Source organism: Thermocatellispora tengchongensis, assembly GCF_014202315.1.
GTDB lineage: Bacteria > Actinomycetota > Actinomycetes > Streptosporangiales > Streptosporangiaceae > Thermocatellispora > Thermocatellispora tengchongensis.
Map to the genome: position 1 here is coordinate 1 of NZ_JACHGN010000037.1, position 57,671 is coordinate 57,671.

General features: G+C 74.4%; 38 protein-coding genes and 1 pseudogene (1 of these 39 running past the window's edge). 27 read left to right on the plus strand and 12 right to left on the minus strand.

The window, feature by feature from the left end; translation table 11 throughout:
* Positions 1-1,022: pseudogene (locus HNP84_RS48605) on the minus strand (excinuclease ABC subunit UvrA); the annotation flags it as partial.
* Positions 1,023-1,167: 145 nt separating this feature from the next.
* Positions 1,168-1,578, minus strand: a complete 411-nt coding sequence (locus HNP84_RS48610; protein WP_185056951.1) for a VOC family protein — start codon at positions 1,576-1,578, stop codon at positions 1,168-1,170.
* A gap of 117 nt (positions 1,579-1,695) precedes the next feature.
* Between HNP84_RS48610 and HNP84_RS48615 the strand changes: the two genes are divergently transcribed.
* Positions 1,696-2,238 (plus strand): hypothetical protein, encoded by a 543-nt coding sequence (locus tag HNP84_RS48615; protein ID WP_185056952.1) that lies wholly within the window; start codon positions 1,696-1,698, stop codon positions 2,236-2,238.
* Positions 2,239-2,507: 269 nt separating this feature from the next.
* On the opposite strand, the gene HNP84_RS48620 is transcribed toward HNP84_RS48615, so the two are convergent.
* Positions 2,508-2,783 (minus strand): hypothetical protein, encoded by a 276-nt coding sequence (locus tag HNP84_RS48620; protein WP_185056953.1) that lies wholly within the window; start codon positions 2,781-2,783, stop codon positions 2,508-2,510.
* Positions 2,784-3,848 carry a helix-turn-helix transcriptional regulator gene (locus HNP84_RS48625; protein ID WP_185056954.1) on the minus strand — a complete coding sequence of 355 codons (1,065 nt, stop codon included), beginning with the start codon at positions 3,846-3,848 and terminating at the stop codon, positions 2,784-2,786.
* Positions 3,849-3,987: 139 nt separating this feature from the next.
* Between HNP84_RS48625 and HNP84_RS48630 the strand changes: the two genes are divergently transcribed.
* The 3 genes from HNP84_RS48630 (at position 3,988) to HNP84_RS48640 (ending at position 6,634) form a co-directional block, all read left to right on the plus strand.
* Positions 3,988-4,410, plus strand: a complete 423-nt coding sequence (locus tag HNP84_RS48630) for a VOC family protein (RefSeq protein WP_185056955.1) — start codon at positions 3,988-3,990, stop codon at positions 4,408-4,410.
* A 90-nt stretch (positions 4,411-4,500) separates the two neighbouring features.
* Positions 4,501-5,529, plus strand: a complete 1,029-nt coding sequence (locus HNP84_RS48635; RefSeq protein ID WP_185056956.1) for an aldo/keto reductase — start codon at positions 4,501-4,503, stop codon at positions 5,527-5,529.
* Positions 5,530-5,533: 4 nt separating this feature from the next.
* A complete protein-coding gene (locus HNP84_RS48640) occupies positions 5,534-6,634 on the plus strand; it encodes a winged helix DNA-binding domain-containing protein (protein ID WP_185056957.1) in 1,101 nt (366 codons plus the stop codon).
* Between the two features lie 4 nt (positions 6,635-6,638).
* Here HNP84_RS48640 and HNP84_RS48645 read toward each other — a convergent pair whose 3' ends face one another.
* Positions 6,639-7,817 carry a hypothetical protein gene (locus HNP84_RS48645; protein WP_185056958.1) on the minus strand — a complete coding sequence of 393 codons (1,179 nt, stop codon included), beginning with the start codon at positions 7,815-7,817 and terminating at the stop codon, positions 6,639-6,641.
* Positions 7,818-7,969: 152 nt separating this feature from the next.
* On the opposite strand from HNP84_RS48645, the gene HNP84_RS48650 reads away from it, so the two are divergent.
* The 7 genes from HNP84_RS48650 to HNP84_RS48680 all read left to right on the plus strand — a co-directional run bounded on the left by HNP84_RS48650 (position 7,970) and on the right by HNP84_RS48680 (position 15,525).
* Positions 7,970-8,497 (plus strand): PadR family transcriptional regulator, encoded by a 528-nt coding sequence (locus HNP84_RS48650; RefSeq protein WP_185056959.1) that lies wholly within the window; start codon positions 7,970-7,972, stop codon positions 8,495-8,497.
* The gene (locus tag HNP84_RS48655; RefSeq protein WP_185056960.1) at positions 8,494-9,192 is read left to right on the plus strand and encodes an ABC transporter ATP-binding protein; all 699 of its coding nucleotides are present in this window, start codon (positions 8,494-8,496) and stop codon (positions 9,190-9,192) included. The genes HNP84_RS48650 and HNP84_RS48655 overlap by 4 nt, the downstream gene beginning before the upstream one ends.
* Entirely contained in the window at positions 9,189-11,525 is a 2,337-nt protein-coding gene (locus HNP84_RS48660; RefSeq protein ID WP_221337698.1) for an ABC transporter permease, read from the plus strand. Before HNP84_RS48655 ends, HNP84_RS48660 begins: the two co-directional genes overlap by 4 nt.
* A gap of 73 nt (positions 11,526-11,598) precedes the next feature.
* A complete protein-coding gene (locus HNP84_RS48665) occupies positions 11,599-12,648 on the plus strand; it encodes a helix-turn-helix transcriptional regulator (protein ID WP_185056961.1) in 1,050 nt (349 codons plus the stop codon).
* 89 nt (positions 12,649-12,737) lie between these two features.
* A complete protein-coding gene (locus HNP84_RS48670; protein ID WP_185056962.1) occupies positions 12,738-13,469 on the plus strand; it encodes a beta/gamma crystallin family protein in 732 nt (243 codons plus the stop codon).
* Between the two features lie 227 nt (positions 13,470-13,696).
* On the plus strand, positions 13,697-15,082 hold the full coding sequence (locus HNP84_RS48675) for an FAD-dependent oxidoreductase (RefSeq protein ID WP_185056963.1): 1,386 nt from the start codon (positions 13,697-13,699) through the stop codon (positions 15,080-15,082).
* 101 nt (positions 15,083-15,183) lie between these two features.
* Complete coding sequence (locus tag HNP84_RS48680) at positions 15,184-15,525, plus strand: metalloregulator ArsR/SmtB family transcription factor (protein WP_312927357.1); 342 nt, start codon at positions 15,184-15,186, stop codon at positions 15,523-15,525.
* 40 nt (positions 15,526-15,565) lie between these two features.
* On the opposite strand, the gene HNP84_RS48685 is transcribed toward HNP84_RS48680, so the two are convergent.
* Complete coding sequence (locus HNP84_RS48685) at positions 15,566-17,674, minus strand: glycoside hydrolase family 6 protein (RefSeq protein ID WP_185056964.1); 2,109 nt, start codon at positions 17,672-17,674, stop codon at positions 15,566-15,568.
* A 208-nt stretch (positions 17,675-17,882) separates the two neighbouring features.
* Here HNP84_RS48685 and HNP84_RS57000 point away from each other — a divergent pair, with 208 nt between their 5' ends.
* Positions 17,883-18,236: an FAD-dependent monooxygenase gene (locus HNP84_RS57000; protein WP_376772044.1), complete on the plus strand. Its 354-nt coding sequence runs from the start codon at positions 17,883-17,885 to the stop codon at positions 18,234-18,236.
* Positions 18,237-18,383: 147 nt separating this feature from the next.
* On the opposite strand, the gene gdhA is transcribed toward HNP84_RS57000, so the two are convergent.
* Positions 18,384-19,727 (minus strand): NADP-specific glutamate dehydrogenase, encoded by a 1,344-nt coding sequence (gene gdhA, locus HNP84_RS48695; protein ID WP_185056965.1) that lies wholly within the window; start codon positions 19,725-19,727, stop codon positions 18,384-18,386.
* A 208-nt stretch (positions 19,728-19,935) separates the two neighbouring features.
* Between gdhA and HNP84_RS48700 the strand changes: the two genes are divergently transcribed.
* Positions 19,936-20,334: an ArsR/SmtB family transcription factor gene (locus HNP84_RS48700; RefSeq protein ID WP_185056966.1), complete on the plus strand. Its 399-nt coding sequence runs from the start codon at positions 19,936-19,938 to the stop codon at positions 20,332-20,334.
* Positions 20,334-21,044 carry a cation efflux transmembrane domain-containing protein gene (locus tag HNP84_RS48705; protein ID WP_185056967.1) on the plus strand — a complete coding sequence of 237 codons (711 nt, stop codon included), beginning with the start codon at positions 20,334-20,336 and terminating at the stop codon, positions 21,042-21,044. The genes HNP84_RS48700 and HNP84_RS48705 overlap by 1 nt, the downstream gene beginning before the upstream one ends.
* A gap of 41 nt (positions 21,045-21,085) precedes the next feature.
* Here HNP84_RS48705 and HNP84_RS48710 read toward each other — a convergent pair whose 3' ends face one another.
* Both HNP84_RS48710 and HNP84_RS48715 read right to left on the minus strand, forming a co-directional pair.
* Positions 21,086-21,490: a hypothetical protein gene (locus HNP84_RS48710; protein ID WP_185056968.1), complete on the minus strand. Its 405-nt coding sequence runs from the start codon at positions 21,488-21,490 to the stop codon at positions 21,086-21,088.
* Positions 21,487-21,669: a hypothetical protein gene (locus HNP84_RS48715; RefSeq protein ID WP_185056969.1), complete on the minus strand. Its 183-nt coding sequence runs from the start codon at positions 21,667-21,669 to the stop codon at positions 21,487-21,489. The genes HNP84_RS48710 and HNP84_RS48715 overlap by 4 nt, the downstream gene beginning before the upstream one ends.
* 235 nt (positions 21,670-21,904) lie before the next feature.
* On the opposite strand from HNP84_RS48715, the gene HNP84_RS48720 reads away from it, so the two are divergent.
* Positions 21,905-23,500, plus strand: a complete 1,596-nt coding sequence (locus tag HNP84_RS48720) for an MFS transporter (protein ID WP_185056970.1) — start codon at positions 21,905-21,907, stop codon at positions 23,498-23,500.
* Here HNP84_RS48720 and HNP84_RS55720 read toward each other — a convergent pair.
* Entirely contained in the window at positions 23,495-26,746 is a 3,252-nt protein-coding gene (locus HNP84_RS55720) for an AfsR/SARP family transcriptional regulator (RefSeq protein ID WP_185056971.1), read from the minus strand. The two genes, HNP84_RS48720 and HNP84_RS55720, sit on opposite strands and share 6 nt — an antisense overlap.
* Before the next feature lie 219 nt (positions 26,747-26,965).
* Between HNP84_RS55720 and HNP84_RS48730 the strand changes: the two genes are divergently transcribed.
* The 8 genes from HNP84_RS48730 to HNP84_RS48765 all read left to right on the plus strand — a co-directional run bounded on the left by HNP84_RS48730 (position 26,966) and on the right by HNP84_RS48765 (position 38,261).
* Positions 26,966-27,280 (plus strand): CU044_2847 family protein, encoded by a 315-nt coding sequence (locus HNP84_RS48730; RefSeq protein ID WP_221337699.1) that lies wholly within the window; start codon positions 26,966-26,968, stop codon positions 27,278-27,280.
* Positions 27,277-31,383, plus strand: a complete 4,107-nt coding sequence (locus HNP84_RS48735; protein ID WP_185056973.1) for an AAA family ATPase — start codon at positions 27,277-27,279, stop codon at positions 31,381-31,383. The genes HNP84_RS48730 and HNP84_RS48735 overlap by 4 nt, the downstream gene beginning before the upstream one ends.
* A 204-nt stretch (positions 31,384-31,587) precedes the next feature.
* Positions 31,588-32,340 carry a GntR family transcriptional regulator gene (locus HNP84_RS55725; RefSeq protein ID WP_185056974.1) on the plus strand — a complete coding sequence of 251 codons (753 nt, stop codon included), beginning with the start codon at positions 31,588-31,590 and terminating at the stop codon, positions 32,338-32,340.
* Positions 32,341-32,347: 7 nt separating this feature from the next.
* The gene (locus HNP84_RS48745; RefSeq protein WP_185056975.1) at positions 32,348-32,575 is read left to right on the plus strand and encodes a 4Fe-4S dicluster domain-containing protein; all 228 of its coding nucleotides are present in this window, start codon (positions 32,348-32,350) and stop codon (positions 32,573-32,575) included.
* A gap of 10 nt (positions 32,576-32,585) precedes the next feature.
* The gene (locus HNP84_RS48750) at positions 32,586-34,007 is read left to right on the plus strand and encodes an ABC transporter substrate-binding protein (RefSeq protein ID WP_185056976.1); all 1,422 of its coding nucleotides are present in this window, start codon (positions 32,586-32,588) and stop codon (positions 34,005-34,007) included.
* Positions 34,008-34,056: 49 nt separating this feature from the next.
* Complete coding sequence (locus HNP84_RS48755; RefSeq protein ID WP_185056977.1) at positions 34,057-34,914, plus strand: ABC transporter permease; 858 nt, start codon at positions 34,057-34,059, stop codon at positions 34,912-34,914.
* A complete protein-coding gene (locus tag HNP84_RS48760; RefSeq protein WP_185056978.1) occupies positions 34,911-35,597 on the plus strand; it encodes an ABC transporter ATP-binding protein in 687 nt (228 codons plus the stop codon). Before HNP84_RS48755 ends, HNP84_RS48760 begins: the two co-directional genes overlap by 4 nt.
* Complete coding sequence (locus tag HNP84_RS48765) at positions 35,598-38,261, plus strand: fumarate reductase/succinate dehydrogenase flavoprotein subunit (protein ID WP_185056979.1); 2,664 nt, start codon at positions 35,598-35,600, stop codon at positions 38,259-38,261.
* Positions 38,262-38,276: 15 nt separating this feature from the next.
* On the opposite strand, the gene HNP84_RS48770 is transcribed toward HNP84_RS48765, so the two are convergent.
* Positions 38,277-38,873 (minus strand): TetR/AcrR family transcriptional regulator, encoded by a 597-nt coding sequence (locus HNP84_RS48770; protein ID WP_185056980.1) that lies wholly within the window; start codon positions 38,871-38,873, stop codon positions 38,277-38,279.
* A gap of 81 nt (positions 38,874-38,954) precedes the next feature.
* On the opposite strand from HNP84_RS48770, the gene HNP84_RS48775 reads away from it, so the two are divergent.
* Together HNP84_RS48775 and HNP84_RS48780 are read left to right on the plus strand one after the other, a co-directional pair.
* The gene (locus tag HNP84_RS48775; protein ID WP_185056981.1) at positions 38,955-40,166 is read left to right on the plus strand and encodes a DUF418 domain-containing protein; all 1,212 of its coding nucleotides are present in this window, start codon (positions 38,955-38,957) and stop codon (positions 40,164-40,166) included.
* Between the two features lie 155 nt (positions 40,167-40,321).
* Positions 40,322-41,158: a universal stress protein gene (locus HNP84_RS48780; RefSeq protein ID WP_185056982.1), complete on the plus strand. Its 837-nt coding sequence runs from the start codon at positions 40,322-40,324 to the stop codon at positions 41,156-41,158.
* A gap of 33 nt (positions 41,159-41,191) precedes the next feature.
* Here HNP84_RS48780 and HNP84_RS48785 read toward each other — a convergent pair whose 3' ends face one another.
* Positions 41,192-41,404, minus strand: a complete 213-nt coding sequence (locus HNP84_RS48785; protein WP_185056983.1) for a hypothetical protein — start codon at positions 41,402-41,404, stop codon at positions 41,192-41,194.
* 1,492 nt (positions 41,405-42,896) lie between these two features.
* Between HNP84_RS48785 and HNP84_RS48790 the strand changes: the two genes are divergently transcribed.
* Complete coding sequence (locus HNP84_RS48790) at positions 42,897-52,004, plus strand: SDR family NAD(P)-dependent oxidoreductase (protein ID WP_312927365.1); 9,108 nt, start codon at positions 42,897-42,899, stop codon at positions 52,002-52,004.
* Positions 52,001-57,671: the start of a type I polyketide synthase gene (locus HNP84_RS54515; protein WP_185056984.1), read on the plus strand. The gene runs 8,426 nt beyond the window's last position; the window shows 5,671 of its 14,097 coding nt (coding positions 1-5,671); it begins with the start codon at positions 52,001-52,003; the stop codon falls past the right edge of the window. Before HNP84_RS48790 ends, HNP84_RS54515 begins: the two co-directional genes overlap by 4 nt.

The following is a 57,671-nucleotide window of genomic DNA, read 5'->3' on the forward strand; positions in this document are numbered from 1 at the left end:
TCGTCCAGGCCGCGGACCCATTCGGCCAGGTCGCTGATCTGCATGGCGCATGCCTCGGCGATGTTGAGGCCGTTGATGCGGGAGGAGCGGGCGGTCTCGCTGAGCCGGGTGCCGTCGCAGCCGGGGCAGGTGGTGAAGGTGACCGCGCGTTCCACGAACGCCCGGATGTGCGGTTGCATCGCCTCCTTGTCCTTGGACAGGAACGACTTCTGAACGCGCGGCACCAGCCCTTCGTAGGTGAAGTTGGTGCTCTCGATCTTCACCTTGGTCGGCTCACGGTAGAGGAAGTCGTGGCGCTCCTGCTCGGTGTAGTCGCGGATCGGCTTGTGCGGGTCCAGGAAGCCCGAAGCGGTGAACAGGCGCACCGACCAGCCGTCGGCGTTGTAGCCGGGGACGGTGATCGCGCCCTCGGCGAGCGACTTGGAGTCGTCGAAGAGCTGGGTGAGGTCGATGTCGGTGACCGTGCCCCGGCCCTCGCAGCGCGGGCACATGCCGCCGGTGACCGTGAAGGTCTTCGTCGTGGTCTTGGCGTCACCGCGCTCGACGGTGATCGCACCGCTGCCCCGGACGGAGGGGACGTTGAAGGAGAAGGCGTTGGGCGAGCCGATGTGCGGCTGCCCGAGCCGGCTGAACAGGATGCGCAGCATCGCGTTGGCGTCGGTGGCGGTGCCGACCGTGGAGCGGGGGTTCGCGCCCATCCGCTGCTGGTCCACGATGATCGCGGTCGTCAGCCCTTCGAGCACATCGACCTCGGGCCGCGCCAGCGTGGGCATGAAGCCCTGCACGAAGGCGCTGTAGGTCTCGTTGATCAGCCGCTGCGACTCCGCCGCGATCGTGTCGAACACCAGTGAGCTCTTGCCCGAGCCGGAGACGCCGGTGAACACCGTCAGCCTGCGCTTGGGGATCTCGACGCTGACGTCCTTGAGATTGTTCTCGCGCGCGCCGTGCACGCGGATCCGATCGTGGCTGTCGGCGGCGGGCAGCGCGGGCGACCGCGTGTCCGAACTCGTGGCCGTGCTCATCCTGTCTCCTTCTCCGTCGTACGCGGGCCGCCGCCCCGGTCTGGAATCGCCAGGCTTGATCTAACCAGCTTTCGAGGAGTACGTCTGGTTTCTGCTTCGCCGGTCCGGCCGCGGCGACGACCCCGCGCTGCCTGCTCCGCTCGGCTCAGGCAAGCTCCTGGATGCGGATCAGGTTGCCCGCGGGATCGCGGACGGCGCAGTCGCGAACGCCGTACGGCTGCTCGGTGGGCTCCTGGACGATCTCGGCGCCGCCGGCCCGCAGCCGGGCGAAGGTGCCGTCCAGGTCGGTGGTGGCCAGGACGATGCCGGCGTAGGTGCCCTTGGCCATCATCTCGACGATCGTGCGGCGCTCCTCGGCGGTGACGCCGGGGTCCGCGGCCGGCGGCTCCAGGACGATGGACGTGCTCGGCTGGCCGGCAGGGCCGACCGTGATCCAGCGTATCCCGTCGTATCCGACGTCGTCGCGGACCTCGAAGCCGAGGGTGTCGCGGTAGAAGGCCAGGGAGGCGTCCGGGTCGTCATGCGGGAGGAAGCTCGCGTGAATGCTGATGTCCATGGCGGTCACGCTAGGCGCGGCCGGAGGACGGCGCTTCTCCATTCCTGATCGATCCGGCCGCCTGTCCCGCAACCCGGGCCTCAGTGATCCACAAGAGGGGCGTCCTAGCTTGACGGCATGAGTGAACGATCTTCGGTCCTCGGGACCGGGCACAGGGGTGTCGCGCGGCTGGGCCGTTCCGCGCTGGTGGTGGTGCTGGCCGCGGGAGCGTTGTGGGGTGGCGGCCCGCCCGCCGCGGTGGCCGCTTCCGCGGCCGGCGCGTTCGGGCCGTACGGGTACGGCGGAGTGAAGCTCGGGATGAGCGCCAAGCAGGCCAGGGCGACGGGGAAGATCACGCCCAAGGAGGGGTGGGGTCCGTGCACGGGCTGGGATCTGAAGGCTCGGCCGAGCGGCCGTGACAAAGTGGGGCTGTACATCTCCAAGAAGCGCGGCGTGGCGGTGATCTTCGCGCCCAAGGGTGTCAAGACCCGGCAGGGGATCGGGATCGGCTCCACCGAAAAGCAGCTGAGAAAGGCATATCCGGGGCTGAAGCGGTCGGCGAGCGGGTATCCCGTGGCCTCCGTCCCCGGCAATCCGAAGGCCTCGTATCGGTTTCTTCTGTCACGCGGCCGGATTTACGAGATGGTTCTCGCGCTCAACGATCAGGACTGCGTCAACTGATCCGGCCGAGGGCGACCGGCTGTAGGACCTCTGCTTTCCGGAACCGGTTCCACACCTCGGCGATATCGGACGGCCATCGCATTCCAGATTCGGCTCGGTTCATATCGAGGATTTCGTCAAGGCCGAGACCGCGGCCCTCCGCCTGGTCGCCTTTCCGGGGAAAGGCCGGGATTCACCGGTGGGCCGCGGCCGGCGCGGAGAAGCGGGCACGCTCGGCGATCGCGTGCCGCGCGGGATCGGGCGGGCTCGGGCGCCAGGCCCTGCGGGCGTTATCGCTGCACGTAGAGGTCCCAGCGGTCGCCGCGGATGAAGTCGCACCGGTACAGATCCCACCAGCCGGCCGACTGTCCGTCACGCCCCACTTGGACGCAGTCGTTCCGGGTGTAGTAGGAGGAGTAGAATTCCCAGGCCGCCGCGCTTGTCGCAGCGGTTTCCCGGCCGGCAGTGGCGGTGGAGGCCGCGGCGGTGGAGGTCGGGCCGAGCACGGCCAGCGTGACCACCGCCCCTCCGGCCATTGCGGTGAGGATCTGCCGGGCTCTGCTCATCTAATCGCTCCCTAAAGGTTGAGAACGGGCGGTCGATGGGGGACCGGCGCCGTCCGGGCCCGCGGCGTCGGCGTAGCGGCGGGCCAGGTGGGCGAAGGCGGCCTTGAGTTCGGCCGGGCCGACGACCTCGATGTCGGCGTCGAATCTGCCGATGGCGGAGGCCAGGCCGAGCCAGGACCACGAGCCCAGGACGAGCCGGCAGCGGTCCGGGCCGAGTGCCTCGACGATGCCGTCGCGGGTGTAGCGGGACACGGCGGTGGCGGGCAGGCCGAGGATCACCTCGCCGCGGCAGGGCCAGTCGCCGGAGCCGCCGGAGCCGCCGGAGCCGCCGGAGCCGTCCGAGCCGCGGAACTTGGCGGCCACGAAGGCGGCCACCTCACCTCCGGGCAGCTCGCGCGGGGTGAAACGGGGCCCTGTGGGGGTGCGCGGGGTGATCCGATCGGCGCGGAAGATGCGCCAGTCCTCGCGGTCGAGGTCCCAGGCGACGAGATACCAGCGCCCGCCCCAGGTGACGAGGTGATGGGGCTGCACCCGGCGCGGCGGGGGCTGCGCGCCGTCGTCCGCCGATGGCGGGGACCCGGGGGTGTAGTCGAAGCGCAGCACCTCGCGGGCGTGGACGGCGGCGCTGAGCGCCATGAGCACGCCGCTGCCGACCTGTGGGGCCGGCCGGGCCGCGGGCCGTTCGACGGCGGTGACCCGGAGGGTGTCGATCCGGTGGCGCAGCCGTGCGGGCATGACCTGCCGGATGGTGGTCAGCGCCCGCGCCGCGGCCTCCTCGATGCCGGCGCCCGCGGTGGTGGCGATCTGGAGTGCGATGGCCACGGCGACCGCCTGCTCGTCGTCGAAGAGCAACGGGGGCAGCTCCGTGCCGGCCTCAAGCCGGTACCCGCCGTCGGGCCCCTTGAAGGCCACGATGGGGTAGCCGAGATCGCGCAGGCGATCCACGTCACGGCGTACGGTGCGCGGGCTGACGTCCAGCCGCTCGGCCAGCAGCGCCCCCGGCCAGTCGCGGCGCGCCTGGAGCAGCGAGAGCAGCGCCAGCAGTCGCGCTGAAGTCTTCGGCACGAAACCCATGGTGCCCGAAGAAGCGGCCACACCCTGACCGCTTCCCCTGCGACTGTTCTCTCGGTCGGACGACGAGGACGACCGAAGCCGGGCGCTTCACGGCGTCCGGAAGCGATGCACCGAAGGTTGGGAGCCGGCAATGTCCGTCAAGTCTGTTACTCATCTGAACTTCCGGGGCGACGCCCGCGCGGCGCTGGAGTTCTACCAGTCCGTGTTCGGCGGCGACCTCGCCGTCGTCACGTACAAGGACGCAGGGAACACGCAGGAGCCCGCCGAGGCGGACCAGGTGATGTGGGGCCAGGTGATCGCCGGCAACGGCTTCCACGTGATGGCCTACGACGTGCCCTCGCGGATGCCGTGGGACCGGGGTGAGAACTCCTTCTTCCTCTCCCTCCGCGGCGAGACCACCGAGGAGGTCACCGCGTACTGGGAGAAGCTCTCCGCCGGAGCGACCATCGTGCAGCCGCTGGCGCCGGCGCAGTGGGCTCCGCTCTACGGGATGCTCAAGGACCGCTTCGGCATCGTCTGGGTCGTGGACGTCGTGAGCGAGTACAGCGGGTGAGCGTCACGCGTGGTGAGGGAGGCGGCACCCGCCGTCCTCCCCGCCACGCTCCTGGCCGGGATCACCAGATAGCGAAAGGCGACAACCACCATGAGGATGCGGCCCCTGGGGCGGACCGGGATGCGGGTCAGCCCCTACTGCCTGGGCACCATGATGTTCGGCCGGGTGGGCAACCCCGACCACGACGACTGCGCCCGCATGATCCACCGAGCCCTGGACGCCGGGATCAACTTCATCGACACCGCCGACGTCTACTCCTACAGCGAGTCGGAGGAGATCGTCGGCAAGGCGCTGAAGGGCCGCCGCGACGACGTCATCCTCGCCACCAAGGTGAACGGCCCGATGGGCGAGGACCCCAACCGGGCCGGCAACTCCCGGCGCTGGATCGTCACCGAGGTCGAGCACTCGCTGCGCCGCCTCCAGACCGACCACATCGACCTCTACCAGATCCACCACCCCGACCCGGGCACCGACATCGAGGAGGCCCTCTCCGCGCTGACCGACCTGATGCGCAGCGGCAAGGTGCGCGCCATCGGCAGCTCCAACTTCCCGGCCTCGGACATCGTCGAGGCCCAGTGGGTGGCCGAGCGCCGCGGCCTGGCGCGCTTCCGCACCGAGCAGCCGCCGTACTCTCTCCTCAACCGCGGCGTCGAGCGCGAGGTGCTGCCCGTCTGCGAGCGCTACGGCATGGGCGCGCTCGTGTGGAGCCCGCTCGGGATGGGCCTGCTCACCGGCCGCTATCGTAAGGGCCGGATCGTCCCCGACCGCCGGATGGCCTGGGTGCCCAAGCACATGACCGACGAGCGCACGCTCGACACCGTCGAGCGGTTCGCCCTGCTGGCCGAGGAGGCCGGGATCCCCCTGACCCACATGGCGATGGCGTTCGCGGTCGCCCATCCGGGCGTCACCTCGGCGATCATCGGGCCGCGCACCATGGAACAGCTCGACGACCTGCTGGCCGGCGCCGGCACCGTCCTCGGCGACGACGTCCTCGACCGGATCGACGAGATCGTGCCTCCCGGGACCGACATCGGCCCGCTCGACGTCGCGTACGACCCGCCGGCCGTCACCCGGGCGGCGCTGCGCCGGCGATCGGCCGACGAGCGCGCCGCGGCGTGAGACGATGACCGTTCTCGGCACCCGGGCGCTGAACCGCGCGACGCTGGCCCGGCAGTTGCTGCTCGATCACGCCGACATGCCGGTGCTCGACGCCGTCGCGCACCTGTGCGGTCTGCAGGCGCAGGAACCGCAGGAGCCGTTCGTCGGGCTCTGGTCGCGGCTGCGCACGTTCGACCCGGCGGTGCTCTCGGACCTGCTGATCCGGCGCGGCGTGGTGCGGACCCACCTCATGCGCCGCACCGTCCACCTCCTCACCGCCGAGGACGCCCTGGCCTGGCGGGCCCGTCACGACGGCATGCTACGGCAGCGGGTGCTGGGGACCTACCGCCGAGAGCTCGACGGGGTGGACCTCGACGAGCTCGCCGCGGCGGGGCGGGCGGTGATGGCCGACGGTGAGCCCCGCTCGATGGCCGAGCTCGCGCGGGCGCTCGCCGACCGCTGGCCGGGGCCGGGGCCGCGGGCGCTGGGGGAGATGCTGGTCGCCGCCCTCGTCCCGATGGTGCAGCTTCCCCCGCGCGGGTTGTGGCGGGCGAGGGCGGGAGTGCGCAACGTCCCGCTCTCCTCCTGGCTGGGGCGCGAGATCGACCCGCTGCCCCCGGACGGCTCCGATCCCGTGGGCCAGGCGCTGGTACGCCGCTACCTGGCGGCGTTCGGCCCCGCCGCCACGGCCGACCTGCGCGCCTGGTGCGGGCTGGCCGGACTGCCGGCCGCGGTCGCCGCGATACGCGAGGAGCTGGTCGCCTTCCGCGACGAGCGAGGCAGGGAACTGCTGGACCTCCCCGGCGCGCCGCGCCCCGACCCCGACACGCCCGCGCCGGTGCGGTTCCTGCCGGCGTTCGACAACGCGATCCTCGGCTACCACGACCGCAGCCGGATCATCGACGACGCCCACCGCGGCCTGTCGGTCGCCGGCGCCCGCGTCGTCCTGCTCGACGGCCGGGTCGCCGCGACCTGGACCGTCCAGGCGGGCACCGTGATCGTCACCCCGCTCCGGCGCTTCTCCCGGGCCGAGCGCACCGCCGTGGCCGAGCAGGGGCAGGCGCTCGCGTCGTTCCTGTCCGACGACGAGAGCCGGCGCGTGCAGATCGCCGCGTCGCCGGGCTGACGGTTCAGCCGGTGCGGCGGAAGATGACGGCGCTCTGGGGAGGTCTCCAGTTGAACCCGGCGGCCAGGGCCGAGCCGGTTCCGGGGACGGCGACGAGGTCCGACCATTCGAATCCGGTCGCCGTCCCGGTCAGGCGGTCCCGGGTCAGCCGGCCGGCGGTGTACCGGAGCGAGTCGATGGACAACGTGGTGTAGGCGTAGGGGTCCTGACCGTCGGGGGTCGCGGTGATCGACTGGCGGCGGGTGGCCGCGTGGAAGCCGCCCCTGCCGTCATGGGACAGCGTCGTCACCACGTCCTCGGGCAGCCGGATCTGACGCCATCTTCCGCTCCGCCAGTGCAGCAGGACGGTTCCCGGCTGGGACCAGTCGCCCTGCTGGAATCCCACGGCGACCCATGCCTCGTTCTTCCCCGTGGCGAGGACCGTGTCGATCCGGGGCCGTACCGGCCCGTACGCCGGAGCGGGCGCGGCCGGCACGACGATCCGGGGCAGCCGCACCGTGCTCCAGGCCCGGCCGTTCCAGCGCATGAGCGTGGACCGTCCGACGCCCCATATCTCGCCGGGCGACCGTACGCTGATCTCCTTCAGGGAGTCCGGCGCCGGCAGGCTGGTCCAGCGGCCGTCATGGAGGTGTTTGAAGAACGTCCCTCCGGTGCGATCGTCGCGGCCGACGATCCAGGTGTGCGCGGCGCCGAGAACGTCCAGGTCGGTGACCGTGGTGCGGCCCGACCCCATCAGCCGCCAGCGCCTGCCGTCCCACCGGGACAGCACCGAGCGCGTGGCCGCCGCGGCGTCGCCCGTGCCCGGTGCCACGGCCGTGCCGGCGATCCACACGTTGCCCGGCGACGACGCCTCGATCAGATGGACTTCGCGAAGCGGACACCCCGGAGGGCCGGCCGGGCTCGCCGCGACCGTCCATTGGCGGCCGTTCCAGTGCCTGATCAGAGGGGCCGTGAAGCGCGAACCGGTCCGGCGGTCCAGTCGCGCGGTCCTGCGCGCGCCCGCGGCCCAGGCGTCGTGCGGCCCGGTGGCGGCGAGGTCGTTGACGGACTGTCCGGCTCCGCCTCGCAGGCTCAGCTCCCACGTCGCCCTGGAGGAGGCGGAGACGGCCTGGCCCGCGGGGATCGCGGTGAGACCGAGGCCCACCGCCGTCGCGATGACGACTGCGCTGCGATGAGTGCCCATACGTACAAGACGGCCCACGCCGGGCCTGGTTCACGGCGCGAAGATGAACATTCGGGGTTCCGTCCTCCCGGGGCGCTCGCCGTCGGCGGTGGCGCGAGGCCGGTTCGCGCGAGTACACACTGAGTGTATAGATGCCGTGTATAGTGGCGGGCATGTCAGTTGGCTTCGCTCTGCTGGGCCTGTTGGAATCCGGCCCCTGTCACGGATACGACCTGAAGCGCTCCTACGACGAACAGTTCGGCCACGGCCGGGCGCTTCACTACGGGCAGGTCTACGCGACCCTGGCCCGGCTGCTGAAGAACGGCTTGGTGGAGGTGGAATCCGAGCCGGGCGAGGGCCCGGACCGCAAGCGGTACGCGATCACCGAGGCCGGCGTCACCGACGTGGACCGGTGGCTGACCCGGCCGGAGAAGCCCGAGCCGTACCTGCAGAGCACCCTGTACACCAAGGTCGTCCTGGCCCTGCTCACCGGGCGCGACGCCGCCGACCTGCTGGACACCCAGCGCGGCGAGCACCTGCGGCTGATGCGCGAGCTGACCCAGCGCAAGAGCGAGGGAGACCTGGCCGACCAGCTCATCTGCGACCACGCGCTGTTCCACCTGGAGGCCGACCTGCGCTGGCTGGAGCTGACCGCGGCCCGGCTGGAGCAGCTCCGCGACCGCGTACGGAGGAACACGTGAGGCGCCACCCGAACCTCGGCCCGCCGCTGCTGGTCGCGGAGAACCTGGTCAAGAGCTTCGGCCCTACCCCCGCCCTGGACGGCGCCTCGCTGCAGGTGTACGCCGGCGAGGTGCTGGCGCTGATGGGGCCGTCCGGCTCCGGGAAGTCCACGCTGCTCCACTGCCTGGCCGGGATCGTCACCCCCGACTCCGGCACCGTGAGCTACGACGGCCGCGACATGGCGGCCATGTCCGACGCTCAGCGCAGCGCGCTGCGCCGCACGGAGTTCGGTTTCGTGTTCCAGTTCGGCCAGTTGGTGCCGGAGCTGACCTGCCTGGAGAACGTGGTGCTGCCGCTGCGGCTGGCCGGCGTGCGGCGGCGGGAGGCGGCCCGGCGGGCGGCCGGCCTGCTGGAGCGGCTGGAGGTCGCCGACGTGGCGGACAAGCGGCCCGGCCAGGCGTCCGGCGGGCAGGGCCAGCGGGTGGCGGTGGCCCGCGCGCTGGTCACCAGGCCGCGGGTGATCTTCGCCGACGAGCCGACAGGAGCGCTGGACTCGCTCAACGGGGAGCGGGTGATGCACCTGTTCATCGCGGCGGCCCGGGAGACCGGCGCGGCGGTGGTGCTGGTCACCCACGAGGCGCGGATCGCGGCGTACTCCGACCGTGAGGCCGTGATCCGCGACGGCCGCGTCCGCGAGCAGGAGTACGCCCGATGAGCGCGGACGGCGCACCGCGGCGCGGCGCCATCGCACGCTGGGCCGGCGAGCTGGCGCTGGGGATGCGGCTGAGCGTGACCGGCGGCCGCTCGGGCCTGGCCCGGCTCGTGATGATCGGGCTCGGGGTGGGGCTGGGGGCGGCGATGCTGCTCATCGCCGCGAGCGTCCCGACCATGGTCGCGGCCTACGACACGCGGGCGGCGGCGCGGGACGTGGACTGGGGGGAGACGGTGCCCAGGGGCGGCGACACCCTGCTCATCGACAGGGCCGACACGCAGTACCGAGGCCGGGAGATCTACGGACGGCTGGTAGAGCCCGAGGGGGAGCGCGCCCCGCTGCCGCCGGGGGTGACCCGGTGGCCGGCCCCCGGCGAGATGGTGGTCTCGCCCGCCCTGGCCCGGCTGCTCGCCGGCGACGAGGGGGCGCTGCTGCGCGGCCGGTGGGACGCGCGCGTGGTCGGCACGATCGGCCCCGACGGGCTGGCCGGCCCCGGCGAGTACGCCTTCTACCTGGGCACCGACCGGCTCGACGAGAGCTCCGCCACCCGGGTGCGGTCGTTCGGCAGGAACGACCTCGATGAGGGAGTGCCGCCGGTGCTGATGCTGCTGGGCGGGGTCGGCGTGGTCGTGCTGCTGCTGCCCGTGGCGATCTTCGTGACCACCGCGGTGCGCTTCGGCGGCGAGGCCCGTGACCGCCGGCTCGCCGCGCTGCGGCTGGTCGGCGCGGACGCCGCCATGACCCGGCGGATCGCCGCGGGGGAGAGCCTGGCCGGCGCGCTGCTGGGGCTGGCCGTCGGCGGGCTCCTCTACCTCGCCGTGCGCCTGCCGGTCAACGGTCTGCTCCCGGCCGGCCTGACCTTCTACCCCGCCGACCTCCGGCCGGTCCCCGCCCTGGCGGTCCTGGTCGTCGCGCTGGTGCCGGTCGCGTCGGTCCTGGTCACGCTGTCCGCGCTGCGGCGGGTGGTGGTCGAACCGCTGGGCGTGGTCCGGCTCAGTGCCGACCGCCGCCGCAAGCTGTGGTGGCGGCTGATCCTCCCCGTGGCCGGGCTGGCCCTGCTGTACCCGTTGCGTTCCGGGCTTTCCGGGCAGGCGCAGGGCTTCGAGTTCCAGGTCATGGCCGGAGTGGCGGCCCTGCTGGCCGGTGTGGCCCTGTTGCTGCCCTGGGTGGTGGAGGCGGTGGTCCGGCGGCTGGGCGGCGGAGGCGTCGCCTGGCAACTGGCGGTACGCCGCCTGCAGTTGGACAGCGGCACCGCGGTACGGGTCGTGTCCGGCATCGCCGTGTCGGTCGCCGGCCTGATCGCGTTGCAGGGGCTGCTCGCCGCCGTCCAGACCCAGTACGCCGCGGAGAACCGGCGCCACACCGGCCGGTTCCAGGCCATGGTGTTCCCGACCTCCCGCCTCGGCGCGGACTGGGCGACCGAGCTGAGGCGCTGGGAGACCGCGCTGAACAAGGCCCCGGGCGTGCGTGCCGCCGACGCCGTCACCTCCGTGGCGGCGACCCCCACCGGGGCCGCGCGGGACGAGTCCATCCGTGTGCTGGTGGGCGACTGCGCCGTGCTGCGGCAGAGGGCGCAGCTCGGCGCCTGCGCCGACGGTGACGCGTTCGTCGTCGCCTCGCCGGAGGCGCCACCCCGCCCCGGCACCACCTACACCCTCGGCGACGCCACCGAGACGACGGCGAAACCGCGGCCCCGGTGGAGCCTGCCCGCCTCCGCCCGCACCGTCCAGCCGCACCCCGGCGACCCCCTCTCGGCCGATACGGCCATCCTGGTCACGCCCGCGGCGCTGGGCGGCAGCCGGCCCACCCCGTCCGGCGTCACGCACTACGTCGCCTTGGACCCCGCCGACCCCGACGCCCTCGACCGGCTCCGCAACGCCGCCGCCCGGGTGGACCCGGCCGCTCACGTCCAGTTGATCGAGTTGCGGACCTTCGACGGCACCCTGCTGACCATCAGGCAGGGGCTCCTCGTCGGCACCACCGCGCTGCTGCTGCTCATCGGCGCCAGCCTGCTGGTCAACGTCGCCGAGCAGCTCCGCGAACGGCGCCGGCTGCTCGCCGTCCTCGTCGCCTTCGGCACCCGCCGCAAGACGCTGGGCGGATCGGTCCTCTTCCAGATCGCCATCCCCGTCATGCTCGGCCTCGTCCTGGCCGTCCTGACCGGCACCGGCCTGTCGGCGATCCTGCAGGCCGCCGCCGACGCCCCGGTGCGGTTCGACTGGCTCGGCATCGGCGCCACCTCGGGCGCCGCCGCCCTGGTCGTGCTGCTGAGCACCGCGGCCAGCCTGCCCCTGCTGTGGCGGCTGGCCAAGCCGGGCGGACTGCGCAGCGAGTAGAGACCGCGCACTGTCACAAGCCGTAGTCGAGCAACTACACTCGGCTTGTGAGCCCTCCCTGTGCTGTGCCGACATGGGCGGCCTGACCGCACGCCCGGACCGGGTGGTCCACGAGCTGCGCACGCTGATGGATCAGGGCATCGCCGGCGAGCACCTCGGCGCCGCGATCTCCGCGGCCATCGCCCCCTGGATACCTCACGACGCGCTGCGCCTGGTCGGCACCAGCCCGGCGACCGGGCTCGGGCAGGGCTCGTTCAGCTTCTGGCACCGGTACGAACGCGACCTCGCCGCGGCCCTGCTCGCGCACCGCCACACCCACGGCGATCCCCACCGGCCCTCGTCCCTGGTGCGGCGGCAGGTGCCGGTCGCCGTGGCCGGCGCCGACGAGAGGACGCGGCGGACGTTCGCGGCCTGCGGCGCCTCCTGCGAGCTGCGGCTGCTCCTGCGCGACCGCCGCGGCGTGTGGGGCCTGCTCGGGCTGGTACGCGCCCGCGACGCCCGTCCGTTCACCGGCGAGGACCTGCGCAGGGCGGCGTTGCTCGGCCCGGCGCTGATGACGGCGTTGCGCCGGTACGTCACCGCGGGCCCGCTGGCTCCCACCATGGCCGCGCTGCCCGCCGGGGTGATCGTCGTCGGCGCCGACCGCGCGATCCGTGCCGTGACGCCGCAGGCGCAGGCGTGGCTCGACCGGCTGCGGTGCGGCGATCGGCACGGCGTGCACGCCTGGCTGGCCGACATGTTCGTGACGGCCCTGGCGATGGACGCCGGCGAGCACGTCCGCGGTCCGGACGGCGCCCGGCCGATCATCTGCGCCCCGGCGGCCCGCTACGGCCGCTGGCTCGCCGTCGAGGGCCAGGCCCTGGACGAGGAGGGCACGGGGGACGTGGCCGTGGTCATCCAGTCGGCCGCGGGCGGACTGATGCTGCCCTCGTTCTGCGACTGGTACGCGATCACCCCGCGCGAGAGGCGCGTACTGGAGCTGCTGTGCCGGGGAGCCGCGCCCAAGCAGATCGCGCGGCTGCTCGACCTGTCCGCGCACACCGTGAACGACCACCTGAAAGCGGTGTTCCGCAAGACCGGCGCGGCCGGCAGGGACGAGCTCATGGCCGCGTTCACCACCTGAGGCGCCATCCCCAACACTGGGGGGATGTCCGGGTCGCCGCCTCCCCCGACGATAAGGGGGTTCCCACCACTCACAGGGGAGGCGATCCCGTGACAAGCATCTCAACCCCCGCCCGCCGCCAGGTCGAGCGTTTCCTGGAGTTCTCCGATCACGTCGGGGGCCTGACCGAGGCCGACGTGCTGGCGCTGCTGCGCGATCAGGGCATCACCACGCTGGAGGCACTCGTCAGCAGGGCGGTCGGCGCGCCCCGCTCCGCCGCGCCCGTCAGGCCGGACGCCGCCCAGGCGCTGAGCGGGTTCAGGGCCGCCCCCGCGCAGCCCGTCACCCACCCGGCGCCCGCCATGGCGGTGGTCGTGGACGGTGTCGAGCACGATCCCCGCGACCTGTCGCGGTTCGACGGCCGTCCGCTGACCTACATCTACGGCACCGAGCGCCTGGCCGCGCTGACCGACGACAGCGCGCTCAACGGCGCGCTGTGGGCGGCCTCGCACCTGCGCGGAGCCGGGGCGGAGCGTGACCCCCGCCCTCCCACACAGGGCGAGGTGCAGATGTTCGAGCACGTTGACTACGCCGGCGACTGGTTCTGGTGCCCGGCCCGCGCGGCGTACAACGACCTGACCAACGTCTACCACGGCCCGCTCCACCTGCACGACTGGAACGACACCATCAGCTCCATGGGCGGCACGAACTGCGCCGTCCGCTACTACGAGCACATCAACTTCGGCGGCAGCTCCCTGCTCGTCCCGGCCTTCACCGACGTCCCCACCCTCGTCCCCAGCGGGTGGAACGACCGGATCTCCTCCGTCTGGAACCTCGGCTGACCCGCACCCCACCGCCCTAGGCGGAGGACCGGGCCGGTTCAGGGCCTGACCGCGCCGCGGGAGCAGGACGGCACCCCGCCTGCCCGCGGCCGGTCGGGCCCGCCCCGACCCGGCTGATTTGATGGCCACCTAATTTGACAAACCTCTAAGCAGTGCGGCACTCTCCTGATGACGCTGATTCGACATGCTTCTAAGCAGGCGTGGGCGCGACGAGGAGAGATGTGATCATGAGCGGATGCTGCGGTCCCGTGACCGCCGAGATCGAGCGGTTCGGTCAGGGCACGGCGGGACTGCCCGTCGTGGTGATCGGCGCCGGGCCGGTGGGACTGGCCGCCGCCGCGCACCTCGCCGAGCGCGGCCTGGACTTCCTGGTCCTCGAAGCCGGAGAGCAGGCCGGCGCGTCGGTCGCGCAGTGGGGCCACGTACGGGTGTTCAGCCCCTGGAAGTACGACATCGACGCCGCCGCCCGCCGCCTGCTGGAGGCCGCCGGGTGGACCGCGCCCGACCCCGAGTGGCTGCCCACCGGCGCCGAGCTGATCCGCGACTACCTCGCCCCCCTGGCCGCGCTGTTCGGCGAGCGGGTACGCACCCGCGCCCGGGTGAGCGCGATCAGCCGCCTCGGCTACGACCGCGTCCGCACCGCCGGCCGCGAGGACGCTTCGTTCCTGATCCGCCTGGAGAGCGGCGAGGAGATCCGGGCCCGCGCGGTCATCGACGCCTCCGGAACCTGGAGCACCCCCAACGTCCTGGGGGCCAGCGGGCTGCCCGCGCACGGCGAGGCCGAGGCCGCCCCGCTCATCGACCACGCGCTGCCGGACGTGCTGGGCGCGGACCGGGCGGCGTACGACAGCGGCCACACCCTCGTGGTCGGCGCCGGTCATTCGGCCGCCACCACGATCATCGCCCTGGCTCAGTTGCCCGAGGCCGAGATCACCTGGGCGATCCGGGCGGGCAGCGCCGCGCGCGCGTACGGCGGGGGAGAGGCCGACGCGCTGCCCGCGCGCGGCGCGCTCGGCACCCGCCTGCACCAGCTCGTCACCTCGGGCCGGGTCCGGCTGCTGACCGGCTTCTTCACCCACGCCGTCGAGCGGGACGGCGCGCGGGTGCGGGTGGTCGGCCGCGACCCCTCCGGCGCCGAGCAGGCCGTGACCGCCGACCGGATCGTGGCCGCCACCGGCTACCGGCCCGACCACGCCATCGCCGCCGAACTGCGCCTGGACCTGGACCCGGTCCTCGGCTCCACCCGCGCGCTGGCCCCGCTGATCGACCCCAACCAGCATTCCTGCGGCACAGTCCCGCCGCACGGGGTGGACGAGCTGGCCCACCCCGAGCCCGGCTACTACGCCATCGGCGTCAAGTCCTACGGCCGCGCGCCCACGTTCCTGCTGGCCACCGGCTACGAGCAGGCCCGTTCGGTGGTGGCGGCCCTGGCCGGCGACTGGGAGGCCGCCCGCGACGTGCGTCTCGAACTGCCGGAGACCGGCGTGTGCTCCTCCTCCCTCGCCGAGGCCCAGGAACGGCGGGTCGGCCTGGCCACCGGGATCGGCGGCGGCCTGCTGTCGGCCCCGCTCGCGACCGTCTCCGCCTCCGAGGGCGGCGGCTGCTGCGGCTGAGCGGCGTTCGCGCCGGCCGCCCATCACCGCCTATCATTTAGACGGCTGTCGAAGCAGTCGCGGATTGAGGGGGTGCGGTGGTGGCGACGGCGGTGCCCGTGGTGACCGATGGTCCGTGCTGCGCGCCGATCGCGCGCGAGCCGCTTGGTGAGGCCGACGCGGCCGAGCTGGCGACACTGCTGAAGGCGGTGGCCGATCCGGTGCGGCTGCGTCTGCTGTCGATGATCGGCAGCCACGCCGGCGGCGAGGCGTGCGTGTGCGACCTGACCGACGCCTTCGACCTGACCGCGCCGACCATCTCCCACCACCTCAAGGTGCTGCGCACCGCCGGGCTGATTGACGGCGAGCGGCGCGGCACCTGGGTGTACTACCGGATCATCCCGAAGCAGGTGGCCCGGCTCGGCGCGCTGTTCACCCCGCTCGCCGAACCGGTCTCCGCATGAGCTCATCGCCCGTCGTCCCGCGGCCGGTGCGCGGCGGCCCTCAGCGGAGCGGCGGGTTGGCCAGCCTGGCCCGCTCCAGGGCCATTTCCGGCCAGAACCGCCCGCCGTACGGGATCACCTTGCCGTAGACCGGGTCCTCCGGGCCGTCGGTGCCGCGGGTGCACGCCCCGTTGGAGCGGCCGGGCTCGAAGATCCACAGGTAGGCGTCCACCAACTCGTCACCGGTCTCCGTCGTCGGCCGGAGGCCGACACCGCGCCCCGGCGGGTTGCACCATGTCTCCGGCTCCGGGTAGGTCTTGTCCGGCACCCACTCGCCCCGTCCGTTACGGCTGGTGTCGATGACGAAGTGCGGCAGCGCGGACGGGTCGCCCGGCACCGCCGCGATCTCGGTGCCGGGGCAGTCCCCGGTCCCCTTCACGAACTGGAAGCGGATGCACCTGGCCAGCCGGTTGCCGTAGCGGACGAGGCCGTCGGTGGGCTGGTAGTTGCTGGCGTTGAGGAAGAAGCCGTCCGCCTCGTCGATTCTCGCCTGAATGAGCCGGCGGCTCATCTCGCTCGGCTCCGGCCAGCTCTCGAAGCTGCCGTCGAGGTAGACGGCGGTGTGAGAGAGCTCGCCGAATTCCCGGACGGCGAAGGCGAGGTTCTGGAATCGCTCCCGCTGGGCCTTCGCATCCCCTTTCTCACACTCGTTGGTAGCGGGAAGCTTCACCAGGCTGTTGGGCTCCAGGATCACCACCGCACGTGCGTCGCCGATCTCCGCGGCGATGCCGCTGATCCAGGAACGGTAGGCGGAGCCGCTTTGGGTTCCGTGCTCGTGGCAGTCGCGCAGAGGGATGCCGGCGGTGACGAAGACCGGGACCGAGCCGGTCTTCGCGGCGCCCTTCAGGGTCGCGGCGACCGTGCGGCGGGCCACCGCGCCGGAGCCCTCCAGCCAGACCGACTGGGGGACCTTCGCGAGCGCTCTCAGCAGCGCCGCGTCCTCCGTGCGTCCGATCGCGGTCTTGAGTTCCACCTCCCGGGAGAGGTCGCCGTTGGGAGGGGTGAACAGCCGGACGTCGTCGTCATCGAGGGGGTTGGGCCCGGACGCGCTCAACGGCCGCCTTCCGGTCGGCGGAGACGGCGGGGTCGTGGCGGGGCCGCTCTCCTGGCCCTTCGCCGCCGTGGCCGGTCGCGTCCCGGCGGCGGAGGATGACGCGGGTCCCCCGAGGACATCGGACTGCGCCGCCACGACGATCGCCGCCGCGAGCGCGCAGGCCGCCGTCGCCACGCCCACTCCGGTCCACAGCCGCCCGCGTCCGGATCCCGTGGCGACCCGCCCCAGCGTGGTCTCACCCTTCGGGACGGACGAGCCCGCGGGTCCGGCGCTGAGCGCGTCCAGCAGGTCCTGCGGCGTGGGGCGGTCGGCGGGGTCCTTGGCGAGGGCGGCCCGGACGAGGGGAAGGAGGGGGCCGCCGAGCCCGGACAGCTCCGGTTCGTCGTGGATGACCTGGTAGAGGACCGAGGCCGTGGCCCCGCCGCCGAAGGGAGGGCGCCCGCCGGCCGCGAAGGCCATCACGCCGCCCCAGGCGAACACGTCGCAGGCCGGGCTGATCGGCACGCCTCGCAACTGTTCGGGCGCCATGAACGAAGGCGTGCCCACGACACCGCTGGAATGCGTGTGGCCCTCGATCAGGTGCGCCACGCCGAAGTCGATGACCTTCGGGCCCACGGGGGAGAGCAGCACGTTCGACGGCTTCAGGTCACGGTGGATGATCTGCGCGCCGTGGATGGCCCGCAGGGCGACCGCGATGCCGACCGCGAGCGCGTCGAGGCTGGAACCGGTCAGCGGGCCGCCGGACTTGACGGCCTGATCCAGGCTCGGCCCGGACACGAACTCCGTCACCATGTACGCCAGGTTTCCGTCCACATCGGCGTCGAGCACCGGGGCGGTGCAGAAGCGGGCGACCCGCTGGGCGGCGGCGACCTCACGGCGGAAACGGCGGCGGAAATCGGGATCGCTGGAGAGATGCCCGTGGATCACCTTGAGCGCCACCCGGGTATCGCCCGCCGTCTTGGCGAGATAGACCACGCCCATCCCGCCCTGGCCGAGCCTGCCGAGGAGGACGTACGGCCCCACCCGGCGCGGATCGTTGTCCTGCAGCGCGTCCATCGCCCTCCTGCCTGAATGCGCGTGCGCTCAATCATGTCAAACGATCAAAGCGATTCCCAGCGCGATTATCGGCGCCCTTTCAAGCGTTTTCCGGGGCCGGGATAGCCGGGATAGCCGGGATAATCGTCTTGATGGAATTCACGACCGGCCGCACGCGGCGTGGACACCCGGCCTGCCGCCGCCGGGGAGGGCTGTTTCCATCACTTGATTGACAGCTTCCCGGGGCTCTCGCCGGCGCCGCGGTGGCCGACCGGTTCGCCGCGGGCCGGGTCTTCCTGGCCGGCGACGCCGCCCACGTCATGCCCCTGCGGGAGCGTACGGCGCCGACACCGGCATCCAGGACGCCGCCGACCTCGCGTGGAAACTCGCCAACGTCCTGCGCGGCCGGGCGGGCCCGGCCCTGCTCGACACCTACGACGCCGAACGGCGGCCCATCGCCCGGCTGACCGTGGACCAGGCGCCGGCCACGGGCCGCGAGTGGTTCGGCGCCGAGCTGCCGCCGCAGGCCGGAGCGGTCGAGCTCCTCCGGCCTTCGGCGTCACCGGCACCGGCGCGGTGCTGATCCGCGGTTCATCGCCTGGCGCGCCGGGGGAACGGCCGGTCCCCGCGCCGCCGCGGTTCTCGGCCGCGCCTGCCGGCACCTGCTCGGCACCGGTCCGGGCTGAGCCGCCGTTTCACCGTGCGGGACGCGCCGGAGCGCCGCCCGCGCTCAGATCAGGCCCAGGGCCAGCATCGCGTCGGCGACCCGGCGGAAGCCGTCGATGTTGGCGCCGGCCACGTAGTTGCCCGGCATGCCGTACTCCTCGGCGGTCTGCAGGCAGCGGGCGTGGATGTCCCGCATGATCTCCTGGAGCCGGTGCTCGGAGAACTCGAACGTCCACGAGTCGCGGCTGGCGTTCTGCTGCATCTCCAGCGCGCTGGTCGCCACGCCGCCCGCATTGGCCGCCTTGCCCGGCCCGAACGCGACGCCCGCCTCCAGGAACACCTTGATGCCCTCCGGCGTGGTCGGCATGTTGGCCCCCTCGCCCACGGCGATGCAGCCGTTGTCCACCATGAAGGCGGCGTCGCGGCCGGTGATCTCGTTCTGCGTGGCCGACGGCATCGCCACCTCGCAGGGCACCTCCCACACGCTGCGCCCCGGCACGAAGGTGACGTGCGCGCCCCGCCGTGCCGCGTACTCCTCCAGCCGGCCGCGCTCGACCTGCTTGATCCGCTTGAGCAGCGCCAGATCGATGCCCTTCTCGTCCAGCACGTAGCCGGAGGAATCCGAGCAGGCCACCACGACGCCGCCGAGCTGCTCGATCTTCTCGATGGTGTAGACGGCCACGTTTCCGGAGCCGGACACCACGACCCGCTTGCCGTCGAACGACGTGCCGCGGGCCTTCAGCATCTCCTCCACGAAGAACGCGCACCCGTAGCCGGTGGCCTCGGTGCGCACCTGCGCACCGCCGTACGCCAGGCCCTTGCCGGTGATCACGCCGGACTCGTAGCGGTTCGTGATCCGCTTGTACTGGCCGAACAGGTAGCCGATCTCCCGGCCGCCGACGCCGATGTCACCGGCCGGCACGTCGGTGTACTCGCCGATGTGCCGGTAGAGCTCCGTCATGAAGCTCTGGCAGAAGCTCATCACCTCCCGGTCGGAGCGGCCCTTCGGGTCGAAGTCCGACCCGCCCTTGCCGCCGCCGATCGGCAGGCCCGTCAGACCGTTCTTGAAGATCTGCTCGAACCCCAGGAACTTGACGATCCCCAGGTAGACCGACGGATGGAAGCGCAACCCGCCCTTGTACGGCCCCAGCGCGCTGTTGAACTCCACCCGGAAGCCGCGGTTGATCTGCACCTCGCCCCGGTCGTCCATCCACGGCACCCGGAAGATGATCTGCCGCTCAGGCTCGCAGATGCGTTCGATGATCTTCGATTCGGCGTACTCCGGATGCTTTCCGAGAACCGGGCCGATGCTTTCGAGCACCTCGCGCACCGCCTGGTGGAACTCGATCTCCCCAGGGGTGCGGCGAAGCACGTTCTCGTAGATCGACGACAGTCGCTCGTGCACCACGCACTCTCCAAGTCACTGGTCAAAGTCCTCTCACTTTACGGGCCGGCCCGTTGTGAGGAGAACGCGCCTCCCGCCCCCGCCGCAGGCCCCGGGCGGTCGCCCCCGCCCAGGTCGGACGCGTGGAGCGTCGGACGCATGGCGAGCCGGAGCGCGCCCGGCGGGAGGGGGAGGCCCTGGACCGATGACGAAATCGGGCTATCATCGCCATATGGCGATTAATCCTGAAGGTGGCAGGTGTGTCAGCGCGGACATCGCCGCGGGCATCTCCCCGGCCGCGGCGCTGTTCCACTCCCTCGCCGACGAGACCCGGCTGCGCATCGTGCAGCGGCTGGCGCGCGGCGAGGCACGGGTGGTGGACCTGACCACCCAGCTCGGGCTGGCGCAGTCCACGGTGTCGAAGCATCTGGCCTGCCTGCGTGACTGCGGTCTGATCGACTACCGGGCCGAGGGCCGCCAGTCCTTCTACAGCCTGACCCGGCCCGAGCTGATGGACCTCCTGTCGTCGGCCGAGCAACTGCTGGCCGCCACCGGTCACGCCGTGACGCTGTGCGTGCGGCCAGGTGACGGGTTCCAGCTCGGCGAGGAGATGGCAGGGGAGGCGCTGTGATGACCACGCTGAACGTGCTGCCTCCGCCCGCCCGGCGCGCGGTGCTGCGCCGGCGCATCCGGCTGCTGGTCGCGGCGACCATCACCTACAACGTGATCGAAGCCGTGGTCGCCATCACCGCCGGTGCCATGGCCTCCTCGGCGGCGCTGATCGGCTTCGGCCTGGACTCCGTCGTCGAGGTCGCCTCCGCCGCCGCGGTGGCCTGGCAGTTCTCCGCCGCCGACCACGAACGCCGCGAGAAGACCGCACTGCGCGTCATCGCGATCTCGTTCTTCGCGCTGGCCGCCTACGTGACCTTCGACGCCGTACGCGCCCTGTCCGGCGTCGGCGAGGCCGAGCACTCCACCCCCGGACTGATCCTGGCCGCCCTGTCGCTGGTGATCATGCCGTTCCTGTCGTACGCCCAGCGCCGCACCGGACGCGAGCTCGGATCGGTGAGCGCGGTGGCCGACTCCAAGCAGACCCTGCTGTGCACCTACCTGTCGGCCGTGCTGCTCGTGGGCCTGGCGCTCAACAGCCTGTTCGGCTGGTCCTGGGCCGACCCGGTCGCCGCCCTGGTCATCGCCGCCGTCGCGGTGAAGGAAGGCCGGGAGGCGTGGCGCGGCGACGCCTGCTGCGCCGTCAACCCGCTGGCCGCGGCCTCCGGCGCGGCCCCCGCCGCGTCCTGCGGCGACGCCTGCTGCGCGACCGGCCGGAAGGACGCGCCGTGAGCCGCGCGCTGCGCCGCCACCGGAGGAGGTCGTGAGCCGGGCTACGGGATGAGATCGATCTCGACTTCGCGCAGCCTGGTGAGCGGGAACGGGTTGGAGGTGACCACGGGCAGCGAGCGCCGATGCGCCGCGTGGACCACGGAGGCCGCGGTCAGGGCCTCGGCGGCGAAGGGGCCGGCCGTGTGCAGCACCTCGGCGACCCCGGGGGCGTTCCCCGGGGTGAGGGCGTCCACCACGGAGATGTCCATGGCCAGCAACGCCTCCAGCACGGGCACGTCCTTGCCGGGAATCTGGGCGAGCGCCGTGGCGAGCGCCGGCGCCGTGGTGACCACGGGCACGATGTAGCCGGCATGGCCGGCGCGGGACCAGATGACGGCGTCGACGTACGGGGAGGTGCGGCGGGCCCAGGCGATGAGAGCGGTGCTGTCCAGCACCCTTCCGATCACGCGGCGTGGGGACGGGTGCGCTCGAACTCGGCGTCGCGTTCGGCGGCGAGCCGGAGCGCGTCGGCCGGGGGCTCGCCGCCCATGATCTCGCGGAGCGTGGCGAGCACCGAGGCGCGTACCTCTTCGGGGTAGTCGCGGCGTTCCTCATCCGGCCGCTGGGTCGCGTGATCGGGGGTCATGCGGTCAGGATACCCGGCGGCCCGCGGCCCTCTCCAGCGAATGGACCGACGAGGGCCAGGTCCTGCGGGGCGAACAGGACCGCGACGAGGGGGGCACGCATCCGTCGAGTGCGGATCGACATCGCATCGAAAGCAGCCCGCGGCATCGTGACGCCGGAACCTCGCGAGGCGCACGCGGCCGGGTTCCGGCATCCCACGCGCCTCGCGTCACCTCTGCCGAGCGAAGGAGTCGCGCATGTCGCCGAAGCCGGAGTCCGTACCCCGGCCGCGGGCGGGCGCCCGGGAGTGGATCGGTCTCGCCGTTCTGACGATGCCGGTGCTTCTCCTGTCGATCGACCTGACCGCCCTGCACCTCGCCCTGCCGCACCTGGCCGCGGATCTCGCCCCGAGCAGCACCCAGCAGCTCTGGATCCTCGACATCTACGGCTTCATGACGGCGGGTCTCCTGATCACCATGGGCACGCTGGGCGATCGCATCGGGCGGCGCAGGCTGCTGCTGGCCGGAGCGGTCGCCTTCGGGGCGGCCTCGGTGGCCGCCGCCTACTCCACCAGTGCCGAGATGCTGATCGTGACGCGGGCCCTGCTGGGCGTGGGCGGCGCCACCTTGATGCCGTCCACCCTGGCGCTGATCAGCAACATGTTCCACGACGCCCGGCAGCGCGGGCTCGCCATCGGCGTGTGGGGGAGCTGCTTCGCCGTCGGTGGCGCGATCGGGCCGGTGGTGAGCGGGCTGATGCTCGAATGGTTCTGGTGGGGTTCGGTGTTCCTGCTGAACGTCCCCGTCATGGCGGTGTTGCTGGTCGCCGGGCCGTTCCTGCTGCCCGAGTTCCGCGATCGGAGGGCGGGCCGCCTGGACGTCCTGAGCGTACTGCTGTCGCTGGCCGCGATCTTGCCGCTCGTCTACGCGCTGAAGACGGGCACGAGGGACGGCTGGCAGCCGTCGGTCGCCGGTGCGCTGCTCGCCGGCACGGCCTGCGGCGTGCTGTTCGCCCGGCGGCAGCGCCGCCTGCCCCATCCTCTGATGGATCTGGCGCTGTTCAGGCACCGGGTCTTCGGGGTGGGCCTGGGCAGCACTCTGTCGGGGCAGCTCGTGCAGGCCGCCTTCATCCTGCTGTTCGCCCAGTACCTGCAGCTTGCGCAGGGGCTCTCGCCCCTCCAGGCCGGACTGTGGATGATGCCGTTCGCGGCGGTCAACGTGGTCGGCTCGATGGGGGCGCCGCTCCTCGCCGCCAGGATCGGGCCGGGACGCACCATCGCCCTCGGACTGGTGGTCATGGCGATCGGCTTGTCGCTGTTCGTCCGGGCACAGGACACACTCGAAACCGGGCTCGCGCCGGCCGTGACAGGCGCGATGCTCATCTCGATCGGCGTGGGGCCGCTGCTCGTCCTCGTGCTCGACCTGATCATCGGGGTGGCGCCGAAGGAGAAGAGCGGCTCGGCGTCGTCCTTGTCGGAGACCTTCTCCGAGGTCGGCATGGCGCTGGGCGTCGCCACCGGGGGCGCGCTGGCCGGCGCGGTCTACCGGTCGGCCGTCGCGGACGACCTGCCGGGCGGCACGCCGGAGCCGGTCGCTGAGGCGGCGCGCGACAGCCTCGCCCGGGCGATGGCCGCGGTGGAGCGCCTGCCCGCCGGCCAGGCGCAGGAGGTACTGCAGGCGGCCAGGGAGGCGTTCGGGACGGGGCTCACCGTCGCCGGATGCGCCGGCATCGTCATCGTGCTCGTGCTGGCGGTCCTCGCCTGGGTGTTCCTCGGCCCCCGCTCCGCTCCCGGCCGGGCCGACGCCGAAGCCCGTTGTGAGGACCGGTGCGTGGAGGGCTCCACGGTGTCATGACCCCGGCGGCCGGACCTCCGGGAGCGCGTCCGCGCCTTCTGCGCGACCGCGGCCGAACTCCTCGTCGAAGGCGGCGGCGCCGATCGCGGCCCTGACGGTGGCGGTGACGCGATCGACGTCACCGCGCTCGGCCGGGGGCAGAGGAGCTCCGGCCGCCTCACGCGCGCCGGCCGCCGCACCCAGAAGCCGGGCGGCTTCCCGGTGGCGCCCGGTCAGGGCGCGGGCACCGGCGAGCCCCTCCAATGCCAGCGCCACCGCGCGGGGATCGCCGGTACGGCGGGCCGCTGCCAACCCCTTCAGGTGCCATCGGCCCGCGGCCTGGCGGTCGCCGCGCAGTTCGGCGGCGAACCCGAGCTCGGCGCAGATCAGCGCCAGGCCGGGCTGCCAGTCGACCTGTCGGCACCACTCGATCCACGGGCGCAGGTGGTGCTCGGCCGCCTCCGGGCGGCCCTGGCGCCTGGCGCTGAGCGCGAGGCCGAGGTCGGCGAACAGCTCGGCGGGCTTGTCGCCCTGCTCCACGGCGGCACGGCGAGCCCTCCGGTGCAGCTCGTCCGCCTGACGGTGGTGCCCGGTGAGCATCGCGACGCGTCCCATCCTGGAGATGATCCCCGGGACGGCGACCGACAGCCCGAGCTCCTCGGCCAGGCCCAGGCTGTCCTCGTTCAGGCGCCTGGCGCGCTCGTAGTCACCGGTGACCTCGGCGAGCACGGTGAGCGATTCCATGGCGTACAACCGGCCCCAGTGGTCGCCCAGCTCGCCGAACATCGCCAGGCTCTGCTCGCCGTGACGGCCCAGAGCCGCCAGGTCGCCCCGGCCGATCGCCTGGGAGGCACGCGTGGCGAGCGCCGCGGCGAGTCCCCAGGTGTCGGCCCGGTCCCGGAACCCGGCCAGGGCGCGCTCGACCAGATCCTCGCTCGCCTCCTGGTCACCCCCGCCGAACAACGCGTAACCGAGAAACCACTGGGCGCGGGCGAGACCGTGCGGGTCGTCGATCGTCTCGAACCGCCGCAGCACGTCCTGGCACTGCGCGACCGGGTCGCCGGCGATGCCGCTCAGCACCATCACACCGCTCTGCCAGGCCGCGACGCGGGCCCTGAGGCCAGGGGGCGCGCCGTCCGCGACGGCCCGTACGCACCCCAGGGACCGCAGGGCCTCGCCCCAGCGTCCGCGCAGGAACCAGTGCCAGGCGAGCGCGTCGGCGAGGCGCAGTGCCACCTCGGCGTGCCCGCCCCGGACGGCGCCGTCCAGGGCGAGCCGCAGGTTGGTGGCCTCCTCGTCCAGGCGGCGCGCCCAGTGGGCCTGGCCGGGGCCGCGCAGCCTGCACGCGGCGTGTTCGGCCAGCTCCAGGTAGTGCAGCGCGTGGAGGCGCCGTCGATCGGCCAGTTCCCCGGCCTCCCGCAGCCGCATGAGGCCGTAGTCGGCGACCGACTCCAGCAGCCGGTACCGGACGTTCCCGCTCTCCTGGTGCACGGCCACCACCAGCGACCGGTCCACCAGCCGCGCCACCAAGCCCGCCACGTCCTCGCCGGGCAGGTCCGGCCCGGCGCAGACCGCCTCGGCGGCCTCCAGCGTGAACCCCTCGCCGAAGACCGCGAGCCGGGACAGCAGCGCCCGCTCCGCCGTGTCGAGCAGGTTCCAGCTCCAGTCGATCACGGCCTGGAGGGTCCGCTGCCGCGGGGGTGCTCCCCGCCGTCCCCAGCCGAGCAGGCGGAACCGGTCATCCAGCCGGGCGAGCACGCCGCGCACCCCGAAGGCCCGCACCCGGGTCGCGGCCAGTTCGAGCGCCAGCGGGACTCCGTCGAGCCGCCGGCAGAGCGTGGCGACGTCGCCGGCGTTGCCCTCGTCCACGGTGAACCCCGGGACGGCCGCCGCCGCGCGCTGCGCGAAGAGCCGTGCGGCGGCGTACGTCATGACCCTCTCCGGAGCGGCGCCGGCCCCGGCGTCCGGCACGTCGAGCGGGGGGACGGGCCAGACGACCTCTCCGGCGTGTCCGAGCGGCTCCCGGCTGGTCGCGAGCACGCGCACGTCCGGTGCGCCTCGCAGCACCTCTCCCACGAGCTCGGCCGTCTGCTCCACGACGTGCTCGCAGTTGTCCAGAAGCAGCAGCATCTGGCGCCCGCGCAGCGCCGTGACCAGCCGCTCGACCCCGTCGCGCCGGAGCGCGGAGCGGCCCACCGGGGCCGGCGCCACGTCGTCGCGCAGGTTGAGGGCGGCCGCGACCGCCTCGGCGGGCGGGAACTCGGCGCCGGCCTCGGCGGCCCGGTGGCCCGCCAGCTCGACCATCCACACGCCGTCGCGATAGGAGCCCACCAGTCGCCGTGCCGTCTCCACGGCGAGCCGTGTCTTGCCCACGCCTCCGGAGCCGGTGAGGGTGACGAGTCTGGCCTTCCCCACCAACTCGCCGATCGCGGCCACGGCGTCGTCTCTGCCGATCAACTCGGTCACCGGCGCCGGCAGGTTGGTCGCGGGCACCGCCGCTCCCGCCGCGACACGCACCGGCGGGCCGGCGCGCTGCTCCAGTATCTCCTGGTGGAGTGCGACGAGCTCGGGAGCGGGATCGACACCGAGCTGCTCGCGGAGATGCCGGCGCAGCTCGTGGAAGCCGGCCAGGGCCTCGCTCTGCCGTCCCATGGCGTACAGGGCGCGCATGTGCGCGGCGCGCAGCCGCTCCCGCGTGGGATGCCGGGCCACCAGCTCGGCCAGGTCGCCGAGGGCCTGGCCGTGTTCGCCGGCCTCCAGGCGGGCCTCCGCCAGATCCTCCAGAGCCAGCAGCCGCTCCTCCTCCAGGCGGGCGATCTCCGCCCGCGCGAACCCGTCCTCGGCGAAATCGGCGTAGGCCGGGCCGCGCCACAACGTCAGAGCCTCGCCCAGCAGCCGCGTCCGGGCACGCGGGTCCGCGGTCTCACGGGCCCGGCCGACCTTGTCGTGGAAGACGCAGGCGTCGATCGCCCGATCGGCCGGCCGCAGCAGGTATCCGGGCGGGCGCGACTCCACCAGCTCGCGGGCGCCGGGCTCCGCGCCCTCCAGGGCGCGTCTCAACTGCCAGACCTTGCGGTGCAACGCCGGTATGGGCCGGTCCGGCGGGTCGTCCCCCCAGATGTGCTCGGCCAGGCGGCCGGCCGACACCGGACGCCCCCGGTTCGCGAGCAGGACGGCGAGCAGGGTTCGGACCTTGGCCTCGGGCACGTGGACGGGCGTGCCCCCATCGGTGTGCACCACGACCGGACCGAGAACCCCGAACAACACATGATCAGCGTATCCGGCCGTGCCTCGGCTTCCGGGCGGCCCGGCGGCCTGGCGGTCCGGGACGACGGGGCCGGCGGCGGGTGCCGACGCCGGAGCGGCACGTCAACGGCGCCGCCGGCCGGCGGCGTTGGGCACCGGATTTCGCGCGGCTTCCCCTCCCGCCGTGATGGCATTGATCCTAAACTCGCCACGACGAGGGGAGCGGTGACTATGTCGCGCGTGGTGAGGTACAGCGTCGGCCCCGACACGACGGTCCAGTTCGAGATCGAGCCGCTCGCGGGCTACCAGCCGGCTGGGGCGGCAGAGGTCGTCGGCGAGATCAAGACGGCGGTGGAGCCCGCGGTGCGGGCCGCCCAGGTCGTACTGGAGAAGGTGCGCGACATCGGGCCGAAGCAGGTCGAGGTCAAGTTCGGGATCAAGGTCAGCGGGACCGCGAACTGGCTCGTCGCCAAGGCCGCCACCGAGGGCAACTTCGAGATCACCCTCACGTGGGAGCCCGGCGCCGCCGGCGAGGCCGGGCCTCCTGTGGCATGATCCCGGGGCCGGGCACCGAATCGTGGATCGCCGCCGTCCACCGCACCGAGCACGACCACGAACCGCTCGGCGCCGCCGTGGTGATCGACAGCCGGCGTGCGCTGACCGCCGCGCACGTCGTCGCGCGCCATGGCGTGGACGCGACGCCGGTGTGGCTGGCGTTCCCGAAGGCCGAGTCCGGCCGTCCGGTGCGGCGGCGTGCCTCGATCACGCTGCCCGGCGGGCCGCAGACGACGGATCTGGCGCTCCTCTCCATGGACGAGGACGCGCCGGCGGGGGTGCGCCCGGCGCCGCTGCGCCTTCCCCGGCCCGCCGACCTGGTCGGCCGATCGTGGTGGGCGTTCGGCTTCCCCGGCGGTGATCCGCTCGGCGACGTCACCAGCGGCAAGGTGGACGCCTCGCTCGGCTACGGCTGGATCAGGCTGGCGACGAGCGCGCCGTACCCGCTCGCCCAGGGCTACAGCGGCGCCGGGCTGTGGTCGCCCGACTACGAGGCCGTGGTGGGGGTCGTCGGCCAGGCGCATTCCGACGGCGGCGGCCGGGCGATCAGCCTGCACCAGGCCGACCTGTGCTTCCCGGAGGAGAAGCTGCGTTCCCTGGTCGAGAACTGGTCGGCCGAGCAGGCGGGCCGGCTGGCGCTGGCGTCCTGGGGATGGAGCCTGGACACCGACCCCGAGGGCGTACGCCACTGGCGGCCCAGGGCGCGCGGGGTCACGGTGGACTCCGAGCGCGGCTATCGGTTCCGCGGCCGGACCGCCGCGTTGACCACCATCGTGAACTGGCTCGGACGCGCCCGGCCCGACCGGCGCGCCCTCGTGGTGACCGGCTCGCCGGGCGTGGGCAAGTCGGCGGTGCTCGGCCGGATCGTGACCACGGCCGACGCCGGGATCCGCGACGAGCTTCCCGAGGACGACGAGGCGGTGCGCGCCCCCGTCGGATCGGTGGCGTGCGCGGTGCACGCCAAGGGCAAGACGGCCCTGGACGTGGCCCGCGAGATCGCCCGCGCGGCGTCCGCCGCACTGCCGGAGGACGTCGATGACCTGGAACGGGCGCTCCAGGCCGTGCTGCCCGAGCGGAGCCGGCGGTTCAACGTGGTCATCGACGCGCTCGACGAGGTCACCTCGCCGACCGAGGCCAGAACGATCATCACCCATGTGGTGCTGCCCATCGTCGAGACGTGCGCGGAGCTGGGCGCCCAGGTCGTGATCGCGACGCGGCGCAGGGACGACGGCGGGGACCTGCTGGGCGTGTTCAGCGGCGCGGCGTCCATCGTCGATCTGGACGAGCCGGCCTACTTCGCCCGCGAGGACCTGGTGGAGTACGCCATGGCCACGCTCCGGCTGGTCGGCGACGAGCGCCCGGACAATCCGTATCAGCCCGAGCAGGTCGCCCGGCCGGTCGCGGAGGCCATCGCGGCGCGGTCGGAACGCAACTTCCTCATCGCCGGCCTGGTGGCGCGTACGCACGGCATGCACGACCAGCGGCCCGTCGAGGCGGCCTCGCTCTCGTTCACCGCGACGGTCGAGGAGGCGCTGCGCAACTACGTCAGCCGCCTGCCCAACGTGGACGCGCTCCCCGCCTCCTCCGTGCTCACCGCCCTGGCGTTCGCCGAGTCGCCGGGTTTCGACCTGGACCTGTGGCGCCTGGCGATCCTCGCGCTCGACGGCGCCTCGACGACCACCGGTCAGCTCGCGCGCTTCGCGCGGTCGTCGGCCGCCAACTTCCTGGTGGAATCGACCTTCGGCGAGCACGGCGGCGTCTACCGGCTGTTCCACCAGGCGCTGAACGACGCCCTGCGCGCCGCGCGGTCCCCGGTGCGGCCCCGCGCCCAGGACGAGGGGGCGCTCGCGCGGGCGTTCCTGAGCCACGCCCACAAGATCACCTGGGAGCACGCGCCGCCGTACCTGCTGCGCTCGCTGGCCGGCCACGCGGCGCGCGGCGGCGTGCTGGAGGAACTGCTGACCGACGCGGAGTATCTGCTCCACGCCGACCTGCATCACCTCGCGTCGTACGCGATCCGGGCCTCCTCGCCCTACGTGCGCGCACGGGGGCGGCTGATCCAGCTCACGCCCAGCGCGCAGGAGGCGCCGCCGCACGTGCGGGCCGCCCTGTTCAGCGTCACCTCGGCCGTCGCCCGCCTGGACGTCGAGATCCCCGATCCGGGACGCCCGGCCCCGTACCGGGCCGCGTGGGCGACGGTCATGCCACGCGCCGACGAGGCCGTGCTGGAGGGGCACACGGGCACGGTCAACGACGTGTGCGCCTTCACCCTCGGCGGCCGTACGTTGCTGGCCAGCGCGGGCGCGGATCGTGCCGTGCGGATCTGGAACCCGGCCGACGGCCAGGCGGAGCGGGTCATGACCGGCCACACGGCGGGAGTGACGAAGGTGCGCGCCTTCGCCCTGGACGGCCGCCTCCTGCTGGCCACCGCGAGCGAGGACGGGACGATCCGGATCTGGGACCCCGCGACGGGTCTCGCGGAACGCACCCTGGCCGGGCACACCGGGCCGGTGACCGACGTGTGCGCCTTCACCGTCGAAGGCCGCACGCTGCTGGCCTCCACCGGCGGCGACGGAAGCGTACGCGTGTGGGACCCCGCCCTCGGCCGCGTCGAGCGCCACTTGTCCGGCCACAGAGGGGGCGCCACCGCCGTGTGCGTCCTGGCCAAGGACCTGCGCACGGTGGTGGCCACGACCGGCGAGGACGGCGCCGTCCGGATCTGGGACCCGGGCAGACGCCGCCGGCCGACGGTGTTGATGCGCGATGCCGGCCGGTCCACCTCGATGTGCGCGGTCACCCTGAACGGGCAGGTCACCCTCGCCATCGCCGGCCTGAACGGCCTCAGGATCGACTTCCCCAACAGGCCGGACCTCCGGTGGGTGCAACCGGGCGCCTTCACGCACGTCACCGCCTTCACCGGCGCGGGCGGGCCGCGGCTGGCCACGACCGGGCCCGACCAGACCCTGCGGATCTGGGACACCCGCACCCGGAAGATCGAGCGCACGCTCGTCGGCCACACCGGCACCGTCACCGCTTCGTGCGCCTTCACCCTGGGCGAGCGGCGGCTCCTGGCCACCGCCAGCGCCGATCACACGGTACGGATCTGGGACCCGGCGGTCGATGGGTTCGAGCAGGGGGAGGGGAGCGGCCACGGCCGGGTGACCGGCCTGGGCGCGATCGTCGTGGGCGGGCGCGAGCGCGTGGTCTCGGTGGTCGATGACTCCGTCATCAGCGTCCGCGACGCCGTCACAGGCGAGGAGCGGCAGACGATAGGCATCATCCGGGGCTCGGCGAACGCCGTGTGCGCGGTCGGCCTGTGGTCGGAGCCGGTGATCGCGACCGCGGGAGACGACGGGTTCATCCGCCTGTGGGACCCGTCGTCGGGAGGTCGCCGCACCACCCTGATCAGCCGAGCGGGGCGCGTGACCGCCATGTGCGCGGTCACCCTCGGCGATGCCGCGCTCATAGCCGCCGTCGGCGACGACGGGGTGATCCGGCTGTGGGACCCGGTGACAGGGCGGGTCAAGGACTCGCTCAGGGGCGGGAGCAATCCGATCCTCGCCGCCGTCATGCGGTTCACCTCCGGTAGGCGTCCTACGGGCGCCTTCCTGACGGGTACGCGTGCCATGTGCGCGGTGCGGCATGACGGCCGCACGTGGCTCGCGGCCACCGGCGACGAGCACACCGTGCTGCTGTGGAGCCCGAAGACGAGGGAACTGCGGCGGATCGCGGCCGACGGCGCGCGGAAGGCGACCGGTCTGGACGCGTTCACGCTGAACGGGAACGCCCAACTCGCGATCGTCGGCCCGACCCCGGTCGTCTCCCTCGTGGACCTGGCCGCCGGCCGCATCAGGGGGACGTTGACCGGCCACACCGGCCGGGTGGAGGGCGTCTGCTCCTTCGTCCACGCCGGCCGTGCCCTTCTGGCCACGGCGAGCATCGACCGGACCGTACGCGTCTGGGACGCCGCCAGCGGCGCCTGCGAGATGACCATCCCCGTCCACGACCCGGCGACCAGGTGCGCGTGGATCGGCGACAGGCTCGTGATCGGCCTGGAGACCGGCATCCTGGCGGTACGCCTGAACGTGCAGCCCGCCACCTGAGCTCGCCCGGCGCCCCCGCCCCCCGCCCTTCCGGCCTGACCGTGTGCGCGGGGCCTTCGACGTGCTGACGAAGGTGGCGGATCTTCCGGTGCCGGGCGGGGCGACGTGGGGGTCCGGGGGCGGGGGAGTGGCGCAATCCGACCGTTATCCTATTTTCCCTACCAGATAGATAGGCTTACATCGGCCGAGGTCAGGGAGGTGGACATGGCGGATGTGGCGGAGGACAGGCGGCCCCGGGCGGCTCGGGCCCGGCAGGTGGCGGATGTCCTGCGGGGGGAGATCGTGCGCGGGCGGTTCCGGGGCGGGCGGTTGCCGCACGAGGCGGCGCTGGCGCGCGAGTACGGCGCCTCCCGCAACACCGTACGCGAGGCGCTGGGGCTGTTGCGCGACGAAGGGCTCGTGGAGCGGTGCCCGGGGGTCGGGACCACGGCCGGGGCGGGGAAGTACCCGCACGGGCTGCACCGGCTGCTCGGGCTGGCCGAGACGCTGCACGAGCACGGCGAGGTCACCAACGAGGTGCGCGCGATGAGCCTGGTCGAGCCGCCCGCCGCCGTCCGGGACCGTCTGGGGCTCGGGACGGGGGAGCGGGTGGTGTACCTGGAGCGGCTGCGGCGGCTCAACGGGCTGCCGCTCTCCCTGGACCTCACCTACCTCGCGCGCGAGGCCGGTGAGCCGCTGTTCGATGAGGACCTGGAGCGCAACGACATCTTCGTGCTGCTGGAACGGGTCACCGGCCGGCCGCTGGGCGTCGCGGAGGTGACGCTGGAGGCGGTCAACGCCGACCCGCACACCGCCGCCGTGCTGGACGTGCCGCGCGGCGCCGCGCTGCTCATGGTCGAGCGGCTCACCCACCTGTCCGACGGGCGCCCGGTGGACCTGGAGTTCATCCGGTTCCGCGGCGACCGGCTCACCATGCGCGGCCACCTGCGCCGCCACCAAGACGGCCGAGAGGAGTAGCACCGAGATGGCCCTGGTCAACCAGCGGGTCGAGGTCCCGGTGACCATCGACGAGGCGCTGTGCATCGACGGGTGCACGTTGTGCGTCGAGGCGTGCCCGCTCGACTCGCTGGCGATCAGCGAGGAGACCGGCAAGGCGTACATGCACGTGGACGAGTGCTGGTACTGCGGCCCGTGCGCCGCCCGCTGTCCCGTGGACGCGGTCACGATCAACATCCCCTACCTGCTGCGATGAGGACCCCCAGATGAGGACCCCCATGCGTACGCTGAGCGCCGCCGCCGCCCTGCTGACGGCGCTCACCGGATGCTCGCTGTCCGGCGCCGCCGAGAGCGGCGGCACGACCACCGTGGTCATCGGCTACCAGTCCAAGACCATCAACACCGTGACCGCCGGCACGCTGCTGCGCTCGCTCGGCTACCTGGAGAAGCGGCTCGGCCCGAAGTACCGGGTGGAGTGGCAGGACCACGACACCGGCGCGCCGATCACCGCCAAGATGGTCGCCGGGAAGATCGACATCGGCTCGATGGGCGACTACCCGCTGCTGATCAACGCCGCGCGCACCCAGGCGGCCGAGACGGCCAGGACCGAGCTGATCTCGATCACCGGCTACAACCTGCGCGGCGGCCTGAACATGGTCGTGGTGCCGCCCGCGTCGCCGGCCAAGACGCTGGCCGACCTCAAGGGCACGAAGATCTCGGCCAGCGCCGGTTCGGCCGGGCACGGCACGCTGGTGCAGGCGCTGGAGAAGGCCGGGCTCGACCCCGCCACCGACGTCCAGATCGTCAACCACCAGCCGCCGGTTGGCGCCTCGCAGCTCGAATCCGGCGGCGTGCAGGGCTACGCCCAGTTCGTGGCCTGGCCGGGGCTGCTGGCCTTCCAGGGCAAGGGCCGGCTCCTGTACGACGGGTCGGCGCTCGGCGTGCCGACCTTCCACGGCGTGGTCGTGCGCCGCGCGTACGCGGCCGAGCACCCCGAGGTCGTGGACGCCTTCCTGCGCGCCCAGATCGACGCCACGAAGTACCTGCACGAGCACCCGCTGGAGGCCGCCGAGTCGGTGGCGAAGACGACCGGCCTGCCGGGCGAGGTGGTCTACCTCTACAACGGGCCCGGCGGCATCTCCACCTTCGACGTGACGCTGAAGCAGCCGCTGCGCGCGGCGCACGAGCACGACGTGCCGTACCTCAAGCGGATCGGCGACGGATTCTCCGGGGTGGACCTGGACAGGTTCGTCAACGACTCCTACCTGCGCAAGGCGTACGGCCCCGGCTACGACGCCGACGCGGCGAGCACGGTCAACCGGGCGGCCGTCACCGGCCGCGACCCGGTGTGCGGCGAGCAGGTGACCGACCCGCGCACCGCCTCGGAGCTGTGGGTCTCCGGCGCCACCACCCGGCCCGCCGCCACCCCGACCTGCCTGCTGCGGCAGGTCGCGGCAGAGAAGGGGCCGGTGCGGGCGGCGTACGTGCCCGACACCACGACCGGCACCCGCTGGTTCGCCGACAAGGCGGTGTGGCTGCACGACCCCGAGGGGGAGGCGAACGCCCGCTTCCTGCCCTTCACCACCCAGGACGGCGCCGACGCCTACCGCGCCGAGCACCCGCGCACCGAGCCGGTCTCCTACCAGGAGGCGGTCAAGGCCGCCACGGCGGCGGGGGCGGCGCGATGAGCGGCCAGCGAGCGGGCGGGCGCGCGGCGCGCGGAAAGGCGGGGCCGGCATGAGCGGCCTCGCGCAGAAGAGCCGGGTCACGCTCGCGCCGCCGCCGCCCGCCGCGACCGGCGCCGGGCGCCCGGGACGGCGGCACCGCGGCCGGGTCGTCCGGCTGCTCTCGCTGCTCGCCGCGGCCGGGCTGTGGCAGCTCCTCACCGTGACCGACGCCCGGATCTGGCTCAGGTTCGACCGGCTGCCCTCGCTGGACGAGATCGGCGCGGAGCTGGCGCGGCAGCTCGGCACCCAGGTCTACTACCTCGACCTGGCGCAGAGCCTGATCCGCATCCTCACCGGGTTCGGCCTGGCCGCCGTGGCCGGGGTCGCGACCGGGGTGCTGATCGGCCGCTCGCGCACCGCGCGCGACGTGCTCACGCCGCTGCTGGAGGCGGTGCGGCCGATCCCGGCCATCGCGCTGGTGCCGATCGCGATCCTGCTGTTCCCCTCCGACGAGCAGGGCATCGTGTTCATCACCTTCGCCGCCGCGTTCTTCCCGATCATGGTCAGCACCCGGCACGCCGTGCGCGCGCTGCCCACGCTGTGGGAGGAGGCCGTGCTCACCCTCGGCGGCACCCGCCTGCACGTGCTGGTGAACGTGGTGCTGCCGGGCGCGCTGCCCGGGGTGTTCGGCGGGCTGTCCATCGGCATGGGCGTGTCCTGGATCTGCGTCATCTCCGCCGAGATGATCTCCGGCGACCTCGGGGTGGGCTACCGCACCTGGCAGGCGTACACGCTGGTGGACTACCCGGCGACGGTCGTCGGCATGGTCACGATCGGCGTGCTCGGCTGGCTCACCTCGGCGCTGATCGAGCTGGCCGGGCGGCGGGCCACCCGGTGGCTGCCGCGGGCGGAAGGGAGCGGCGCATGAGCGCGGCCGGGCTGGCGCTCAGGCTCGACGGCGCGGGCCTGGGGTACGGCGGCGGCGCCGTGCTCAGCGGGGTGGACCTGGAGGTGACGCCGGGCGAGATCCTGGTCGTGGTGGGCGCGTCCGGATCGGGCAAGTCCACGCTGCTGCGGGCCCTGGCCGGGCTGCTGCGGCCGCACGCCGGGCGCGTCCTGGCCGACGGCGCCGAGGTGACCGGGCCGTCCCCCGACCGGGCCATGATCTTCCAGGAGGACGGGCTGCTGCCGTGGCGCTCGGTGCGCCGCAACGTCGAACTGCCCCTGGGCATCCGCAAGGTGGCCAGGGCCGAGCGCAGGCGGGCCGCCGAGGAGTGGATCGGCCGCGTCGGCCTGGCGGGGTACGAGGACCGGCTGCCCCGCGAGCTGTCCGGCGGCATGCGGCAGCGGGTGCAGCTCGCCCGCGCCCTGGCCGGCGCGCCGCGCGCGGTCCTGATGGACGAGCCGTTCGGCGCGCTGGACGCGCAGACCCGCGCCGAGATGCAGCGGCTGCTGCTCGACGTGCTGCGCGACACCGCCGCCACCGTCGTGTTCGTCACCCATGACGTGGACGAGGCCCTGCTGCTCGGGCACCGGATCGTGGTGCTCGGCCGCGACGGCGTACGCACGCTCGCCGGGGCCACCCGCGAGCAGATCGTGAAGGAGCTGTAGATGGACGTCCCCCCGATCGAGGACCGGCTGCGCCTGGAGTGCGAGGTGCTGGTCGTCGGCGGCGGCACCGCGGGCACGATGGCCGCGATCACCGCCGCCGAGCGCGGAGCGCGGGTGCTGCTGCTGGAGAAGGCGCACGTACGCCACAGCGGCGCGCTCGCCATGGGCATGGACGGCGTCAACAACGCCGTCATCCCCGGCAAGGCCACGCCGGAGGACTACGTCGCCGAGATCACCCGCGCCAACGACGGCGTGGTGAACCAGAAGACGATCTACCAGACGGCCACCCGCGGCCACGAGATGGTGCGCAGGCTGGAGCGCTACGGCGTGAAGTTCGAAAAGGACGAGCACGGCGAGTACGCCGTGCGCCGGGTGCACCGCTCGGGCAGCTACGTGCTGCCGATGCCCGAGGGCAAGGACGTCAAGAAGGTGCTGTACCGGGTCCTGCGCCGGCGGGAGATCCGCGAGCGGGTGCGGATCGAGAACCGGGTCATGCCGGTGCGGGTGCTCACCTCCGGCGGGCGGGCCGTGGGCGTGGCCGGGTTCGACACCCGCAGCGGGCGTTTCGTCACCGTCGCGGCCGGCGCGGTGATCCTGGCCACCGGCGCCTGCGGCCGGCTCGGCCTACCCGCCAGCGGCTACCTGTACGGCACCTACGAGAACCCCACGAACGCGGGCGACGGCTACGCGATGGCCCTGCACGCCGGGGCCGAGCTGAGCGGCATCGAGTGCTTCCAGATCAACCCGCTGATCAAGGACTACAACGGCCCCGCCTGCGCCTACGTCGCCAACCCGTTCGGCGGCTACCAGGTCAACAACCGGGGCGAGCGGTTCGTGGACTCCGACTACTGGTCGGGCCAGATGATGGCCGAGGTGTCCCGCGAGATCGCCTCCGCGCGGGGGCCGATCTACCTCAAGCTGTCGCACCTGCCCGACGAGACGGTGGCGGCCGTGGAGGCCATCCTGCACACCACCGAGCGCCCCACCAGGGGAACGTTCCACGCCGGGCGCGGGCACGACTACCGTACGCACGACGTGGAGATGCACATCTCCGAGATCGGTCTGTGCGGCGGCCACTCCGCCTCGGGGGTGTGGGTGGACGAGAACGGCGCCACCACGGTCCCCGGCCTGTACGCCGCGGGCGACCTGGCCTGCGTGCCGCACAACTACATGATCGGCGCCTTCGTCTTCGGCGACCTCGCCGGCGCGCACGCCGCCGCCCACCACGCCGTACCGGGGGACGAGCTGCCCGAGGACCAGGTGGCCGCCGCGCACGACCTGGTCTACCGGCCGCTGCGCAACCCCGACGGGCCGCCGCAGCAGCAGGTGGAGTACAAGCTGCGCCGCTTCGTCAACGACTACGTGGCCCCGCCCAAGACCGCCGCCAAGCTGGAGATCGCGCTGGAGTCCTTCGAGCGGATGCGCGCCGAGATCGCCGCCATGGGCGCGCGCACCCCGCACGAGCTGATGCGCTGCGCCGAGGTGGACTTCATCCGCGACTGCGCCGAGATGGCGGCCCGCTCGTCGCTGGTGCGCACCGAGAGCCGCTGGGGCCTCTACCACGACCGGGCCGACCTGCCCGAGCGCGACGACAGCGAGTGGCTGTTCCACCTGAACCTGCGCCGCACCCCCGACGGCGGGATGGAGTTCGTCAAGCGGCCGGTCGAGCCGTACCTCGTGCCCGTCCCCGAGTTCACCCCCGACCCGGCCGCCGAACCCGTGCTCGTCGCGGCCCACGCCCCCGCGGCGGTCACCCGCGTGGCCGCCAAGGCCGCGGACCGGGCCGCCGTGGGCCGGTCGCCGCGCATCCTGGAGCTCAACCGCCTCGCCGAGGAGCAGCCGGACCTGGACCGGCTGGCCCCCTACCTCGCCGACGAGGACCCCAAGGTCCGCCGCGCGGCCATCGCCGCGCTCACCGAGACGGTCCCCGAGGGCGCGGCGGCGGCGCTGGCCTCGGCGCTGGCCGACCCGCACGGCACGGTGCGCCGCGCCGCCGCGGCGGGGCTGCGCGAGCTGGTCGAGGTCCTGCCCGCCACCCCCGAGCTGGCCGCGGCGCTGGCGGAGCGGGCGGCGAGCCCCGACGCCGTCGTCCGCGCCACCGTCCTGGACGTGCTGCGCGCGCTGCGGCTCGGCACGACCGCCGCCTTCGCGGCCGGCCTGCGCGACCCCGACCACCGGGTCCGCATCGAGGCCATCCGCGGGCTGGTCTCGCTGGACGAGCCGGACCCGGTGGCGGGCGCCGCCGCCGACGCCTCCAGGGAGGTGCGGGTGGCGGCGGCGCGCGGTCTCGGCGCCATCGGCAAGCCCTCCCCGGCCCTGCGCGTCCTGGCCGCCGACCCCGACCCGCTCGTACGCGCCGCCGCCCTGGAGTCCTCCGCCGCCACCGGCGCCCCGCTGGAGGCCGAGGCCGTCGAGGCCGTCCACGACCCGGCCTGGCAGGTGCGCGTGGGCGCCGCCCGCTGCCTCGCCGCCGCGGGCCCGGACGTGGCGGTCGCCCCGCTCCTCACCGCCCTGGCCGATCCGAACCTGGACGTCCGCAAGGCCGCCGTCCTGGCGCTGGCCCCCAGGTCCGCGATCCCCGAGGTCGCCGCGGCCCTGCGCGCCGCCCTCGCCGACCCCGACGCCGACGTCCGCGCGTACGCCCGCCGCGCCCTGGCGGCGTGACGCGCGCCCCGGCCGTCACCCGGGGCCGAGCCCGATCGCGGGCAGGATGGCCTGGTCGACGATGTCGGCGAGGTCGTCGTCGGCCGGGAGCCGCCCGGTGTCGAACATCCGTTTGATGACCAGCGCCTCGCCGATGTCGGCCACGACCGGGGTGAGCAGGCGGGCCGGGAAGTGGCCGTGCTCGGCGTAGTGCCGCAGGACGGTGCGGGTGAAGGTGCCGCCCCGGCCGGCGAAGACCTTCTCGTACAGGGCCTTGGAGACCTCGGGGCGCCGCTGGGGATCGGTGAGGATCGCGGCCACCGCGCGCCCCGCCGGGCTGAGCATCCAGTCCACCATGAGCCGCAGCGACCGGATCAGGTCGCCGCGCAGGTCGTCGGCGCCGGGGGTCGGCTCCTCCACGGGGTGGGCGTGGTAGAGCGCGTCGAGCAGCACCTCGACCGGGTCGGACCAGCGCCGGTAGAGCGTGGTCCGCGGCGTCGCGGCCCGCCTGCCGATGCCCTCCATGGTCAGCCGCCCGACCCCTACCTCCGCCACCTCCTCCAGCACGGCGGCGTGGATCGCCTTGATCAGCTCTTCTCCGCGCCGCCGGGTCCGCCCGCCCTGACCGTCCATCACCGTTCCCTTGCTTAGATACGCGGTTGTAGCTTACCTTGAGCACAAGCTACAGTCGTGTATCTAAACGCGGGGAGACCCATGTCCATCGCCCATCCCACCCAACCGGCCCGGCCGCCCGCGGCGGCCGGGCCCGGCGCGGTGCCGCTCAGCCGGCGCGCCCCGGCCCCCGACCTGGCCCGCGGCGTGATGCTGCTGCTCATCGCGGTGGCGCACGCGCACATGTACCTGTCCGGCCACCCCGTGGGCTTCCGCGGATACGCCCTGGACGGCGGCCCCCTCGACCGGCTGGTCGCCGGGGTCCAGATCCTCCTGGTGGACGGGCGCGCGCTGCCCATGTTCGCCGCCCTGTTCGGCTACGGCCTGGTCCGCCTCGCCGACCGGCAGGCCGAGGCGGGCCGCTCCTGGCCCCAGGTCCGCCGCGTGCTGCGCGCCAGGAGCCTGTGGCTGCTGGCCTTCGGGTTCTGCCACGCGCTGCTGCTGTTCTTCGGCGACATCCTCGGCGCGTACGGCCTGATCGGGCTGATCCTCGTCGGGTTCATCCGCCGCGGCGACCGCGCCCTGCTGCGCGCCGCCGCCGCCGGGCTCGTCCTGCACGTCGCCGTGGTCGCCCTGCTCGGGGTGCTGACGGTCTCCGCCGAGAAGGGCGACACCCCCGCCGCGATGGCCGACCCGGTCGCGGCGCTGGTGGCGCGCCTGGTCGGCTGGAGTGCGATGACCCCGACCTTCTTCGCGGTGAGCGTCGTGCCGGCCTTCCTGCTCGGCATCTGGGCGGCCCGGCGCCGGCTGCTCGACGACCCCGGCGCGCACCGGCCGCTGCTGTCCCGGGTGGCCGTGCTCGGCGCCGCCGTGGCGGTCATCGGCGGCCTGCCGCTCACGCTCATCGACACCGCCCTGTGGTCCCCGCCCACCGCGATCTCGGTGCCGGCGTACGCGCTGCACAGCGTGACCGGCATCGCCGGCGGCCTGGCATACGCCGCGATGATGGGCCTGCTCGCCGACCGGCTGCACCGCCCGTCCGCCGCCCCGTCCCCGCTCGCCGCCCGCGCCACCGCCGCCCTGGCAGCCTGCGGCCAGTGGTCGCTGACGTGCTACCTGCTGCAGTCGGTCGCGTTCGTCGCGATCTTCGCCCCGTACGCCGGCGGCCTGGGCACCCGCGTCGGCGACGCCGCCGCCTCCGGCATCGCCGTCCTCACCTGGCTGGCCACCGTGCTCCTGGCCGCCCTCCTGTCCCGCGCCGGCCGCAGAGGCCCGGCCGAAGCCGCCCTCCGCCGCCTCACCTACCGCCGGTGACCCCGGCCGCGTGAGCCGGCCACCCGCCCACGCCCGCAGCCCAGGGCCGTCGCACGGGTCTCCTGACCCCGGCGAGCGCCGCACGTTTCCGCACCCCCTCCCCGGTGTATGTGCCATTTGTGCTGGTGAACCGGTACGAGCAGGGAGGGGGCGCCATGATCGTGGTAGGTACGGACGGCTCGCGCGCCGGACTGCGTGCCGTGGAGTGGGCGGCGCGGGAGGCCATGCTGCACCGGGTGACCCTGCGCGTCGTGCACGCCATGCCCGCCTGGGCGCACGGCATGCGGGAGGAGGGCAGGTACGCCGAGGTCGGCCGGTGGATGCGCGACAACGCCGCCGCCGTGGTGTCCGAGGCCGTGACCGCCGCCCACGCGGCGGAGCCGGAGGCCGACGTGTCGTCCGCGGTCGTCCCGGGAGACCCGCGCTCCGCACTGATCGAGGCGTCCCGTGACGCCGAACTGCTCGTGGTGGGCAACCACGGCCTGGGCGGCTTCCGGGGCCTGCTCGTCGGGTCGGCCGCGCTGGGCGTGGCCGCGCACGCCGCCTGCGACGTCGCCGTCGTCCGCGAGCTGCCCTCTCCGGTTCGGCGCGAGGTCGTGGCCGCGGTGGACGGCTCGCCGCGCAGCGACGCCGTCCTCGCCCGCGCCTTCGCCGAGGCGGACCTGCGCGGCGCGGGGCTGCACATCGTCCACGCCCGGGCCCGGGGCGGCCCGGCACGCTCCGGGGAGGACCGGATCGCCCGGATGCTGAGCGAGATCACGGCGGGCTGGCGGGAGCGCTACCCGGACCTCAAACCGGTGGAGCGGGTCGTGACCGGGCACCCCGTGGACGTGCTCCGCGACGCCTGCGCGGACGCCGAACTGCTGGTCGTCGGCTCGCACGGCTACGGCGACTTCCGGGCCCTCGTCCTCGGCTCGGTCAGCCACGCCATGCTGCACCACGCCCCGTGCCCCGTGATCGTGACCCGGGCCCGCACGAACGGCACCTCCTGACGCTGTCGTCATCGGGACCGGGCGGGCCGCCGATCACCCGTCGGTGAGCTCCGCCGAGTGCAGCAGCTCGCGGGCCAGCCGCGCGTCCTGCACCCGATCGTCCGCACCGGAATCGGCCTCCAAGGCGCGGACCAGCACCAGATCGACCTCGGCCAGCGCGCGGACCCGCCGTTCCAGCTCCGCGAGGCGGGCCTTCAGCAGGCTGAGCTCGCCCTCAAGCGGACGGCTCTTGATGGCTCGGACCATCGCAGCTCACCTCCACCGAGCGTCCTGCCGCTCCCACAGTGCCCCGATCGCCCCCCCACCACCAGGGCCCTCCGTCCCGCCCCCACCCCGACCTTCGCCTCTGGAAGATGCGGGTTTCGGGGATGCGGATTGCGGGGCGCAACCTTCGGAGCCCCGGACCTCGAAGGGCGCGGGCCCTCCGACAGGCGCTTGCATCTCCGGGCCGCCGCGGCGGACGGGCCCACGCCGGTGGGGGGCGCGCGGCGGGCGGAGGCGGCTGAGCGCCTCTATAGGGATTGCCCGTCGCCTGGGGGTGGCCGGCCACCTGGGGATGGCCGGTCGCTCGGAGGCCATGACGGTCGGCAACCGGGGCGCCGCCGATCACCCGCGCACCCGCATCGCCACCACGCACCCCGCCGACCCGCGTCGACTCGCCGACCGCCGCCGCCGGCTCCACCGCGGCGTCCCCGTGACCGGGTGGCCGGTTGCTCGGGGTTGCCGGTTGCTAGGAGGATGCCGGCCGCTCGGGGGTCGCCCGTCGCGCCCGGGTCGCCCGTTGCTCTCGGGCTGCCCGGGCCTGGCACGGCCTGGCCTGCCCGGCACGGCCCAGCGCGGTCAGGTTCGGCCGTGTCCGGCTGGCGGGGCCTGGCGCGGCGCGGGGTGGCCTGGGTCTCGTTCGGTCGGCGCGGTCCGGCTTGGGCCCGTGACCGCGGCCTCGGCGTGGTTCATCACGCACAGCCCACACCACGCCTACCCGGTCGGCCCGGCCTGATGGCGGGCGGTGCTGAGCTGGAGGAGTTCGCGCGCGAGCTGGAGCGCGACCCCACGTCCCCCCGCCGGCCGGGTGGGCCCAGCGCGGGTCCGGTCCGGTCGTGTTCGGCTGGTCTGGCCTGGCGCGGCCTGGGGGCTCGCTCGGTCGGTGCGGTCCGGGATGGGCCAGCACGGTTCGGGCCGGCCGTGTCCGGGCGGCGTGGTCTGGTGTGGCGCGGGTGGCCTGAGGTCGCTCGGTGGCCGCGGTTCGGTATGGCACGGCCTGGCCTGGTGCGGTCGTGCGGAGGGGATTGTCCAGCACATCTGTGACCGTGCCGGAGTGAGGGTGGGAATGCGCCGGCATTTACCCGCGGCCATTGTTTCGATAAATCGTGAAATGTTGGGTTGCGGCGGGTTACGGACATGACGGAATGCGGTGTTGTGTGACCTGTGAAAACCGGCCGAATGGGCTGGTGGGGGAGCGTTGGCGTTCTCCGGTGCTGCTGAAGGCCCTCTAGCACTGGGGTTCGGCTCTGTCAAGAGGGTCGGTGGCTCCCGGTAAAGGAACTGACCATAGTACCTCTCTCATGGTCAAGATGTGGCAGATGGTTGCAGTTGCAAATCTCACATCCAAGGGGCGCGCGTCCGCCGAAAAAAGGACGTGTTGTGGGTCACAGAGGGTGCTTATCATGTAGCCCTGCTTGATCCGGATTTAGCGGGATTTGTTGTCTGTCATCGCCTTGATCTGGGGGAACTCTCTCTGGTGAGTGAGTACGGGGGGCGAGGCGCTGTCGCGGTGGTGGGGTTGTCCTGCCGCTTTCCCGGGGCCTCTGACGCGGCCGGGTTCTGGGGGCTGTTGCGCGACGGCGTCGACGCTGTGTCGGATCTGCCCGGCGAGCGCCTGGAGGCCGAGCCGGGGTTCGCGGCGGTGCCGCCGCATGCCCGGCGGGGCGGGTTCCTGGAGCACGTGGACCGCTTCGACGCCGGCTTCTTCGGCATCTCGGCCAGGCAGGCGGCGGCCATGGACCCGCGCCAGCGGCTGCTGCTCGAACTGGGCTGGGAGGCGCTGGAGGACGCCCGTGTGGTGCCCGACCGGCTGCGGGGCGCCCGTGCCGGGGTCTTCGTCGGCGCGATCTGGGACGACTACGCCGCCCTGGCCCACCGGCACGAGGGCGCGGCCGGCTCGCCGTACGCGATGACGGGGCTGCACCGCGGCATGCTGGCCAACCGGATCTCCTACGCGCTCGGCCTGCGCGGCCCGAGCCTGGTCGTGGACACCGCGCAGTCGTCCTCATTGGTCGCGGTGCACCTGGCGGCCGAGAGCCTGCTGCGCGGCGAGTGCGAGATCGCGCTGGTGGGCGGGGTGAACCTGGTGCTGGCCGTCGAGGGCGCGGCCACGTCGGCGGCGTTCGGCGGGCTGTCGCCCAGCGGCCGGTGCGCGACCTTCGACGCCTCCGCCGACGGGTACGTACGCGGCGAGGGCGGCGCGGTGCTCGTGCTCAAGCCGCTCGCCCGCGCCCTGGCCGACGGCGACCGGGTGCACTGCGTGATCCTGGGCGGCGCGGTCAACAACGACGGCGGCGGCGAGACCCTGACCACCCCCGACCGCGACGCGCAGGAGGAGGTCATCCGCCGCGCGTACGCCGCCGCCGGGGTGCGGCCCGAAGACGTGCAGCACGTCGAGCTGCACGGCAGCGGCACCGTCGCCGGCGACCCGGTGGAGGCCGCGGCGCTCGGCGCCGTGTTCGCCGGCCGCGACGGCGGCCCGCTGCGCGTCGGCTCGGTCAAGACCAACATCGGGCACCTGGAGGGCGCGGGCGGCATCGCCGGGCTGGTGAAGACGGTGCTGAGCATCAGGCACCGGCGGCTCGTGCCCAGCCTGCACTTCGAGCGGCCCGGTCCCCCGCTGGACGAGCTGGGGCTTCGGGTGCAGACCGAGACCGGGCCGTGGCCGCGCGAGGACCGGCCGCTGGTGGCCGGGGTCAGCTCGTTCGGCATGGGCGGCACCAACTGCCACCTGGTGCTCGCCGAGCCACCCGCCCCCGCCGCCGTGCCGGAGGTCTCCGAGGTGCCGGAGGTCTTTGAGGAAGCGGTGGGACGGGGCCTGGGAGCGTTGCCGTGGCCGGTTTCGGGGCGGAGCCGGGCGGCGCTGCGCGAGCAGGCCCGCCGGCTGCTCGCGCACGTGCCCGGACACCGCGACCAGGACGTCGGCCTCTCGCTCGCCACCACCCGCACCGCCTTCGAGCACCGCGCGGTGCTGCTGGCCGCCGGCCGGGCGGGGTTCGGGCGCGGGCTCGCCGCCCTGGCCGAGGGCAGGCCCGCCCCCGGCCTGGTGGAGGGGGTCGCGCGCGGCGGCGAGGTCGCCTTCGTGTTCCCCGGGCAGGGCTCGCAGTGGCCGGGCATGGCGCTGCCGCTGCTGGAGGCGTCCCCGGTCTTCCGCGATCTGATGGACGAGTGCGCCGAGGCCCTCGCCCCGTACCTGGACCTGCCGCTGCTGGACGCGCTGGGCGACCCGGCCGCGCTGGAGCGGGTGGACGTCGTGCAGCCCGCGCTGTTCGCGGTGATGGTGTCGCTGGCCGGGCTGTGGCGCGCGTACGGCGTGGAGCCCGCCGCCGTGACCGGGCACAGCCAGGGCGAGGTCGCCGCCGCGTACGTGGCGGGCGCGCTCACCCTGCACGACGCCGCGCGGGTGGTCGCGCTGCGCGGCCGGGCCCTGGTGGCGCTGGCCGGGCGCGGCGCGATGGCCTCGGTGGCGCTGCCGGCCGCCGAGGTGGAGGCCCGGCTGCCGTCCGGGCTGTCCGTGGCCGCGGTCAACGGGCCGAACTCGGTCGTGGTCTCCGGCGAGCCCGGCGCGGTGGCCGCCTTCGTCGCGGCGTGCGAGGCCGAGGGCGTACGCGCGCGCCGCGTCGCGGTGGACTACGCCTCGCACTCCCCCCAGGTCGAGGCGGTGCGCGCGGAACTACTGGACGCCCTGGCCCCGATCCGGCCGCGCGAGACCCGGGTCCCGTTCCACTCCGCCGTCACCGCCGGGCCGCTGGCCGGGGAGGAGCTGACGGCCGCGTACTGGTACCGCAACCTGCGGCACCAGGTCCGCTTCGAGGCCGCCGTGCGCGGCATCGGCGCGGACGTGCTGATCGAGGTCAGCCCCCACCCCGTGCTCACCGGCGGCATGCAGGACGCCGTCCCCGGCGCGGCCGTGCTCGGCACGTTACGCCGCGACGAGGGCGGGCCCGGCCGCTTCCTCACCTCACTGGCGGAGGCGCACGTCGCCGGGGCCGAGGTGGACTGGACGCCGTGCTTCGCCGGGACCGGGGCCCGGCCGATCGACCTGCCCACGTACGCCTTCCAGCGCGAGCGGCACTGGCTGGACACCGGCGCCCGCCGCGAGGCCGCGGTCGCGCCGCCCGCCGCCCCCTCCGTCGTCGCGGAACCCGGCGAGCTGGTGCGCATGCACGTCGCGGCCGTGCTCGGCCACCACGAGCCCGCGGAGGTGGACGCCGGGCGCGCCTTCCGCGACCTGGGGTTCGACTCGCCGATGACGGTCGAGCTGCGCAACCGGCTTGCCGCGGCGACCGGCCTGCCCCTGTCCGGCTCGGCCCTGTTCGACCACCCGACCCCGGCCGCGCTCGCCGACCACATCCGTACGCTCGCCACCGGCACGCCGCCCGTCACCGCGGCCCCGGCTGAGGAGCCGGCCGCCGCCGGCGCCGAGCCGATCGCGATCGTGGGCATGGCCTGCCGCCTGCCCGGGGGCGTCTTCTCCCCGGACGACCTGTGGGATTTGGTGCGCGCCGGGCGCGACGCGATCTCGGAGTTCCCCGCCGACCGAGGCTGGGACCTGGCGAGCCTGTTCGACCCCGACCCCGACCGCCCCGGCGCCACCTACACCCGCCACGGCGGCTTCCTGCACGACGCCGGGGAGTTCGACGCCGGTCTGTTCGGCATCTCGCCCCGCGAGGCCCTGGCCATGGACCCGCAGCAGCGGCTGCTGCTGGAGACCGCCTGGGAGGCGTTCGAGCGGGCCGGGATGGACCCCCGCTCGCTGCGCGGCAGCCGCACCGGCGTGTTCGTCGGGGCGATGGCCACCGACTACGGCCCGCGCCTGCACGAGGCGTCAGGCGGCGTCGCGGGCTACGGGCTGACCGGCACCGCGGGCTCGGTCGCCTCCGGCCGGATCGCCTACGCCTACGGCCTGGAGGGCGCCGCCCTCACCGTGGACACCGCGTGCTCGTCCTCCCTGGTCGCGGTGCACCTGGCCGTGCGCGCGCTGCGGCAGGGGGAGTGCGGGCTCGCCCTCGCGGGCGGCGCGACCGTGATGTCCACGCCCGGGATGTTCGTGGAGTTCAGCAGGCAGCGCGGCCTGGCCCCCGACGGCCGGTGCAAGCCGTTCGCCGCCGCCGCCGACGGCACCGCGTGGGCCGAGGGCGCCGGGATGCTGGTCCTGGAGCGGCTGTCGGACGCCCGCCGCAACGGCCACCCCGTGCTGGCGGTCATCCGCGGCACCGCGGTCAACTCCGACGGCGCGTCCAACGGGCTGACCGCCCCGAACGGCCTGTCGCAGCGGCGGGTGATCCGCCAGGCCCTCGCCGACGCCCGCCTCGGCCCCGCCGACCTGGACGCCGTGGAGGCGCACGGCACCGGGACCACCCTCGGCGACCCGATCGAGGCCGAGGCCCTGATCGACGTCTACGGCCGCGACCGCGGCCGGCCGCTGTGGGTGGGCTCGCTGAAGTCCAACATCGGGCACACCCAGGCCGCCGCGGGCGTCGCCGGGATGATCAAGATGGTGCAGGCCATGCGGCACGGCGAGCTGCCGGCGACCCTGCACGTGGACGCGCCGACCCCGCACGTGGACTGGACGGCCGGGGCGGTCGCGCTGCTGACCGAGGCCCGCCCCTGGCCGCTGGCCGGCCGGCCCCGGCGGGCGGCGGTCTCCTCCTTCGGCATCAGCGGCACCAACGCGCATGTGATCCTGGAGCACGTCCCCGAGCCGGCCGCGTCCCCCGCCGCGTCCCCGGCTGTGTCCCCCGGGCCGGTCGCGTCCCCGCAACCGGCCGGGGTGCCGGTGCCGTGGGTGCTGTCGGCGGCGGGGGAGGACGCGCTGCGGGAGCAGGCGGCACGCCTGGTGGCGTCGGCCGCCCATCCTCGCCCCGCCGACGTGGGACTCACCCTCGGCACGGCGCGGGCCGCCTTCGAGCACCGCGCCGCCGTGGTCGCCGCCACCCCCGGCGAGCGCCGCGACGCCCTGCGGGCACTGGCCGAGGGCCGTGAGTCGCCCCGCCTGTTCCGCGGCACCGGCGCCTCCGGCGCGCTCGCGTACCTGTTCACCGGGCAGGGGGCGCAGCGCCCCGGCATGGGCCGCGAGCTGTACGCCGCCTTCCCCGCGTTCGCGCGGGCGCTGGAGGAGGTGTGGGCCGGGCTGGACGGCCTGCTGGACCGGCCGCTGCGCGAGGTCGTCTTCGCCGAGCCCGGCACCCCCGAGTCCGCCCTGCTCGACCAGACCGCATACACCCAGGCCGCGCTGTTCGCCATGGAGGTGGCGGCGTTCCGGCTGCTGGAGGAGTGGGGCATGCGCCCCGCCGCCCTCGCCGGGCACTCGGTGGGCGAGCTGGCCGCCGCGCACGTGGCCGGGGTGCTCTCCCTGGCCGACACGTGCCGGCTGGTCGCCGCCCGCGGCCGGCTGATGCAGGCGCTCCCCGCGGGCGGGGCGATGGCCGCGCTGGAGGCGGGCGAGGAGGAGGTCGTCCCGCTGCTCACCGAGCGGGTCGCGCTGGCCGCGGTCAACGGGCCGGGGGCCGTGGTGGTCTCCGGTGACGAGCCGGACGTCCTGGCCGTGGCCGGGCACTTCGCCGCCCTGGGCCGCAGGACTCGGCGGCTGCGCGTCAGCCACGCCTTCCACTCGCCCCGGATGGACGCAATGTCCGCCGCCTTCCGCGAGGTCGCCGAGAGCCTGGCGTACGCGGAGCCGCGCATCCCCATCGTGTCCACGGTCACCGGCCGCGAGGCGGACGTCACCGACCCGGCGTACTGGGTGCGGCAGGTGCGCGAGCCGGTCCGCTTCGCCGACGCCGTGCGGCGGCTGTACGAGGACGGGGCGCGCACCTTCGTGGAGCTGGGCCCCGACGGGGTGCTGAGCGCGCTCGGCCCCGAATGCGCGGGACCCGGCGCGGCGTTCCTGCCGGTGACGCGGGCCGATCGGCCCGAGCCGGACGCACTCGCCGCCGCCGTGGCCCGCGCCCACGTGCGCGGCGTCGCAGTGGACTGGGCCGCGTACTTCGCCGGCGCCCGGCTCACCGAGCTGCCGACCTACCCGTTCCAGCGGCGGCGCTACTGGCTCGCGCCGGGTGGTGCGGAGGACGCGCACCCCTTCCTCGGCGGCCCCGTCCCCTCCGCCGTCACCGGCGAGACCCTGTTCACCGGGACCCTCTCGCGCGGGGCCCACCCCTGGCTGGCCGACCACGTCGTGGGCGGCGCGACGCTGCTGCCGGGCGCGGCCCTGCTGGAGATGGCCCTGTACGCCGGCGGCCGGCTCGGCTGCCCGCGCGTGGCCGAGCTCACCCTGGAGGCGCCCCTTCCGCTCCCCGCGGACGGCGACCTGGCGATCCAGCTCGCCGCGGGCCCGGCCGGCCCCGACGGTCGGCGGACCCTGGTCTGCTACGCCCGGCCCGGCGACGACGCCCCGTGGACCAGGCACGCCACCGGGACCCTCGCCCCGGCCGAACCCCCCGCCGCCGAGGCCGCCCCCGCGCCCCCGGAGGCGTACACGATGGACGCGGCGGAGGCGTACCAGATGCTCGCCGCGCGCGGCTACGGCTACGGCCCGGCCTTCCGCGGCCTGCGCGCCGCCACCGCAGACGGCGGGGCCGCGCGCGCCGAGGCCGCCCTGCCCGTGGGGATGGGCGGGTCCGGGTTCGGGCTGCACCCCGCCCTGCTGGACGCCGCCCTTCAGGCGGCGGTGCTCGCCGGCGCGGGCGCCGGGGACCCCGTGGTGCCCTTCGGCTTCGAGGGCGTCTCGCTGCACCGCACCGGCGCGCGCGAGCTGCGCGTCACGGTCACGCCCGCGGGCGACGGCGCCGTGTCGGTCGCGCTGGCCGACGAGCACGGGCACCCGGTGGGGGCCATCGACGCACTGGTGCTGCGCCCCGCCGCGTCGCCCGTCGCGCCCGCCGACTCCCTGTTCACCGTCGAGTGGGCCGAGCTGCCGCTCGCGCCCGGTGATGCGCCCGCGCCCCGGGTCGCGCACCTGTCCGGCGGCGGCGAGCCGACGGCCGCGTCCGTACGCGAGATCGCCCAGCGGGCCCTGCAACTGGTGCGCGCCGCCGTGACCGATGACGGTGAGGACGGCGCCGACGGCGGGCCGCTGGTGCTCCTCACCCGCGGCGCCGTCGCCGTGGACGACCGCGAGGCCCCGGCCGACCCCGCCGCGGCGGCCGTGTGGGGCCTGGCCCGCTCGGCCCAGACCGAGCACCCCGGCCGGATCGTGCTGGTGGACACCGACGGGCACGAGGAGTCCGGGCGCGCACTCGCCGCCGCCGTGGCCACCGGGGAACCCCAGCTCGCGCTGCGCGCCGGGACGGCCCGCGCGCCCCGGCTCGCCCGCCCCGCCCGCCACCTGCTCCCGCCCGCCGGGGCCGCGCACTGGCGGCTGGCCGCGGACGCGAGCGGCACCCTGGAGGGACTGTCCCTGACCGCCGCCCCGGACCCCGCCGCCCCGCTCGCCCCCGGCCAGGTGCGCATCGACGTCCGCGCGGCCGGGGTCAACTTCCGCGACGTGATGCTCGCGCTCGGCCTCTACCCCGGCGAAGGCACGCTGGGACTGGAAGGGGCGGGCGTGGTCGCCGAGACCGGCCCCGGAGTGACCGCGTACGCGCCGGGTGACCGGGTGATGGGCGTGTTCTCCCACGCCTTCGCCACCACCGCCGTGGCCGACGAGCGCGCCATCGCTCACATCCCCGCCGGGTGGTCCTACGCGCGGGCCGCCACCACCCCCATCGCCTTCCTCACCGCCTACCACGCGCTGGTGGAGCTGGCCGGGCTTCGCGCCGGGGAGACCGTGCTGATCCACTCCGCGGCCGGCGGCGTCGGCATGGCCGCGGTCCAGCTCGCCCGGCACCTCGGCGCGCGGGTGCTCGCCACCGCGAGCCCCGGCAAGTGGGACGAGGTACGCGCCCTGGGCGTGCCCGGCACCCACCTGGCCTCCTCCCGCACCGCCGAGTTCGAGCGGCGGTTCGGCGGCCAGGACGTGGACGTCGTGCTCAACTCCCTCGCCGGGGACCTGGTGGACGCCTCCCTGCGGCTGCTGCGCCCCGGCGGCCGGTTCGTCGAGATGGGCAAGACCGACGTGCGCGACCCCGCGGCGTACCCGCACCTGCGCTACCGGGCCTTCGACCTGCTGGACCTCGACCCCGCCCACATCGGCCGCCTCCTGCGCGAGGTGCTGGCCCTGTTCGCCCGGGGCGCGCTGACCCCGCTGCCCGTCGCCACCTGGGACCTGCGCCGCGCCCCCGACGCCTTCCGGCACCTGAGCCAGGCCCGGCACGTGGGCAAGGTCGCCCTCACCGTCCCCGTCCGGCCCGGCCCCCGCGACACGGTCCTGATCACGGGCGGCACGGGCGCGCTCGGGCGCGCGCTCGCCCGGCACCTCATCGACGCCCACGGCGTACGCCGGGTGGTGCTGGCCGGGCGGAACGGCCGGGAACTGCCCGCCCCCGATCCGCGGATCACCGTCGCGGCCTGCGACGTCGCCGACCCCGCCGCCACGGCGGCGCTCCTGGCCGAGCACCGGCCCGCGGTCGTGGTCCACGCCGCCGGCGTGCTGGACGACGCCACCGTCTCCCGGCTCACCCCCGAGAGCCTGGACGCCGTGCTCCGCCCCAAGGTGGACGGCGCGCTCAACCTGCACCGGGCCACGCGCGACGGCGACCCGCCCGCGCTCGTGCTGTACTCCTCGGTCATGGCCACGCTCGGCGGGGCGGGCCAGGCCGCGTACGCCGCCGCCAACGCCTTCCTGGAGGCCCTGGCCCGGCACCGGCGCGCCCACGGGCTCCCGGCGACCGCCCTGGCCTGGGGCCCATGGACCGAGGGCATGACCACCTCGCTCGCCCTCGCCGACCGGTCCCGCATGGCCCGCGCCGGCCTCGCCCCCCTGTCCACCGCGGAAGGGCTCGCCCTGTTCGACCGCGCGCTGGCCCTGGACGAGCCCGTGGCCGTGCCCGCCCGCCTCGACCTCGCCGCCGTACGGGCCGCGGGCGCGGACGCGGCGCCGATCTTCCGCGGCCTGGTCCCGCCCACCGTGCCCGGCCCCGCACCCGGATCGGCGCCGGGCACGGCCGGCGCGACGCCCGCGCTCGCCGAGCGGCTGGCCACGCTCGACCCCGACGCCCGGGTCCGCACCGTGCTGGAGCTGATCAGCGCCCAGGCCGCGGCCGTCCTCGGGCACGACGACGCCGGCGCCATCGAGGCCGAGGCGGCGTTCAAGGACCTGGGCTTCGACTCGCTCACCTCGGTCGAGCTGCGCAACCGCCTCGGCGCCGCCACCGGCCTGCGCCTGCCGGCCGCCCTGCTGTTCAACCACCCGACGCCCGCCGCGCTCGCCCGGCACCTGGCCGCCGAACTGGCGCCCGGCACGCCCGACCCCGGCGGCGGCGTCCTGGCCGACCTGGACCGCCTCGCCGCCGCCCTGGCCGGCGCGCCCGCCGACGCCGCCCTGCGCGCCGGCGTCGCCGCCCGCGTCAAGGCCCTCGCGGACCAGGTGGCGGCCTGGTCCGCGCCACCGGCCGACGGCGACGGCGAGGTCGCCGGGCGGCTCCAGACGGCCTCGGTGGCCGAACTGCTCAGCTTCATCGACGAGGAACTGGGGGCCGGGGGATGACGGACAACGAGCAGGTCGTCGAATACCTGAGGCGCGTGACCGTCGAGCTGCACGAGACGCGCAAGCGCCTGCGCGACCTGGAGGAACGCGACCGCGAGCCCATCGCCGTGGTCGGCATGGCGTGCCGGTTCCCCGGCGGCGTGTCCTCCCCGGAGGAGCTGTGGGAGCTGGTCGCCGGAGAGCGCGACGCGATCGGGGAGTTCCCCGCCGACCGGGGCTGGGACGTGGAGAGCCTGTACGACCCCGACCCCGACAGGCCGGGGAAGAGCTACGTCCGGCACGGCGGCTTCCTGGAGGACGCGGCCGGGTTCGACGCCGGGTTCTTCGGGATCTCGCCGCACGAGGCCCTGGCGATGGACCCGCAGCAGCGCCTGCTGCTGGAGACGTCCTGGGAGGCGGTGGAACGGGCCGGCATCGACCCGCGGTCGCTGCGCGGCAGCCACACCGGCGTGTTCGTCGGCGCCATCGCCCAGGACTACGCCGCCCCGCTGTACGCCGCCCCCGAGGGGTTCGAGGGGCACCTGCTGACCGGGACCACCGCCAGCGTCGTCTCCGGGCGGGTGGCGTACGCCCTGGGCCTGGAAGGGCCCGCGGTCACCGTGGACACGGCCTGCTCCTCGTCCCTGGTGGCCCTGCACCAGGCGGTACGCGCCCTCCGCGCCGGCGAGTGCGCCCTGGCCCTGGCCGGAGGCGTCACCGTCATGGCCAACCCCGGCATGTTCGTGGAGTTCAGCCGGCAGCGCGGCCTCGCGCCGGACGGCCGGTGCAAGTCCTTCGCCGCCGCCGCCGACGGCACCGCCTGGGCCGAGGGCGTCGGCGTCCTGGTGGTGGAGCGGCTGTCGGACGCGCGCCGCCTGGGCCACCGCGTGCTGGCGGTGATCCGGGGCAGCGCGGTCAACCAGGACGGCGCCTCCAACGGCCTGACCGCCCCCAACGGCCCCTCCCAGGAGCGGGTCATCCGCGAGGCGCTGGCGAGCGCGGGCCTGGCACCGTCCGACGTGGACGCCGTCGAGGCCCACGGCACCGGCACCACCCTGGGCGACCCCATCGAGGCCGAGGCCCTGATCGCCGCCTATGGCAGGGACCGCGACCGGCCGCTGTGGCTCGGGTCCCTGAAGTCGAACATCGGGCACGCCCAGGCGGCGGCCGGGGTCGGCGGCGTCATCAAGATGGTGCAGGCGATGCGGCACGGCGTGCTGCCGAGGACCTTGCATGTTGACGCGCCGACGCCGCATGTGGACTGGTCGGCGGGTTCGGTGGAGCTGCTGACCGAGGCCCGTGACTGGCCGGCCGCCGATCGCCCGCGCCGCGCCGCCGTGTCATCCTTCGGAATCAGCGGGACGAACGCACACGTGGTGCTGGAGGAGGCTCCCGAGGAGGAGGCGGTCCCGCCGGAGGCCATGCCGGAGGTGGTGCCGCTGGTGGTGTCGGCGCGTGATGAGGGGGCGCTGCGGGAGCTGGCGGCCCGGCTGGTGCCGGTGGTGGAGGAGCGGGGTCTTGCTCCGGTCGCGGCGGGGTTGAGGTCGCGTGCGGTGTTCGAGCACCGCGCGGTGGTGGTGAGCGGTGCGGCGGGTCTGCGTGCGCTGGCCGAGGGGCGGGAGGACGCCTGGCTGGTGCGTGGAGTGGCGGGTGCGCCCGCTCGTCCCGTGCTGGTGTTCCCCGGTCAGGGGTCGCAGTGGGCCGGGATGGGCGCGGTCCTGTTGGATGAGTCGCCGGTGTTCGCGGCGCGGATCGCGGAGTGCGGGCGCGCTTTGGCCCCGTTCGTGGACTTCGATCTGGAGCAGGTGCTGCGGTCACCGGAGGTCCCGGAGCGGGCGGATGTGATCCAGCCGGTGTTGTGGGCGGTGATGGTCGCCCTGGCCGAGCTGTGGCGCTCTTATGGGGTCGAGCCGGGTGGGGTGATCGGGCACTCGCAGGGCGAGATCGCGGCGGCGGTGGTGAGCGGCGCGCTGTCCCTGGAGGACGGGGCGCGGGTGGTGGCGTTGCGGAGCCGGGCGTTGCGGGTGCTGGCGGGCCAGGGCGCGATGGCGTCGGTGGCCGAGCCTGCGGAGCGGGTCGAGCGGCGGATCGCGGCCTATGACGGGGTGGAGGTCGCAGCCGTCAACGGCCCGGCCGCGACGGTGGTCTCCGGCCCCGTCGCCGCCGTCGAAGCGCTCGTGGCGGAGTGCGAGGTCGAGGGGGTGCGGGCGCGGCGGATCGCGGTGGACTACGCCTCGCACTGCGCTCAGGTCGAGCGGATCGAGGACGAGGTGCGTGCGATCCAGGTCGCCTCGAACTCAACGGGCGTGCCGTTCTACTCCACCGTCACGGGCGGACTGATCGACACCACCGATCTGGACGGTGGCTATTGGTACACCAACCTGCGGCAGCGGGTGCGGTTCCAGCAGGCCGTGGAAGCGGCCCAGGCGGATGGCCACACCGTCTTCATCGAGGTCAGCCCGCATCCGGTCCTGACGATGAACATCGAGGGCGTGGCGCTGGGGACATTGCGCCGCGAACAGGGCGGCCTGGACCGCTTCTTGCTGTCGGTGGGCGAGGCGTTCGTCAACGGCGTGGAGGTCACCTGGCCGCCGGTCCAGGCGGCCCCGGCGGAGTTGCCCACGTACCCCTTCCAGCACCGGCGCTACTGGCTGGAGACCGCTCCCGCGACGGCCGGGGCCGATCCGGACGAGGCGCGGTTCTGGGACGCGGTCGAGCGTGCGGACCTGCCCACCCTGAGCGAGACCCTCCGGACCGGCGATGACGGCGCGCTCGGCGCGGCGCTTCCCGCGCTGACCGCGTGGCGCAGGGGACGCCGCGCCCGCGCCACCGTGGACGGCTGTCGGTACCGGATCTCGTGGCGGGAGACGCCCGACCCCGATGGCGCGGCGCTCGCCGGTACCTGGGTCGTGGCCGGGCCCACGGGCGAGACGGCCGCCTTCGTGGAGGAGGCGCTGCGGCGGCACGGGGCGGAACCGGTCGTGCTTGCCGGGCCCGACCGGATCGACGGCGTACCGGATGTCACCGGCGTGGTGTCCCTGCTCGGCGCGGCCGAGACGCTGACGCTGGCGCGGGCGCTCGGCGACGCGGGCATCGACGCCCCGCTGTGGTCGGTGACCAGAGGCGCGGTCTCCGTCGGCGGCGACCCGGCGAGCGACCCGGATCAGGCCGCCGTGTGGGGGCTGGGCCGGGTGATCGGGCTGGAGTTGCCGGAGCGGTGGGGCGGCCTGGTGGACCTGCCGAGGCACCTGGACGCCGCCGCCGCGGCCCGCCTCGCCGCCGTGCTCGCGGGTGCGCCCGGCGAGGACCAGGTCGCGATCCGCCCGGCCGGAATCCTGGCCCGCAGGCTGGTACGCGCCCCGCTCGCCGGGACCGCCGGTGCGCACGCGTGGCGGCCCGCCGGTACCGTCCTGGTCGCCGGGACCTCACCCGCCCGCGCCCACGTGGCCGGCTGGCTGCGCGGCCTGGACGCCCCGAACGTCGTCACGATCGACGACCCCGCCGACCGCGACGCCCTCGCCGCGCTGCTGCGGAGCATCCCCGGGGAACACCCGCTGACGGCGGTGATCCACGCCGGTGACGCGGCCGGAGACCGCCCGCTGGAGTCCCTGGACCCCGCCGAGCTGGACACGGCGGCGGGCGCCGAGGCGCTCGACGAGCTGACCCGGGACCTCGATCTGAGCGCGTTCGTGCTGTTCTCCTCGCTCGCGGGCACGCTCGGCGTCCCCGGGCGGGGCGCCGTCGCCACGGGACACGCCCGGCTCGAAGCGCTCGCCGAGCGCCGCCGGGCGGAGGGCAGGCCCGCCACCGTCGTCCACTGGGGGCCGTGGACCGGTGGCGAGGCGGGCGAGAACGAGGAGATCCGGCGTCGGCACGGCCTGCGCGAGATGGCGCCCGACCTGGCGCTGCTCGCCCTGCGGGACGCGCTCGACCACGGCGAGGACGCCCTCGTCGTGGCCGACATCGACTGGGAGCGGCTGTTCGTCGCCTTCACCGCCGCGCGCCCTCGTCCCCTGATCACGTCCGTGCCGGAGGCGCGCCGGGCGCAGGAGGCCGCGGAGGCCGTGCTCGCCGAGGCGCGTACCGGGGCGGCCTGGTTCGCGGCCCGCCTGGCCGCGATGACGCCCGCCGAGCAGGACCGGGCCGTCGCCGACCTCATACGCGAGCACGTCGCCGCCACGCTCGGCCACGACTCCGCCGGGGCGGTGGCGGTCGAGCGCTCGTTCAAGGATCTCGGATTCGACTCGCTGCTGGCCGTGCAGCTCCGCAACCGGCTCAACGCCGCCACCGGCGTCCGCCTGCCGGCCACCGTCGTCTACGACCACCCGACCCCGGCCGGACTCGCGGCGTACCTGCGGGACCAGGTGCTCGGGCGGCGCCGTGAGGCAGCGCCCGCCCTGCTGACCCACACCGACGAGCCGATCGCGATCGTGGGCATGGCCTGCCGGTACCCCGGTGGCGTGACCTCGCCGGAGGAGTTGTGGGAGCTGGTCGCCGGGGAGCGCGACGCCATCGGCGAGTTCCCGCGCGACCGGGGCTGGGACCTGGACGCCCTCTACGACCCCGATCCCGACAAGGACGGCAAGAGCTACGTCCGGCACGGCGGGTTCCTGTACGACGCGGCCGGCTTCGACGCGGCGTTCTTCGGCATCTCGCCCCGCGAGGCCACCGCCATGGACCCGCAGCAGCGGCTGCTGCTGGAGGCGTCCTGGGAGGCGTTCGAACGGGCGGGCCTCGACCCGTCCAGGCTGCGCGGCAGCCGCACGGGCGTGTTCGTCGGCCTGAGCTACCAGGACTACCTCACCCGGCTCGCCGAGCCGCCCGCCGGGTACGACGGCCACCTGCTGACCGGCACGACGGCGAGTGTGGCGTCGGGGCGGGTGGCGTACACGCTGGGGCTGGAGGGCCCCACGCTCACCGTGGACACGGCGTGCTCGTCCTCGCTGGTCGCCTTGCACCTCGCCGCGCAGGCGCTGCGGCAGGGCGAATGCTCCCTGGCCCTGGCCGGCGGCATCGCGGTCATGTCCACCCCGGACATGTTCCGCTACTTCAGCCGCCAGCGCGGGCTGTCCCCCGACGGCCGCTCCCGCTCCTTCGCCGCCGGCGCCAACGGCTTCGGCGCCGCCGAGGGCGTCGGGATGCTGGTGGTGGAGCGGCTGTCGGACGCGCGGCGGCAGGGTCACCGGGTGCTGGCGGTGATCCGGGGTAGCGCGGTGAACCAGGATGGGGCGTCGAACGGGCTGACGGCGCCGAACGGGCCGTCGCAGGAGCGGGTGATCCGGCAGGCTTTGGCGAGCGCGGGCCTGTCGCCGTCCGAGGTGGACGCGGTGGAGGCGCACGGGACGGGGACGGCGCTGGGCGACCCGATCGAGGCGCAGGCGCTCATCGCCACCTATGGGCAGGACCGGGACCGGCCGCTGCTGCTCGGTTCGATCAAGTCGAACATCGGGCACGCCCAGGCGGCGGCGGGTGTGGCCGGTGTGATCAAGATGGTGCAGGCGATGCGGCACGGGGTGCTGCCGAGGACCTTGCATGTTGACGCGCCGACGCCGCATGTGGACTGGTCGGCGGGCTCGGTGGAGCTGCTGACCGAGGCGCGTGAGTGGCCGGCCGCCGATCGGTCGCGCCGCGCCGCCGTCTCGTCGTTCGGGATGAGCGGGACGAACGCGCACGTGGTGCTGGAGGAGG

Coding starts and splice junctions, on each gene's coding strand:
- HNP84_RS48610 (WP_185056951.1), bottom strand. CDS start 1,578: ATGGACATCAGCATTCACGCGAGCTTCCTCCCGCATGACGACCCGGAC.
- HNP84_RS48615 (WP_185056952.1), top strand. CDS start 1,696: ATGAGTGAACGATCTTCGGTCCTCGGGACCGGGCACAGGGGTGTCGCG.
- HNP84_RS48620 (WP_185056953.1), bottom strand. CDS start 2,783: ATGAGCAGAGCCCGGCAGATCCTCACCGCAATGGCCGGAGGGGCGGTG.
- HNP84_RS48630 (WP_185056955.1), top strand. CDS start 3,988: ATGTCCGTCAAGTCTGTTACTCATCTGAACTTCCGGGGCGACGCCCGC.
- HNP84_RS48635 (WP_185056956.1), top strand. CDS start 4,501: ATGAGGATGCGGCCCCTGGGGCGGACCGGGATGCGGGTCAGCCCCTAC.
- HNP84_RS48640 (WP_185056957.1), top strand. CDS start 5,534: ATGACCGTTCTCGGCACCCGGGCGCTGAACCGCGCGACGCTGGCCCGG.
- HNP84_RS48645 (WP_185056958.1), bottom strand. CDS start 7,817: ATGGGCACTCATCGCAGCGCAGTCGTCATCGCGACGGCGGTGGGCCTC.
- HNP84_RS48650 (WP_185056959.1), top strand. CDS start 7,970: ATGTCAGTTGGCTTCGCTCTGCTGGGCCTGTTGGAATCCGGCCCCTGT.
- HNP84_RS48660 (WP_221337698.1), top strand. CDS start 9,189: ATGAGCGCGGACGGCGCACCGCGGCGCGGCGCCATCGCACGCTGGGCC.
- HNP84_RS48665 (WP_185056961.1), top strand. CDS start 11,599: ATGGGCGGCCTGACCGCACGCCCGGACCGGGTGGTCCACGAGCTGCGC.
- HNP84_RS48675 (WP_185056963.1), top strand. CDS start 13,697: ATGAGCGGATGCTGCGGTCCCGTGACCGCCGAGATCGAGCGGTTCGGT.
- HNP84_RS48685 (WP_185056964.1), bottom strand. CDS start 17,674: ATGGACGCGCTGCAGGACAACGATCCGCGCCGGGTGGGGCCGTACGTC.
- HNP84_RS48700 (WP_185056966.1), top strand. CDS start 19,936: ATGGCGATTAATCCTGAAGGTGGCAGGTGTGTCAGCGCGGACATCGCC.
- HNP84_RS48705 (WP_185056967.1), top strand. CDS start 20,334: ATGACCACGCTGAACGTGCTGCCTCCGCCCGCCCGGCGCGCGGTGCTG.
- HNP84_RS48715 (WP_185056969.1), bottom strand. CDS start 21,669: ATGACCCCCGATCACGCGACCCAGCGGCCGGATGAGGAACGCCGCGAC.
- HNP84_RS48720 (WP_185056970.1), top strand. CDS start 21,905: ATGTCGCCGAAGCCGGAGTCCGTACCCCGGCCGCGGGCGGGCGCCCGG.
- HNP84_RS48735 (WP_185056973.1), top strand. CDS start 27,277: ATGATCCCGGGGCCGGGCACCGAATCGTGGATCGCCGCCGTCCACCGC.
- HNP84_RS55725 (WP_185056974.1), top strand. CDS start 31,588: ATGGCGGATGTGGCGGAGGACAGGCGGCCCCGGGCGGCTCGGGCCCGG.
- HNP84_RS48745 (WP_185056975.1), top strand. CDS start 32,348: ATGGCCCTGGTCAACCAGCGGGTCGAGGTCCCGGTGACCATCGACGAG.
- HNP84_RS48750 (WP_185056976.1), top strand. CDS start 32,586: ATGAGGACCCCCATGCGTACGCTGAGCGCCGCCGCCGCCCTGCTGACG.
- HNP84_RS48755 (WP_185056977.1), top strand. CDS start 34,057: ATGAGCGGCCTCGCGCAGAAGAGCCGGGTCACGCTCGCGCCGCCGCCG.
- HNP84_RS48760 (WP_185056978.1), top strand. CDS start 34,911: ATGAGCGCGGCCGGGCTGGCGCTCAGGCTCGACGGCGCGGGCCTGGGG.
- HNP84_RS48765 (WP_185056979.1), top strand. CDS start 35,598: ATGGACGTCCCCCCGATCGAGGACCGGCTGCGCCTGGAGTGCGAGGTG.
- HNP84_RS48770 (WP_185056980.1), bottom strand. CDS start 38,873: ATGGACGGTCAGGGCGGGCGGACCCGGCGGCGCGGAGAAGAGCTGATC.
- HNP84_RS48775 (WP_185056981.1), top strand. CDS start 38,955: ATGTCCATCGCCCATCCCACCCAACCGGCCCGGCCGCCCGCGGCGGCC.
- HNP84_RS48780 (WP_185056982.1), top strand. CDS start 40,322: ATGATCGTGGTAGGTACGGACGGCTCGCGCGCCGGACTGCGTGCCGTG.
- HNP84_RS48785 (WP_185056983.1), bottom strand. CDS start 41,404: ATGGTCCGAGCCATCAAGAGCCGTCCGCTTGAGGGCGAGCTCAGCCTG.